The sequence below is a fragment of the Deltaproteobacteria bacterium genome (assembly GCA_020845895.1).
Classification (GTDB): domain Bacteria; phylum Lernaellota; class Lernaellaia; order JACKCT01; family JACKCT01; genus JADLEX01.
In genome coordinates, this window is the sequence record JADLEX010000013.1 from 1 (window position 1) to 46,341 (window position 46,341).

At 65.5% G+C, this 46,341-nt stretch carries 39 protein-coding genes; 18 read left to right on the forward strand and 21 right to left on the reverse strand.

The features are described 5' to 3' along the window. Positions 1-280 precede the first annotated feature (280 nt). Positions 281-484, reverse strand: coding sequence for a hypothetical protein (locus IT350_01360; protein MCC6156668.1), 204 nt, complete (start codon positions 482-484; stop codon positions 281-283). A 118-nt stretch (positions 485-602) separates the two neighbouring features. Between IT350_01360 and IT350_01365 the strand changes: the two genes are divergently transcribed. Further along, positions 603-1,523, forward strand: coding sequence for a class I SAM-dependent methyltransferase (locus IT350_01365; protein ID MCC6156669.1), 921 nt, complete (start codon positions 603-605; stop codon positions 1,521-1,523). Between the two features lie 101 nt (positions 1,524-1,624). Beyond that, on the forward strand, positions 1,625-2,788 hold the full coding sequence (locus tag IT350_01370; protein ID MCC6156670.1) for a Fic family protein: 1,164 nt from the start codon (positions 1,625-1,627) through the stop codon (positions 2,786-2,788). A gap of 16 nt (positions 2,789-2,804) precedes the next feature. Here IT350_01370 and IT350_01375 read toward each other — a convergent pair whose 3' ends face one another. The 3 genes from IT350_01375 to IT350_01385 all read right to left on the reverse strand — a co-directional run bounded on the left by IT350_01375 (position 2,805) and on the right by IT350_01385 (position 6,498). Further along, positions 2,805-4,481: a hypothetical protein gene (locus tag IT350_01375; protein ID MCC6156671.1), complete on the reverse strand. Its 1,677-nt coding sequence runs from the start codon at positions 4,479-4,481 to the stop codon at positions 2,805-2,807. Between the two features lie 149 nt (positions 4,482-4,630). Beyond that, the gene (locus tag IT350_01380; GenBank protein MCC6156672.1) at positions 4,631-5,248 is read right to left on the reverse strand and encodes a DUF4276 family protein; all 618 of its coding nucleotides are present in this window, start codon (positions 5,246-5,248) and stop codon (positions 4,631-4,633) included. Further along, positions 5,245-6,498 carry an AAA family ATPase gene (locus IT350_01385; protein MCC6156673.1) on the reverse strand — a complete coding sequence of 418 codons (1,254 nt, stop codon included), beginning with the start codon at positions 6,496-6,498 and terminating at the stop codon, positions 5,245-5,247. Before IT350_01385 ends, IT350_01380 begins: the two co-directional genes overlap by 4 nt. A gap of 275 nt (positions 6,499-6,773) precedes the next feature. Between IT350_01385 and IT350_01390 the strand changes: the two genes are divergently transcribed. Together IT350_01390 and IT350_01395 are read left to right on the forward strand one after the other, a co-directional pair. Then, a complete protein-coding gene (locus tag IT350_01390; GenBank protein ID MCC6156674.1) occupies positions 6,774-7,805 on the forward strand; it encodes a DUF2804 domain-containing protein in 1,032 nt (343 codons plus the stop codon). 33 nt (positions 7,806-7,838) lie between these two features. Continuing rightward, positions 7,839-9,479, forward strand: a complete 1,641-nt coding sequence (locus IT350_01395) for a hypothetical protein (GenBank protein ID MCC6156675.1) — start codon at positions 7,839-7,841, stop codon at positions 9,477-9,479. 52 nt (positions 9,480-9,531) lie between these two features. Here the strand turns inward: IT350_01395 and IT350_01400 are convergent, their stop codons facing one another. After that, positions 9,532-10,287, reverse strand: coding sequence for a hypothetical protein (locus IT350_01400; protein MCC6156676.1), 756 nt, complete (start codon positions 10,285-10,287; stop codon positions 9,532-9,534). Between the two features lie 148 nt (positions 10,288-10,435). Here IT350_01400 and IT350_01405 point away from each other — a divergent pair, with 148 nt between their 5' ends. Continuing rightward, complete coding sequence (locus tag IT350_01405) at positions 10,436-11,485, forward strand: NAD-dependent epimerase/dehydratase family protein (GenBank protein ID MCC6156677.1); 1,050 nt, start codon at positions 10,436-10,438, stop codon at positions 11,483-11,485. Positions 11,486-11,778: 293 nt separating this feature from the next. Next, entirely contained in the window at positions 11,779-13,122 is a 1,344-nt protein-coding gene (gene gdhA, locus IT350_01410) for an NADP-specific glutamate dehydrogenase (GenBank protein MCC6156678.1), read from the forward strand. Between the two features lie 139 nt (positions 13,123-13,261). Here gdhA and IT350_01415 read toward each other — a convergent pair whose 3' ends face one another. The 5 genes from IT350_01415 to IT350_01435 form a co-directional block, all read right to left on the reverse strand. Continuing rightward, entirely contained in the window at positions 13,262-13,882 is a 621-nt protein-coding gene (locus IT350_01415; protein ID MCC6156679.1) for a TetR/AcrR family transcriptional regulator, read from the reverse strand. A 129-nt stretch (positions 13,883-14,011) separates the two neighbouring features. Further along, complete coding sequence (gene gltA / locus IT350_01420) at positions 14,012-15,448, reverse strand: NADPH-dependent glutamate synthase (protein MCC6156680.1); 1,437 nt, start codon at positions 15,446-15,448, stop codon at positions 14,012-14,014. A 1-nt stretch (position 15,449) separates the two neighbouring features. Then, on the reverse strand, positions 15,450-16,349 hold the full coding sequence (locus IT350_01425; protein MCC6156681.1) for a sulfide/dihydroorotate dehydrogenase-like FAD/NAD-binding protein: 900 nt from the start codon (positions 16,347-16,349) through the stop codon (positions 15,450-15,452). 125 nt (positions 16,350-16,474) lie between these two features. After that, entirely contained in the window at positions 16,475-17,320 is an 846-nt protein-coding gene (locus tag IT350_01430) for a hypothetical protein (GenBank protein ID MCC6156682.1), read from the reverse strand. A 53-nt stretch (positions 17,321-17,373) separates the two neighbouring features. After that, positions 17,374-19,116, reverse strand: coding sequence for a M23 family metallopeptidase (locus tag IT350_01435; protein MCC6156683.1), 1,743 nt, complete (start codon positions 19,114-19,116; stop codon positions 17,374-17,376). 54 nt (positions 19,117-19,170) lie between these two features. On the opposite strand from IT350_01435, the gene IT350_01440 reads away from it, so the two are divergent. Continuing rightward, entirely contained in the window at positions 19,171-20,127 is a 957-nt protein-coding gene (locus IT350_01440; protein ID MCC6156684.1) for a response regulator, read from the forward strand. A gap of 1 nt (position 20,128) precedes the next feature. Then, on the forward strand, positions 20,129-21,289 hold the full coding sequence (locus tag IT350_01445; GenBank protein ID MCC6156685.1) for a serine hydrolase: 1,161 nt from the start codon (positions 20,129-20,131) through the stop codon (positions 21,287-21,289). Here IT350_01445 and IT350_01450 read toward each other — a convergent pair. After that, positions 21,270-22,181: a polyhydroxybutyrate depolymerase gene (locus IT350_01450; GenBank protein ID MCC6156686.1), complete on the reverse strand. Its 912-nt coding sequence runs from the start codon at positions 22,179-22,181 to the stop codon at positions 21,270-21,272. The genes IT350_01445 and IT350_01450 overlap by 20 nt on opposite strands. Before the next feature lie 155 nt (positions 22,182-22,336). Between IT350_01450 and IT350_01455 the strand changes: the two genes are divergently transcribed. Both IT350_01455 and IT350_01460 read left to right on the forward strand, forming a co-directional pair. After that, on the forward strand, positions 22,337-24,436 hold the full coding sequence (locus IT350_01455) for a hypothetical protein (GenBank protein MCC6156687.1): 2,100 nt from the start codon (positions 22,337-22,339) through the stop codon (positions 24,434-24,436). 39 nt (positions 24,437-24,475) lie between these two features. Continuing rightward, on the forward strand, positions 24,476-24,943 hold the full coding sequence (locus IT350_01460) for a chemotaxis protein CheX (protein ID MCC6156688.1): 468 nt from the start codon (positions 24,476-24,478) through the stop codon (positions 24,941-24,943). A gap of 79 nt (positions 24,944-25,022) precedes the next feature. Here IT350_01460 and IT350_01465 read toward each other — a convergent pair whose 3' ends face one another. The 6 genes from IT350_01465 to IT350_01490 all read right to left on the reverse strand — a co-directional run bounded on the left by IT350_01465 (position 25,023) and on the right by IT350_01490 (position 32,445). After that, positions 25,023-27,224: a hypothetical protein gene (locus tag IT350_01465; protein MCC6156689.1), complete on the reverse strand. Its 2,202-nt coding sequence runs from the start codon at positions 27,222-27,224 to the stop codon at positions 25,023-25,025. 45 nt (positions 27,225-27,269) lie between these two features. After that, positions 27,270-28,166 (reverse strand): hypothetical protein, encoded by an 897-nt coding sequence (locus IT350_01470; GenBank protein MCC6156690.1) that lies wholly within the window; start codon positions 28,164-28,166, stop codon positions 27,270-27,272. Between the two features lie 174 nt (positions 28,167-28,340). Then, positions 28,341-28,715, reverse strand: coding sequence for a hypothetical protein (locus IT350_01475; protein ID MCC6156691.1), 375 nt, complete (start codon positions 28,713-28,715; stop codon positions 28,341-28,343). Between the two features lie 209 nt (positions 28,716-28,924). Continuing rightward, positions 28,925-29,749, reverse strand: coding sequence for a hypothetical protein (locus IT350_01480; protein MCC6156692.1), 825 nt, complete (start codon positions 29,747-29,749; stop codon positions 28,925-28,927). An 11-nt stretch (positions 29,750-29,760) separates the two neighbouring features. Next, positions 29,761-32,034 (reverse strand): TonB-dependent receptor, encoded by a 2,274-nt coding sequence (locus tag IT350_01485; protein MCC6156693.1) that lies wholly within the window; start codon positions 32,032-32,034, stop codon positions 29,761-29,763. 129 nt (positions 32,035-32,163) lie between these two features. Beyond that, positions 32,164-32,445 (reverse strand): hypothetical protein, encoded by a 282-nt coding sequence (locus IT350_01490; protein MCC6156694.1) that lies wholly within the window; start codon positions 32,443-32,445, stop codon positions 32,164-32,166. 285 nt (positions 32,446-32,730) lie between these two features. Here IT350_01490 and IT350_01495 point away from each other — a divergent pair, with 285 nt between their 5' ends. Next, positions 32,731-36,057, forward strand: coding sequence for a hypothetical protein (locus IT350_01495; GenBank protein ID MCC6156695.1), 3,327 nt, complete (start codon positions 32,731-32,733; stop codon positions 36,055-36,057). Between the two features lie 7 nt (positions 36,058-36,064). Here the strand turns inward: IT350_01495 and IT350_01500 are convergent, their stop codons facing one another. After that, positions 36,065-37,348 carry a hypothetical protein gene (locus IT350_01500; GenBank protein ID MCC6156696.1) on the reverse strand — a complete coding sequence of 428 codons (1,284 nt, stop codon included), beginning with the start codon at positions 37,346-37,348 and terminating at the stop codon, positions 36,065-36,067. 132 nt (positions 37,349-37,480) lie between these two features. Between IT350_01500 and dacB the strand changes: the two genes are divergently transcribed. Beyond that, entirely contained in the window at positions 37,481-38,956 is a 1,476-nt protein-coding gene (gene dacB, locus IT350_01505; GenBank protein MCC6156697.1) for a D-alanyl-D-alanine carboxypeptidase/D-alanyl-D-alanine-endopeptidase, read from the forward strand. A gap of 48 nt (positions 38,957-39,004) precedes the next feature. Here the strand turns inward: dacB and IT350_01510 are convergent, their stop codons facing one another. Together IT350_01510 and IT350_01515 are read right to left on the reverse strand one after the other, a co-directional pair. Continuing rightward, positions 39,005-39,595, reverse strand: coding sequence for a hypothetical protein (locus IT350_01510; GenBank protein MCC6156698.1), 591 nt, complete (start codon positions 39,593-39,595; stop codon positions 39,005-39,007). Next, positions 39,592-40,596 carry a hypothetical protein gene (locus IT350_01515; GenBank protein MCC6156699.1) on the reverse strand — a complete coding sequence of 335 codons (1,005 nt, stop codon included), beginning with the start codon at positions 40,594-40,596 and terminating at the stop codon, positions 39,592-39,594. Before IT350_01515 ends, IT350_01510 begins: the two co-directional genes overlap by 4 nt. Before the next feature lie 117 nt (positions 40,597-40,713). On the opposite strand from IT350_01515, the gene IT350_01520 reads away from it, so the two are divergent. Beyond that, a complete protein-coding gene (locus tag IT350_01520; GenBank protein MCC6156700.1) occupies positions 40,714-41,799 on the forward strand; it encodes a glycosyltransferase family protein in 1,086 nt (361 codons plus the stop codon). 4 nt (positions 41,800-41,803) lie between these two features. Continuing rightward, on the forward strand, positions 41,804-43,294 hold the full coding sequence (locus tag IT350_01525) for a hypothetical protein (GenBank protein MCC6156701.1): 1,491 nt from the start codon (positions 41,804-41,806) through the stop codon (positions 43,292-43,294). Here the strand turns inward: IT350_01525 and IT350_01530 are convergent. Next, positions 43,245-44,168, reverse strand: coding sequence for a DMT family transporter (locus IT350_01530; GenBank protein ID MCC6156702.1), 924 nt, complete (start codon positions 44,166-44,168; stop codon positions 43,245-43,247). The two genes, IT350_01525 and IT350_01530, sit on opposite strands and share 50 nt — an antisense overlap. A gap of 190 nt (positions 44,169-44,358) precedes the next feature. On the opposite strand from IT350_01530, the gene carA reads away from it, so the two are divergent. From carA to IT350_01550, 4 genes are all read left to right on the forward strand, one after another. After that, positions 44,359-45,534: a glutamine-hydrolyzing carbamoyl-phosphate synthase small subunit gene (carA, locus tag IT350_01535; protein MCC6156703.1), complete on the forward strand. Its 1,176-nt coding sequence runs from the start codon at positions 44,359-44,361 to the stop codon at positions 45,532-45,534. Positions 45,535-45,555: 21 nt separating this feature from the next. Beyond that, positions 45,556-45,846 (forward strand): Dabb family protein, encoded by a 291-nt coding sequence (locus IT350_01540; protein MCC6156704.1) that lies wholly within the window; start codon positions 45,556-45,558, stop codon positions 45,844-45,846. After that, positions 45,821-46,060 carry a hypothetical protein gene (locus tag IT350_01545; protein ID MCC6156705.1) on the forward strand — a complete coding sequence of 80 codons (240 nt, stop codon included), beginning with the start codon at positions 45,821-45,823 and terminating at the stop codon, positions 46,058-46,060. The genes IT350_01540 and IT350_01545 overlap by 26 nt, the downstream gene beginning before the upstream one ends. 57 nt (positions 46,061-46,117) lie before the next feature. Next, positions 46,118-46,341: hypothetical protein (locus tag IT350_01550; protein MCC6156706.1), on the forward strand; the 224-nt coding region annotated here is incomplete at its 3' end.

The window sequence follows — 46,341 nt, forward strand, 5'->3', positions numbered from 1 at the left end:
CCGGCAGGCGGCGTTCGCCCACGGGAGGTGTTCTTTGCCGAGACCGAGCAAGTTTACCGATGTGCGGAAGTACGAGATCGCGATGGAGCTGATTTCCGGCAAGTCCTCGCCTGGGGGAGGTTTGCCGAAAGTGGGAGATCAGCTCGACTTACGCCTGCACGTTGAAGAACCGGGCGTTGGAGGTGATGCGTCAGGGGATCAGCCGTCCGCCGGGAAAACCGTCTGTCGAACTGGAGTCTTTGCGTAAGCGCGTGGCGGACCTGGAGCAGCTCACCGGGGATCAGGCGCTGGTGATCCGTGCCTTTAAAGAATCGCCCCCGTCGTCGTCGGTCAGTGTGTCGGATTGGGCGTCGTCATCGGATGCGACCACGTCATCCTCTCCCCCTCCGGAATGGTCGGAGGAGGCCGAGTCGCCGGCGTCGCACCCTCCGGCAAAAAGAGCGCTAACCAGAATTGCGACGATGGCGAACCGAAATGCGGTCATGGGTACTCCACGCGGTGAGGAACGAGCGGAAAAATTGTCAGTCTTTCACGACCTGGATGGCAATCGAGGCGCGCCGATCTAAAGTGACAACCGTGATTTTGCCCGGAATGAGACAGGGATGAAACCCGGACGCGCCAGCCGGACTGCGCAGTTCGCGGCGGGGTTTCGCGCGCTCGAGACCGCGCGACGCCCGGCGCGCGATCGTCTCGTCGAAGATCCGTTCGCCGTGCACTTTCTGCCCGCGTCGATGCGTGCGCTCGTCCGCGTGTCGGCGTTGCCCGCGCTCGGCGGACTGGTGCGCGCGAACGTCGAGCGCAACTGGCCGGGCGCGATGACCTCGGGTGTCGCACGCACGCGCCTGATCGACGATTGGGTGCGCGACGCGGTACGCGACGGCATCGACCTGATCGTGATTCTGGGCACAGGGTTCGACAGCCGTGCGTACCGATTGCCCGAACTCGCGACCATGCGCGTTGTGGAGATCGACCACCCCGACACGCAGGCACTCAAGCGAGCGGGCATCGCGCGGCTTGTCGGCACGCCACCGGCAAATGTCGCGTACCTTGCCGCCGACCTGTCGAGCGCCGATCTTCGCGATGTGCTGCGTGCATCGAATCTGAATCTGTCGCGCCGGGCCTTCGTGATCTGGGAAGGCGTCACGCACTACCTGCCCGCAATGTCCGTGGAGCGCACGCTGCGCGAGATCGCGACGACCTGCGCTCCGGGCAGCCGACTCGTCTTCACGTACATTCATCGGGGGCTGATCGACGGGACGATCGCGTTCGATGGCGCGAATCTTTCCCGCGACCGCGTGTCCGGCGAGGGCGAACCGTGGATCTTCGGCTTCGACCCCGCGTCGCTCGCGACCGACCTCGCCGCGTACGGCCTGACGCTCTGCGAAGACCACGGCGCGGACAACTACCGCGCGCGCTATTGGGGCGAGGCGGGTCGGCGGATGAGGGGATTTTCGTTTTACCGCGCGGCGTTGGCGGAGGTGCCGCGCGAACGCCTGACGAGCCCGCCCGGCAGGCCTGCCTGACTGGACATTTGTGGGGACATTTTCGCGGACACCGATTAATGGTATTCGCCTTTAACTAATTGATATATAAGAGTTCTGAGTAGACACTTGAGAGGACTTCGATGCGGGAATACGAACGGACACACCCTTGGCTGAAGTTCGCCGTCTCCCTCGCCGAGGCGCCACCGGCTTTTTGGTTCGCGCTCGGAGAATGCCAGTCGAAGTGCGAGCACATCGCTGGTGTTCCGCTCCGGCCTGCCACGCGTCGGCGGCTACACCAGATCTATCTTGCCAAAGGCAGTCTGGCATCCGCGGCCATCGAAGGGAACACGCTCACCGAGGAGGAGGTCCTGGGCAGCCTCGAAGGCCGTTCGCCGCAGAACGTGCCGACCTACATGGAGCGCGAGGTCCGCAATATCATTGACGCGGCGAACGAGATGATCCGTCGGCTTGAGACGCGCGAGAAACTCGACGTGACGCCGCAACGAATCTGCGAACTCAATCGGTTGGTGCTGAGCGAGCTCGACCCGGGCGAAGGGATTCGAGGCGGCGAACTCCGCACGTGGCCGGTTCATATCGGTGGAGTCTATCGGGGCGCACCACATGCCGACTGCGAGTTTCTCGTGCGGAGAATGTGCGAGTTTTTGAATGACGAGCGGACCTTCGATCCCACCCCGGGCATGGAGATTGCCTTTGCGATCCTCAAGGCCGTCATTTCCCACGTGTACCTGGTTTGGATTCACCCCTTCGGTGACGGAAACGGGCGCACGGCTCGACTGCTGGAACTGCAAATTCTTGTCGGTTCCGGCGTGCCCGCCCCGGCCGCGCATCTGCTGAGCAATCACTACAACCAGACGCGGCCCGAGTACTACCGCCAACTCGATCGCGCGAGCAAAAACGGCGGCGACCTCATGCCCTTCATCGAGTACTCGGTCGAAGGAATGCGTCGCGGGTTGCGCGCGCAGCTCGCCGAAATCCGAGAGCAGCAATGGGATGTCGCGTGGCGGAGCTTCGTGCACGAGGAGTTTCGTGACAGGAACAGCAAGAGCGACGCTCGCAGACGCCGACTCGTACTTGATCTGTCTGGTCAGGATCGCGTCGTCCCGACGAGCGAAGTTCCGCTCATTTCCGCCCGAGTTGCGGCGGAGTACGCGAAGACAAGCGGAAAGACACTGTCCCGCGATCTCAACGCGCTGGAGAAAATGGGATTGATCGAAAAGACGCGTCTGGGCGTGCGCGCGCGTAAGGAAACGATCCTCGCGTTTCTGCCGTTCCGCGCGCCGTAATCGGTCGCGGCGCGCGTTACTCCTCGATCGGCGTCCGGAAACGCACGCGAAACTCGTCGAATGCGCGCCGCTCCAGTTCCTCGCGGAAATCGGGGTGGGCGACGCTGATGATCGCGCGGATGAAATCGGCCTGCGACAGCGCGTTGATCCGCACCACGCCCTGCTCGGTGGCGAGGAAGAACCGCGCGCCCTCGCGCGTGCCCATCAGGTCGGGCCCGGTCAGGCTCACCGGCGTGCCCTCGGGCAGGAACGGAAACACCGACGAATAGCGCTTGCCGTCGAGGCCGGTGTGCGTGGACTTCATGCACAGGTACGCGACGCCTCCGCGCCCGAGGCCGCGGTTGATCGCCGCCGCGCCGCCGATGCCCGAGTAGTGGTTATGCCCGCGCCCGCCGCTGTTGACGTGCCCCTGAAAGTCGATGCCCAGGATATTGTTGATGCCCATGCCGCGATAGAAGCCCTCGGGGATCACCACGCGCGACGCCGGCGCGAGGATGAGGTCGGGGTTCTTGTGCATCTTTTCGTAAAAATCGGTGCCCGCCTCGCCCAGCGTGAACGTGCAGACGATCTTTCCCGGCAGATCCGTGCGCGTTCCGTTTCGCTCGATGAAGTGCGAGCCGTCCAGCTTGCCGGCTTCGTAGAGCCGCAGCGTGAAAGGTTCGAGCATTTCGGTGTACACACGCCCACGCCAGCTCGAATCGATGAGCCCTTTGATTGCCAGCACACCCGTGCCGCCGATGCCGACCTGCAGCGCGCGCCCGGCGGTGAAGTCGAGGTTCGCCTCGATGTGATCGACGACCAGCTTCGCGATGGCGACTTCGGTCTCGGCCGGGTGATCGAACGCGCCGGCGGGCAGCGCGGGAATCGCGGCCTCGTCCTCGACGACAAAGAGCCGTCCCTGCTTCGCCGCGTCCTGAAACGCGTCGATCGGCAGCGTGTTCGGCGCGTCGCCGTAGCCGAACGTGAACGGATACCGGTCGTTGACGTAGAGCAGAATCTTCGTCGCCTCGTCGACGAGGCCCGCCGCGAGCGCGTCCGCCGTCGCGCCGTTCGCCACGCCGTGGCTCATGACGCCGGTCTCGTCGGGCGGCGTCATGACGAGCACGACCAGATTCACCTTCATCCGGCCGTCCGGCTCGCGCATCACCGAGTCCACCGCGTCGGGAAAATGCACCGACTGCATGTCCACGATGCCCATGCGCGAGGGATTGCGTCCCACGAAATCGGGCGCCATCACGTTCGTGATCGCATTCGACGGAATCATCATGTTCGACGCCTGGCCGAGAAACGCCGACACGAAAACGACGCGCCGCTCGCGCAACTCCTGAAAGTGCTCGATCAGGCGGCTGAGCCCATCCACCTTTTTGGTCGCGGCGTTGGCGAGGCGCGCGAGGTTGCCGAAGATGGACGTCGACGAAAAGCCATTTTCGACCAGCCCATCGAGCAATCCCTCGGCCTTGAGTGCATCGCCGACACACAGCCGGTGCGCCGCCATGAACAGGCCCTGCCGAATCGAAATGTCGGTCAGATCTTCCGCCTGGATGTGGTCCCAAAGGGTGGAATAAAACGTGTGCGGCTCGGACGTGGCGAATCCCGACGCGATGCGCGTGCCGCTCGTGACGCACGCGTCCAGCGCCTGCTGGTTGGAGACGAGCCGGCGTTCGAACCATTTGGGGTAGTGGGCATGAAGCATGGGATTTCCCGCGAGGTGAGGACTTTTCGGGGCGCGTCGCGCCGGGGCCATTCAATCCAAGCCGCGCCGAATGTCAATGCGATGTCGGGAGCGCGTTTGCAGGGTTCCACAGCCGCCGTAAGGGGTGGCTTCATTCGCCGTTCCGTCGTTTACGGCGCGGCCATCTCCAACAGCGCCTGACGTAAGACCTGAAAACTCCGTGACCGATTTCGCTCCGGGACCATGTTTTCGGCGATGTCTCTCGCGGCCTCGATCTTTCGTAACCCGCTCTCGTGATATCCCACCTTCTGAAGGACGGACTCGAACGCTTCCCACGTTCCCCCGGTCACCGCGTCGGGATCGCGGTATTTCGCCGCGGCGGGAATCGACTTCGGGACTCGAGGGAAAGCCGCGCGCACGGCTTCCCAGTCTCCGAAGTACCATGCCTCAAGTTCCTCGATCGCCAGCCGATTGACAACGGTGTATCGCCCCTTTCGAGGATTCGATCGCGTCGGGAGCTTCGCGTCCGAAGCCATTTTCTCCAGTCGCGTCTTCAGGTCGCGGCAGTCACCGCTATCGCGGTCAACGAGCACGACGATGCGCCACGTATTGGGAATCCATTTGGCATAGCCGCGCAGTCGGTTGGGCAGACGGGCGAGGAGATCCGCCTTGCCCGAGAATGGATGAACATCGAACGACCGGTTGCCGATGACCTTCGGAAGAAGCAGTCGCAGCGCCGCTTCCATTGACAGTTCCTCGACGAGAAACTCGATGTGTTCAACACTCATCTCGCTTTCCGAGATACGGCGGGGGCGCCGGCGCGGACGAGGGGATCGCCTACTCCGAATTGCCCTTCCAGCCAGAGCTGCCCCAATGACGCGCCCTCCGAAACGAACTCCGGAACGCCGGGGATATCCGATGCCCGCAATGCCTGCGTGTATCCCTTTTCGTCTCGATAAAGGACCCGCACCTCGTTCGGTCGAAGACCGTTCAGAAAAAACGGCGAGTGTGTCGTGGCGAGCAGTTGAGAACCTGCCGAGGCGGCGCGGCATTCTTCGGCGAGCTCGGGGAGAAGTCGCGGATGCAGAAAGTTTTCGGGCTCCTCGATGCCGATGAATTGCGGCGGATCGGGGTCGTGAAGAACCGTCAAATAAGCGAGCAGTTTCAGCGTCCCGTCGGACGCGAAACGGGACAGCACCGGCCGCTTGAAGGGCGCGTCCTTGATTTGAAGCAGGAGACGGCCGTCGGGCATCGACTCTGCCAGCACTTTTTCCAGACGTGGAACACGCCGGCTCAGCGTGGCGAAAATCTCTTTCAGATGCTTCGGGTGTTGCTCCGCGAGGTACTGGACGACGTTGGCGAGATTGTCTCCCGTCTTGCTGAGTCTCTCCTGCGGACCGGCTTCGGGTTGGCCGCGTGTGTCGTCGATCGACAGATACGAGACGTACCAATCCGTGATGAACTCACGCAGAGCGGCGACGCGCGGGTGCTCGGCAAGCTGCCCGAGCGTGCTGACGGCGATCATGTCACGAGATCGCAGCGGAACTTTGATGCGTTGGTCATCTTCGTCCGGCAGCTTTGCGCTGACCACTTCACCGCGACCATCCTTGTAGTCGAGAAAGCGAAAGGGCTTGCCGTATTTCCCGCGCTTCCACTGGAGCCACTCTTCGACGACGCGGGGACCCTTCGAATCTTCGTCGATCGCGAGGTGGTACGTGATAATGGGTTGGCCATGGCGCTCCCGATACTGGAGTTCGATGACCACAGGCCCATTCTGCCCGCGGGTACGAAGCTCCCGGGCCCGCCCGCGACGATCCCACGCGTGCCTGAGGCCGTACTGGAAGCATTCGGACAGGAAATTGAACACGTCGAAAATCGTCGACTTGCCGCTCCCGTTGGGCCCGAGGAGCACCGTCATCGGCGTGATTTCGCGGAGCTCGACACTTCGGAGCGCCCGGTAATTCCTGACGCTGAAGGATTCGATGCGGGCAGGATTCGGCGTTCTGGCCGCGGATTTCGCCTTGGGTTTCCTCTCCATGAACTCGCTCCTTCCGATCCGGAATCTCGCGCGCGGGCCCGAGCTTCCTGGATATCGATCGAACTTTGGTCCGGGTTATTGCGCAGCCGGGCCGAGAAACCCTGACGTATTGTTCACGAGGTTCGAATCGGGAACACGAGAAATCTACGGCGACGGACCACCACGCACAAGCCCCGAACCCAGCCTCGCCGCGATCACGTCGTCTTTTCGCTGGCCCGCGGGGAGTATTCGCGATATATCGAACCGGTGAGAGGGCACGCAGGGGGAAACGCATCATGACGCAGCACGAAATCACCGCGCCCGGCCCGCTGCTGGGTCCGGACGGTCGCCTGCGCGAGGCGGGATACGCGCGGCGGGCACTGCTCGATTACAACCCGGACCATCTGCGCGTGCTGCCGGGCCGAGCGCTGACGCGGCTGCGTCTGAAGGAGTGGGACTATTACGGCGTCACGACCGACGATTTCTTTTTTTCGGCGGCGGTGTCGCACGCCGGCTACGCGGGTGTGATCTTCGCGTACCTGATCGACTTTCGCGAGGGTGTGCAATACGAGGACACGCTGGTGACGCCGCTGGGCGCGGGGTGCGCGCTTCCGCGAACGGCGCGCGCGGGCGATGTGGTGTTTTCGCGCGGCGGCGTGAAGATGGAATTCGCCCGCGAACCGAATCGCCGCACCCTGCGCGTCGGGTGGCCGTCGTTCGCCAAGGGGCGTGGCCTCGCCGCCGAGTGGTCGATCGATTGCGCCGACGACGACGATTCCATCGTGATGGCGACGCCGATCGCGCCGCGGCACTTCTATTACAACGAGAAGATCCCCGCGATGCCAGCGCGCGGTTACGCGGTGCTCGGCGGGCGGCGCTACGCGTCGGACGCCGGCCTCGCCACGCTCGATTGGGGCCGGGGCGCGTGGCCGTATCGCACCTATTGGAACTGGGCGAGTGCGTCGGGGCGGCTCGGCGACGGACGGCGGTTCGGCCTCAACCTCGGGGAGGGATTCGGCGATCTCTCGAAGGCGACCGAGAACTGCTTCTTTCTCGACGGGCGCATGACGAAGCTCGCATCCGTGCCCTTCGACTACACATCAGGCGATTTCATGAAGCCGTGGCGATTTCGCGACGACGCCGGACGGTTCGAACTCACGATGACGCCGATCTTCGACCGCGTGACGATCACGAACCTCGTGATACTCTCCTCCGGCGTGCATCAGGTCTTTGGGCGATACGAGGGGTTCGTCGTCACGGACGCCGGCGAGCGCGTCGCGATCCGAGACGTGATCGGCTGGGCCGAGGAGCACCACGCCCGATGGTGACCCGATGCGCGATCGTGATGGGCGCGTGAGGGCGTGACTCGCCGCGGCGCAACGGACGATTCGCGTCCGAACACCGTCTCGCGCCGTTTTCTCCTCGCGGCGGCGCTCGCTGTGGTGGTCTTCGCGGCAATCATGCCGAATGCCCTGTACTTCGCGTTCGACGCGCGGGCGCTGACCGGCCACGACGCGTACTATCTCCAGGGTTTCACGGCCGTGCGCGACATGCCGTGGACGCAGGCCGTCCCACACCTGCTGCAAAGCGACATCCGGTTTCCGTTTCCCTCGCTTGTCCTCAAGGTCGTCGCCGCCGTCGTTCCCGTTTCGCCCGGTCTCCTGCACGCGATGTGCGTCGTCTCCATCGCGGTGTTTGCCATTTCCGCGTTTCTCCTGGCGGCACGTCTGGGAGGTCCGGTCGCCGCGCTCGCGACGGGTCTCTTCGCCTCCGGCGCGCCCGCCGTCGTCGCGTACGGCCGTCAAGTTTTTCTCCAGTTTCACATGCACGCGTTGGTTCTTCCCGCGTTCGTGCTCGCTCTCGGCGACGGCCCGCGCGAACCCGCACCCTGGCGTCGCACGGTCGCGGGATTGCTGGTCGCGGCGGCCATCGCGACGCATCCGTTCGCCGTCGCCACCGGATTCCCCTTGCTCGTCCTGCTCGCGCTTCATGCATTTCGATCGAAGGGAATCCCGGGGTCGCGGCGCTGGGACATTGCCGCCCTCGCGTTCCCGGCGGTCTCCGCCGCGTTCATGGCCGGGACGCTGTCGTCGCGCGGGAGTTCTCCTTTTCCCGCGACACCGCCGGCCGGGAGTGCCCACCCCGGACTCGCCGTGTCGGTTCTGCTGGACGCCGCCGTCAGCCTTGGTCCGGTCGTCGGCGTCGCCATGGCGGCGGCGGCGCTCGCATTGGCGATTCACGCGATCGCGCGGCGACGACGATTGTCTCGATTCGCCGCGTTTGCGACGGCGTGGTGGTTCGGCCTGATCGTTTGGACGGTGTCGAAGGGTCTCGGCGAGCCGACGAATACGCTCGCATATGTCTTGCTCGTGGCCGTCGTTTTCGCGAGCGCGGAGAACAGACTTCGAACGTTTCGCCGACGTCCGATCGCGTTCGCCGCGGCGGTCGCGTTGGTCGGGATCGTCACAGGCGATGCCGCCGTCCGCGCGCGGACCTTCCTCGAAATTCATCCCGTCGTCGCCGCGAAGCCGACGGCCGACGGAATCGCGCGCGACCTCATCGTGCCGCACCGGCTGAAGATCCGCGTCGAGCCGGACCTGGAGGAATGGGCCGCGAAGACGCTGGGGGGCCTCGGAAACGACCTGCGTTTCCGGGTCGCGGGTTTACCAGGCGCGAACTCCGTCCGCGAAGATCGCGACCGCGCGATGCTGAAGATCGCGGATTTCGCCGAGCTGTTCATTGGGACTCCGCCACGGGCGGTGAACTCGGGCGAAGCCGCGGACGCGGACGTGATCGTGCACTATTCCAACGCGCCCGGACGCGGGATCTACATGAAGTCGCTCGGCCGTGAGCTTGCCAAGCTGCGGCGCGACGCAAATACGGCCGACCTGAAGTGGCGCGTGTGCTCGACGCCCTACGAGCCCGGCGACGTCTTCCTGCCTCTTGCGGACGAACGCGGGTTGTCCGCCGTCATCGTTCGAACACGAAATGATCCAAAGTGAACGCCCGCCGTTTCCGGCGGGCGATCTCGTCGTGAATTCGGGTTAAGGACGATCAGTAGCTGATGAGCAGCGCCTCTTCGTCCACGGCGAGGCCGATGCCGCGCACGTACACCTTTTCGTCCGCGCCGCAGCCTTCCAGCGGGTTGAAGTCCATCACCGTCATCGTGTCGTCGAAGTCGCCCGCCGGCGTGCTGATCGCCTCGCCGAAGCCGTCGACCGCGCCCATGTCCTCCGCGGTGCCGAGAGCGTACTCCTGATAGTACGCATCGCCGACCTGCGGGTTCGCGGGCATGATGATCCCCGGCGACGCGCCGTCTTCGCCCGCGCGCCATTCGTCTTCCGCGGGCTGAGGCTCGCCGTCCTCGTAGTCGGTGACGCTCTCGCCGAAGTAGCACACCGTGCCGTCGGGCGCCTGTGCGAAAAAGTTCCGCGAGATCTCGACGAGTTCGCCGTCCTCGTACTCCGTTTCGGTCATCACGCGCGTCGTCACGCCCGCGACCTCTTCCGTCTCATCGAGCACATCGATCTCGACGCGGATCGCCGTGCCGTCCTCGTCGCCTTCCAAAACGAGCGATGCGCCGACCTCGAGCGGGAACCACTCGTTGTCGATCGTCAGCGAAAATGGGCCGGCCCCCGGGTCGCACACGGCGATGTCGACCGTCGGCTCGGGGCACTCACCGTCGTCATCGTCATCGTCATCGTCGTCGTCGTCACCCGCGCTGTCGTCATCGTCATCGCCACCGCAACCGGACACCATCGCCGCAATCGCGATGGCGACGAGAGCCATCCACATGTGTGAGTGTTCCATGGCCGCACCTCCTGTGAGATCTGCCCGCACGTTATGGGAGAGGGTCCATCGTGCGCCTTGTTCGGTCTGAAATCCATGATCGTCCTTACGCCCTTGATTTCGCCGCCGCGCCGGTGAAAGATCCCGCTTCCAGCCCCTCGGGGAGTTCATGTCGCGCGCGCTCATCACCGGATCGTCGGGCCTGATCGGCTCCGAAGCCGTCTGTTATTTCGACGCACTCGGCTGGGAAACCGTCGGCGTCGATAACAACATGCGCATGGACTTTTTCGGCCCCGGCGGAGACACCCGGCCACGGCGCGAAGAACTGGTGCGCATCGCGCGCGGCTTCGCCCACCGCGATCTCGACATCCGCGACCGCGACGCCGTGTCACGCCTCATCGCCGACCTGCGTCCCGATCTCATCGTCCACTGCGCGGCGCAGCCCTCGCACGATCTGGCCAAGAACCGGCCCTTCGACGACTTCGATGTCAACGCCGTCGGCACGCTCAACCTGCTCGAAGCCGCCCGTCGGCACGCGCCGGACGCGGTGTTTTGCCACATGAGCACCAACAAGGTGTACGGCGACGCGCCCAACGCGCTTGCTCTCGTCGAACTCGAAACGCGGTTCGATTTTGCGGACCAGCGCTACCGCGACGGCATCGCCGAAGACTTTTCCATCGACCATTCCACGCACAGCCTTTTCGGCGCGTCCAAAGTTGCGGCCGACGTCATGGTGCAGGAGTACGGGCGCTATTTCGGCATGAAGACCGCGTGTTTTCGCGGCGGATGTCTGACCGGCCCGGCGCACGCCGGGGTCGAGCTGCACGGCTTTCTCGCCTATCTCGCCAAGGTCGCCGTCACGGGCGGGACCTACCGGATCTTCGGCTACAAGGGCAAGCAGGTGCGCGACAACATCCACAGCCTCGACGTCTGCCGCGCGTTCCACTCCTTCTATGAAAACCCGCGCCCGGGCGAGGTCTACAATCTCGGCGGCGGGCGCGAAAACTCGGTTTCGGTGATCGAGGCGATCGCGCGCTTCGAGGCGCTGACGGGTCGGAAAATCGACACGGTGTACATCGACGAAAACCGCGTCGGCGACCACATCTGCTACATCTCCGACCTCACGCGCCTGCGCACGCACTTTCCCGGTTGGGACATCACGGTCGGTCTCGACGAAATCTTCCGCCAATTGGTCGAGGGGGCGCGGGCGAAAGCCTGAAACCGCCGCGCGGCGCCCGTTACACGACGGGATCGAACGGTCGGGCTCGCCGTTCGTGTTAAAACGACATGGACATGCATTTTTCTGTTGATTTTCGACCCGAAATGGCGCAAGAAAAGGCCGTCCGAGCCCGCGCGGGACGGCCTTTCGGGGCGGCGCACCGGCGGTTCACGGTCTTTTTCTGGTCTTCGATCCTTCCGATTTTCTTCCGGGGTTCGTCAGCCATTGCGTCGGTCCGCATTTGGGCAAGACCGGCGTGAAAATCTTCAACCAACGAGTGTGGGGGTGGGCAGATGCCGCAGACGGTCGATACCTTCATGGAGCAGGTGATCGCCAGGAATCCGGGCGAGAAGGAATTTCATCAAGCCGTGCGGGAGGTGGTCGAGTCGATCTGGCCGGTGATCGAGCGCAATCCGCGCTACCGGGCCGGCAAGATTCTGGAACGCATCGTCGAGCCGGAGCGCGTCGTCATGTTCCGCGTGCCGTGGATGGACGACCAGGGCGAGATCCGCGTCAACCGGGGATTCCGCATCGAGATGTCGAGCGCCATCGGCCCGTACAAGGGCGGGCTGCGTTTCCACCCGAGCGTCAACCTCGGCATCCTGAAGTTCCTCGCCTTCGAGCAGGTCTTTAAGAACAGCTTGACGACGCTGCCGATGGGCGGTGGCAAGGGCGGCTCCGATTTCGATCCCAAGGGCAAGAGCGACAACGAGGTCATGCGCTTCTGCCAGTCGTTCATGATGGAACTGTTCCGTCATATCGGTCCTGACACCGACGTGCCCGCGGGCGACATCGGCGTGGGCGGTCGCGAAATCGGCTTCCTCTACGGCATGTACAAAAAGCTGCGCAACGAATTCACCGGCGTGCTCACGGGCAAGGGACGCAACTGGGGCGGCTCGCTGATCCGGCCCGAGGCGACCGGCTACGGCACGGTGTATTTTGCGCAGGAGATGCTCGCGACGCGCGGCCAGGACTTCAAGGGCAAGCGCGTGCTTGTGTCTGGTTCGGGCAACGTGGCGCAGTACGCGTGCGAGAAGGTCAACGAGCTGGGCGGCAAAGTGCTCACGCTCTCCGACTCCAACGGTTCGATCGTGGACGAGGACGGAATCGACAACGACAAGCTCGCGTTCGTCATGCACCTCAAGAACGATCTGCGCGGGCGCATCAAGGATTACGTGAAGCAGTATCCCAAGGCGAAGTTCCTCGACGGCCAGCGGCCTTGGGGCGTGCCGTGCGACATCGCGCTACCCTGTGCCACCGAGAACGAAGTGAATGGCGACGAAGCGAAAACGCTGCTCGCCAACGGGTGCGTGTGCGTGGCCGAGGGCGCGAACATGCCGTCCGATCCCGACGCGATTGAGCATTACCTCGACGCGAAGATCCTGTACGGTCTCGGCAAGGCGGCGAACGCCGGCGGCGTGGCCGTGTCGGGCCTCGAAATGTCGCAAAACTCCATGCGTTTGGGCTGGGGTCGCGCCGAGGTGGACAGCCGCCTGCACGAGATCATGCGCAACATCCACGCGGCGTGCGTGAAGTACGGCAAGGACGACGACGGGTACGTGAACTACGTCAAGGGCGCGAACATCGCCGGCTTCATCAAGGTCGCCGATTCCATGCTCGATCAGGGCCTCGTGTAATCGTTGAACGATCAGGGTCTCGTCTGATTCCCGAATCCCCGCGAAAACACCGAAGGCCGGGCAAACCGCCCGGCCTGAAAACACCGAAGGCCGGGCAAACCGCCCGGCCTTTTTCGTTTAGTGCGTCGATTCGTTCGCGCTACGCGTTGGCTGCCGATCGGTGAACCACCGCGGGCTCGCCCAGCAGCAGGTTCAGGTAGCGGCGGAAGTGGTCGATGTTGTTCGCGAGGATCATCGGGTCGCCGAACGCCTTGAACTGAATCAACGAGCCCTCGACGAGGCCGACGAATTCGCGCGCGAGTTCGTCGGCGGGCATCGCCGCGCGCGGCGGGTAGGCATGGGTCACGTCGCGGATCATCGCAGCCACCATGTCGGTCCAACCGCCGAGCGCGCCGGCGCAGATGTCGCGAAACGGCTTGTGGTGGTACGAGCGCTCCAGCGTGAACATCGCCACGAGGCAGCCCCGGGCGATCTTCGGGTCCGTCGCCATGCCCTTGGCGTGTTCCAGATAGCCCCAGAGCTTCGCGAGCGGATCGGTCTCGGCCATGAATGGCGCCGCCGCGATGCTCTCGGCGAATTCGCGCGCGAAGACATCGAGCGCCGCCACCGCCACCGCTTCCTTGCTCTCGAAATGATGGAAAAAGGCGCCCTTGGTGACCCCGGTCGCCTGACAGATCATGTCCACCGATGTCGCCGCGTAGCCGTGCGTCTGCATCAAGCTCGTCGTCGACGCGAGAATCCGTTCGCGTGTCCCGATCATTCTCCTCACCTCATCCTTCCGCTGCCGCAAAACATCCGCAATTCAAGGCGTAAAGGCTAGCACAATCGAATACGTGCGCCAATGCCAATTGTCAGGTCGGGGCAGCGCACTTCAGGTGAAGCGAGACGCTCACGCCGTCGCGGCCGGCTCGTCCTCCACGGGATCGGGGATGCCGCGCAGGTCGCGGTCAATCGCCCGGGCGGCGCTCTTGCCCGCGCCCATCGCGAGAATCACCGTCGCCGCGCCGAGCACGATGTCGCCGCCCGCGTAGACGCCCTTCTTTGATGTGCGCCCGAACTTGTCCGCGCGGATGGTGCCGCGTTTCGTGGTCGCGATGTCGGCGGTCGTCTGCGCGATCAGCGGATTTGGGCCGTTACCGATCGCCACGACGATGACATCTGCGGGCAGGAAGAATTCCGAGCCCTCGATGACGACGGGTCGCCGTCGGCCCGAGTCGTCGGGCTCGCCGAGCTGCATGCGCACACACGTCATGCCGCGCGCCCAGCCGTTTTCATCCGACTCGAAGCGCGTCGGTGCGCACAGATACTCGAAACGCACCCCCTCCTGCTCGGCGTGGTGGATCTCCTCGTTGCGCGCGGGCATCTCCTCGCGGGAGCGGCGATACACCAGACTCACCTCGCGCGACCCGAGGCGCAGCGCGGTGCGCGCCGCGTCCATCGCCACGTTGCCGCCGCCGATGACGGCCACGCGGTCGCCGCGCAGCACGGGCGTGTCGGCGTTCGGGAAATCGTAGGCGCGCATGAGGTTACTGCGCGTGAGGTATTCATTGGCCGAATAGATGCCGATGGCGTTTTCGCCGGGCAACCCCATGAAATACGGCAGCCCCGCGCCGGTGCCGACGAAGACCGCCGAGTATCCTTGCTCCAGCAGTTCGTCCACGGTGTCGAGCTTGCCGATCACGTGGTTGTAGCGGAACTCCACGCCCATCGACGCGACGTAATCGACCTCGGCCTGTACGATCGACTTGGGCAGGCGGAACTCGGGGATGCCGTAGATGAGCACGCCGCCCGCCTTGTGGAACGCCTCGAAGATCGTCACGTCGTAGCCCATGCGCGCGAGATCGGCCGCGCACGTCAGCCCCGCCGGACCCGAGCCGACGATGGCGATGCGGTGGCCGTTTCGTGCGGCGGGCGCCGATTTCGCGTCGCCGTTCGATCCGTTTTGCCCGCGCTCCCAGTCGGCGAGGAAGCGCTCGAGGTTGCCGATCGCCACCGGGCGCTTTTTCTTGCCCAGCAGGCACTGCTCCTCGCACTGCGTCTCCTGCGGGCACACGCGTCCGCAGATGGCGGGCAGGCCGTTGGTGTTCTTGATGATGCCGATCGCGTCCGCGAACTTGCCCGCCTCGACCGCGAGCAGAAACGAGCGGATGTCCACCTCGACGGGGCAGCCGTCCATGCAGGTCGGCGTCTTGCATTGCAAACAGCGGCTCGCCTCGGCCATCGCCTGCTCGGCGTCATAGCCGAAGGGCACTTCCTGAAAATTTCCGACTCGGACGGCCGCGTCCTGCTCGGCCATGGAATGTCGATCGATCTTGACGCGCGGCATCTCAGCGTCCCCCCAGCCCAATGCGGCAGTCGTGTGCCTCGAGCGCGCGGCGCTCGTATTCGCGATATGACGCGAGACGCTTTTGCAGCTCGTCGAAATCGACGCCCCAGCCGTCGAACTCCGGGCCGTCCACGCAGCAGAACTTCGTCTCGGCGTTTACCGTCACGCGGCAACCGCCGCACATGCCCGTGCCGTCCACCATCACCGGGTTCAGACTTACAGTCGCGGCGATGCCGTGCTTTTTCGCCACGGCCACGGTCGCTTTCATCATCGGCACCGGGCCGATGGCGAAGACGTGTCCGTAGCGCTCGCCCGCCGCGATGCGTTCGTCGAGCAGCCCGCTCACGAATCCGTGGTAACCGAGGCTTCCGTCGTCGGTGCAAAACAGCACGCGGTCGCTCGCTTGCGCCATTTCGCCGCCGAGGATCAGCAGGTCCTTGGTGCGCGCGCCGATGATGGTGTCCACCTCGTTGCCCGCCGCGCGCAGCGCCTGCGCGATCGGATACATCGGCGCGGTGCCGATACCACCGCACACGCACGCCACGCGCCCCCACGGCTCGATGTGCGTGGGCAGGCCGAGCGGCCCGGCGACATCGAGCAGCCGGTCGCCCGCGCGAAGCTGCGCGAGCTTCGAGGTGGTCAGACCGACGACCTGCCAAACAATCGTCAGCGTGCCCTCGTTCGGGTCGGCGTCGGCGATGGTGAGCGGAATGCGTTCGCCGTCCGCATCGACGCGCAGCAGGATGAACTGCCCGGCCCGCCGCTTGCGGGCGATGGCCGGCGCGACGAAGCGCATGCGGTGAATCAGGCCGGGGACGAGGGCCTCGGTTTCGATGATCGTGCCGGCGGGGCCTGGACCGGGGGTTGCGCCGGGAAGATCGGCGCGAGACGCGGTGACCATGGAAACATCCCATCGGGGTTCGGCCCAAAACGGCCGAAAAAAGTTGGCGGCATTTTGGCCGCGAAGCCCCGAAAGGTCAACGAAAATCGTAATATTTGTAACGGACGAATCGCCGCGAGGCGCGGCTACGGCGCGTCGCGCACGGCGGCGACGTCGGCGAGGCACGCGTCGTCGAAGCCGACCGGATCGGTGTTGCCGCCCGCGATGCGGTCGGCGAGCAGTTCCACGATCGACGCCCCCTCGTAGGCCCAATACATCAGACACTCATCCGAGACGTCGTGGTCGCCGTGCGTCGGGTCCTTGTGATTCGTGACCATCGGCAGGCCGTTGTCGACGAGACCGATCACGTGGCCCAGTTCGTGGGCGAGCACGTGCTGCTCGGCGAGACGACACAGCGTGCTCTCGAAGGGCAGCGGCGTCGCGCACGAGTCGTCGATGTCGTCGGTGAAAATCGCGAGATGACGGTTCCCCCACGCGACACCGAGCACCGTGCCCGGCCCCGCGCCCGCGTCGTACGATCCGTCCACGTAGAGCAGGTGGATCGCAATGGTGTCTTCGTCCACGTCGAGGTTCGCCGTCGTTTCGGCCAGCGCGTCGAGGTCATCAAACGTCCACACACCGCCCGCGCCGACGCCCTCGATCGTCTCGTCGGTGATCGCCTCGATGCCGCCGGGCTTGTCGATCACATCCGCGTAAACCTCGATCACGCCCTCCATGGCGTCGTCGCGCGGGCCGTATCCCGCGACCGCGTCGATCTCGAAGACGAGACGCGAAAACGGCTCGGCGCGCAGGTAGTTCGCGATGCGGTCCTCGCCCGTGCCGCCGCCGTCGTCGTCATCGGCCGCGTCGTCATCGCCGCTCCCGCCGCCGTCGGAATCGACCGAACCGGAGTCGTCATCGTCACCGCCGCAGGCGGCAAAGCATGTTGCCGCGAGCGCGAAAACCCACACCGCGAAAAGCCGTGTCGTCATGGGGAAATTGTAAGACGGCGACCCGAGCGCGTCCATGATCCGCGCGATACCGGCTAAAACGCCGCCCGCCACTCGGCGCTGATGGCGTTCCCGCAGCGGTCCTCGGCGCTCGCGCGCACGGCGTGCTCGCCGCCCCCGAAGCCATTCCTCGCCGCGAAAAACGCCTCGCCGGTGCGCTCGTGCACGTCCATCACCGCGAGCTTGCCGTCCACCTCGACGCGCACCGTCTCCCACTCCACACCGCAGATCGCATCGGAGAAACGCACCCCGGGCGGCGTCGGCGGGGTCGAACGCCGTTTCCGCTTCACGCCCGCGCGCGCCGCGATGGCCTCGATGCGCGGCGGCGCTTCGTCGCGCAGCAGACAGAACTCGCCGCCCGCCTCGTCGGTCTCGCCCTCCAGCGTGTCCGCGAATGGGTCGAGCGCGCGACCGAGAAACTTCACGCCGCGACCCGATACGCGTGTGATCGCGAGGCGCTCCGCTTCCTCGTTTACATCCGCGAGCGACCACACCACGCGCAGCGGGCGACGCAGTTGCACCCCCGGCGCGCGCACGGCCACGCACGCGTCAACCGCCGCGGCGTGCGCGCGGCCGATGTTTTCGATGGTCACGCGGATCGGCTCGTACAGGCTCTTCGCATCGGCGCGCAGCGTCACACGACCGTCCGGCGTCGCGACCGCGCCATGTTGATCGAGCACCGCACCGCCCGACCCGCGCGGCCACGGACGGCGCGACGCGTCGGGATTCGCGATCACTTCGACGGGCACGCTCCATGTGTCTGACTCGCCCACCGCGTCGAAGACCTCGATGCGGATCTCGTGAACACCCGGCGGCAGATCGGCGAGCGTGCCCGCGTCGGGCGCGGAAAAGTGCGGGAGCTTTGCGGGGTAGGGGTTGTAGACGCGATAAAACCGTGCCTTGCCGACGACGTCGACGTGCGTCTGCTCGACGCTCGGCTCCTCGTACGAAAATCGCTCGAAGCGCGTCTCGAATCGAACCGCGCCCCCGGCGGACCACGTGAGCCGATACGGCGCGAAGGCGCGTCCGCCACCCGTGTGCCGGTCGCTCGCATCCACGGCTACGCCCACGCGCCCGCTCACGCGCACCGGCGCCGCGCCAGGGGCGGCGCGAGAAATCACGACCGGCGCAAGACCCCCGTCCGCGCTCGCCCATTCGTCCGCGGGCACCAAGGCTATCGAGTCGATGCGCGGCGGTTCGGAGTCGGCCACCGACAGGCCGTTCGTGAGCGGGTTGATGGGGTCGGAATCGTTCGCGCGCAGTTCGAAATGCAGGTGCGGCGTGCGCGTGCCGGTTTTGCCGCCGTAGGCGATCACCTCACCACGCCGGACGCGCACCTGATTTTCCCAATCCTCGAAGTAATAGTCGAGATTCTCCCGCCCGGTCTTGCGGCGAAGCTCGTCCGCCACCGCCTCGATGCGGTCGCTGAACCGGTCGAGATGCGCGTACACCGACACGCGGCCGTCGTCGTGCATCACGTACAGGCCGAAGCCGTACCCGTATTTCGACACGCGCACGCGGCGCAGCCAGCCGTCGGCGATCGCCACGACGGGAATGGTCCCGACGCGCCCGAAGAGCGAGATGTCGAGCCCGCCATGCGGGTGACCGTTTCGCTTGTCGAAGATCACCGAGGTCACGACCGGATCGGCCTGCAACGGCCATGCGTAGGACGGCGGCGCGACCTGGGCTCGCGCGGGTCTGACGACCGCGAACACGCACACAACAAAAACCGTCGCGAGGACCGCGCGTCGGTTGATTGCCACTCGCGATTTTGTCATCATTTTCACCCGCGTTTCTGCCGATATGTGGGAAGCGGGGATTTCGAACGAACGATGCGATTCGCGCGCACGGCCGCATGGGCCGATTTATCATGGCGCGACGCGAGGGGTGACGACGTGGGCAACATCGAAAAGGTCCTGGTGGTCGACGACGATCCGATGATCGTACTGATGCTGGAGCACGCGCTCAAGACCGCGGATTTTCAGGTTCTCAAGGCGAACGACGGCGAGAGCGCGTGGGCGATCTTTCGCGCGGAGCGTCCGTTCCTCGTGCTGACCGACGTCGAGATGCCCGGCGGCGACGGCGTCTCGCTGCTGCGCCGGGTCAAGGACGAGGACCCGGACACGATTGTCGTGGTCGTCACGGGCAGCGAATCCGAGGACTACGTGATCGATACGCTGCGCGCCGGCGGCGACAACTTCCTGAAAAAACCCCTCGACCTGCCCTCGCTGCTGACCATGGTGCGCGAGTACCGCGAGATCGCCTCGCGCGAGAACTTCCTCAAGAGCGCGCGGCGCAGCCTCGACCGACTCGACCTGTCGCTCACGCTGCCCAGCGACCCTGACCTGCTCGCGTCCGCCGCGCAGCTGATCGAGCACGAACTCGAACCGTTCCTGAAAAAGGACGACCGCCTCGCGGTGCGTCTCGGCGTGTACGAGATGCTGCAAAACGCGCTCGAGCACGGCAACTTCGAGCTGACGAGCGCCGACAAGGCAAACGTGCTGGAAACGGGCGGCATGGCCGAAAAACTGCGCGAACTGCGCGCGCACCCGGTGTTCGGCAAGCGCATGATCTCCGTGAAGCTGTCCGCGGATGCCGGCCAGTGCCAGATCGCGATCCGCGACGAGGGCAAGGGCTTCGACTGGCGCGCGTGGCTCGAAGGTTCGGGCGCGGAACGGCTCTTCGACGCGAACGGGCGCGGCCTGCTCATCACGCGCGTGTATTTCGACAAGCTCCACTACAACGAGGCCGGCAACGAAGTCACGCTCGTCAAACGGCTCGCTTCGTGAGGTGACCGCACCGGGCCGCCTGTTGGCGCGCATCACCGCGCTGACGGCGCTGGCGTTGTTGGCATCGCTGGCGTCGTGCACCTTCGGGCGCGTGCTGCGGTATCGCGAATCCGCCGTCGATGACTGGCGAATCTTCGACGCGCGCGCGATGCATCCCTCTCCCATGCCGTTTGCGTTCGTCGAAGCGCCGGACGCCGCCACGCGGCGCATCAACGTCACGTTCGGCGGACGCACTTTCGACCTCGACGAAGAGATGGCGAAAAACGACACACTCGCGCTGCTCGTGCTCCATCACGACAAGCTGGTGTACGAGCGCTACTTCAACGGCCATTCACGAAAAGAGCGGTCGATGTCGTTCTCGATGGCCAAGTCGTTCACGTCGATTCTGCTCGGCCAGGCGATCGCCGACGGCAAAATCGCCCTCGACGAACCCGTCACGGAGCGCGTGCCCGAGCTGGCCGAACGCGGATTCGACCGGGTGCGTCTCGCGCATCTGCTGCAGATGACCGGCGGCACGAATTACCGCGAGAACGACTGGCCGACGGGGCGGCATCCACACTTCTACTACACCGAGCATCTGGCGCCGGCGCTGCTGCGCCTGCGTGTGGTGGATGAGCCGGGCACGGCGTGGCGCTACCGCAGCGGCGAAACGCAATTGCTCGGCCTCGCGCTTTCGCGCGCGCTCGCACCTGAAACGATCACGTCGTATATGGATCGCCGCCTGTGGATGCCGCTGGGTATGGAGTCGGAAGGGTACTGGTCGCTCGACAGCGACGAGGGCGGGCTCGAAAAAGTGTTCTGTTGCCTCGCGGCCCGCGCGCGCGACTTTTTGAAGTTCGGCCGCCTGATGCTGCGGCAGGGCGATTGGCAGGGCACGCAGCTCGTGCCCCGCGAGTGGGTCGCGGCGTCCACGAGCCTCGACGAAACCGAGGGCAGCCCGTGGGACTATCAATACGCGTGGTGGATCGCCGACCCGCGCGACGGCGATTTTTTCGCGGGCGGCCACCTCGGCCAGTACCTCTACGTCAGTCCGAAGCGCGACGCCGTGGTACTGCGCCTCGGCACATCGCGCGGCAAGTGGTCGCGGGAGGAGTGGCGGAGCCTTCTACCCACGTTGCTCGACGACATCGTGTTGACAGACGTCAGCGCGATAGGCTCTTAAAAAACTCCCAGATCGCCGTCGTCGCGCCGAGATCGCGGACGGGCGCGTCACCCAGTGCCCACGTCCTCGGGCCGCCGGGCCACGTGTGGCCGCCGCCGTGGAGGGTGACGATCACGACGCGCGTGCCATCGGCGCAGCCGCTGAAGATCTCGGTTTCCACGTTGCCCTTGCGCGTCACCGTGGGCGCGCCCGTGCAGCGGTTTTGCATCGACCAATACGTCTTCGCATCGGCGACGGAGCGATCGACGCGCGGGTGCGGGTCGAGCTGCTTCTCCGGCGTGCCGCCCTCGTAACGCACGTTCTTGTCCGCGGGACCGTGCATGACGAGCAGCGACACGGGCCGCGACGCCGCGCACTCGGCGCCCATCGAGCCCGCGACCGGCGCGATCGCCGCGACGCGGTCGGCGCGCTCGCACGCGAAGCGATACGCCATCATCGCTCCGTTGGACAGGCCGGTCATGAACACGCGCCGCTCTTCGCAGGGCGTGAGCGTTTTGACGTGATCGAGCAGCGCCGCGAGAAAACCGACATCGTCGATCTTGCGATCGAGGGCGGGGCCGCAGCAGTTGCCCGAGTTCCACACGGCGAGGCGCTTGATGCGCGCCGAGATGCCCTCGGGGTAGAGCACCAGAAAATTCTCGCGGTCGGCGAGGTGCGAAAAACCCGTGAGCTTGGCGATCTGCGCCGCGTTGCCGGCGCCGCCGTGCAGCACCACCACGAGCGCGCGACCGCCGGGCGGCGGTTCGCCGGGAGGAACGTGCAGGATGAAGACCCGCTCGTCGCCGCCGAAACGCAGCGTGCCCTCGTGATCGCCGGGCGAAGAAAAATCCGCGGCGAACGCGGGCACGGCGCATAGCAGCGCAATAACGAGAGGGGCAACGAGACGGCGCATGCGTCAATGCTAACGCCGCCGGCAGCGGCGAGGCAATGAGGGGTTCGGATCGTGGTTGTTGGTTTTTGGTTGTTGTTTGTCGCGCGGCAGCTGCGCGACGATTGCCAAACACGGCGGGCGGTCTTAATAATCGTCGGGGTTTTTTGGAGCTTCACGTGTTGGGGAAATTTCGACCAATCATTTTTGTGCTCCTGGCGGCGGCGCTCGGCGTAATCGGCCTTGGCTGCGCGGACGATGACGATTCGCCTTCGTCGGACTCCGGCGCAACAGGCGACGATGCCGATGACGACGCGGACGATGACACGGCGGACGACGATTCGGATGACGACACCGGCGACGACGACACGTGGCCGCCGCTGCCCGACGACGATGCGGATGACGACACCGGCCCCGCCTATCCCGAAAGCTGCCCGGACGGCCCGATCTTCGACTTTCAGATTCGCCAGGGCCCCTTCACCGTTCCATTCCCGAACAATCTCTACACCACACCCGACGATTCCACCGCGACCGGCATGCGCGTGTCGATCAACGAAAACGTCACACGGCCCATCGGCATGGTCGCCTCGCTCGGTTGGATCTTCGACGCGGTCAACACGCTCGACGGTTTTTCGACCCTCGGCAGCATCTACGTGCCCGTTCACGACGAGGTCGATCCCGTCACGTTGCCGGACATCACCGACCCGGGCGCGCTCGACGGCATCTTTCTCATGGTCGCCGATCCCGCCAGCCCGCACGACGGCGAGTTCGCGCGCGTCAACGCCGAATGGATCAAACGCAGCGTGCGTCTCACGCCATGGTGGCCGCTGCGCGAACGCACCCGCTACCTGCTCGTCGCGACGCGTAATCTGACACCCATCGCGGGCGGCTGCTACCGGGCGTCACGGTCGATGCAGGACGTGTATTTCGCGACCGAGGGCGAGGGCGATCGCGGCATCGCGGCGCGCTACGCGGACGATCTGGCGCGGCTCGCGGACATGGGGGTCGCGCCGGAAAGCGTGCTTTCGATCGCCGACTTCACGACGCTCGACGCGACCGGCGGCATGAACGCGGTGCGCAAGAAGCTCGACGAGATGGCCGAGGACGATCCGCCGGAGTTGACGAACTGGGTGATCTCGCCGACCGGCGATGCAAATCTCGACGCCTTCGCCACCGCGACACTGTCGGTGCCGATCTTTCAGAACGGCGACGGCGTGTGGGAATTCGACGGCGGCGAGCCGGTGGTGCAAAGCTATGAGGACATCACCGTGGTGCTGTCGCTGCCGTCGGCGGACGCGCATCCCTCGGGTCAGCCGTGGCCGATCGTGATCTTTGCGCACGGCGCGATCTCGTCGAAGGGTCACGTCTATTCCGACCACGTCGGGTCGTTCTATGGCGAAAACGGATTCGCGGTGGCGGGCATCGACGCGGTCTGCCACGGCGAGCGCGCGCCCGAAAGCGATTTCGAGTTCGCGGTGGCGCTGTGCTACTTCGATTTTCTGTCGCCGCTGCGTTGGCGCGACAACATCCGCCAGACGATCTCCGACCACCTGTGGCTCGCGCACGCCCTGCGCGCCATGGAAGCGCCGGACGCCGTGCCGCTCGGCGACGACCCTTCGGCAGGCTCAGGGCAGGCTGCCGGCGACGGCACGCCCGACCTGGACGGCCAGGCGCAGTACTACTTCGGCCATTCGCTCGGCACGATTCACGGCGGCATTTTCGCCGCGCTGGCGGACGACATCGACGCCTTCGTCATGGGCATGGCGGGCGCGAAATACACGACGATCGGGCTCGAAGGACCGGTGGTCGAACCGTTCCGGGACGTCATCGAGGACCTGGAGGAGCAGATCCCGAGCCTGCGCTTGGTGGATTCGGTGTATGCGATCGGCGCGCTGCTTCAGAACATTTTGGACGCCGGCGACCCCGCGAACTACCTGAACCACGTGAAGGACGACCCGCTCGACGGCATGGAAGGGCATGACCCCGACGTGCTGCATATGGGCGCGTCGGACGACTACACGCTGGGCGGCGCGTCGGGCGGATATTTCGCGCGCGCGGGCGGTTGGCCGCAGCTTGAGCCTTTCGTCTGGGATGCCGATACACCCCGTGCGTCGTGTCCGCACGAGGGGTCGGGCTTCTACCAGTATGACACCGATGAGCACCAGCTCATGTTCGTCGGCGACGCGATGGGCGATGCCTCGCGCGAGCAGATCGCGCACTTCCTGCGTACGCACCTGGAAAACGGCGTTGGGGAAATCATCGATCCGCTGGCCGACTAGTTCGACTCGATCCGGGCGGCGCCGCCGCCGGAGGGCTCCATGAAAGCCGAATTCATCAACGCGTTTCCGGCGGCCTTTCTCGATGTCCTTTCGAAAATGGCAAACACACCGGCCGAGGTCGGCAAGCCGTTTCTGAAACGGGACGATCCCGGTCACGGCGACGTGAGCGGGTTGATCGGCTTGTCGGGCGCGCGCGTGCGTGGTTCGCTCGCCATCACGTTCCCCAACGAAACCATCATGGCGATCACGTCCCGAATGCTCGGCGAAACCTTTACCGAGGTGGACGAAACCGTGATCAACATGGCGGGGGAAATCGCCAACATGGTGATGGGCTCGGCCAAGAATTCGCTGGGAGACCTCGGATACAAATTTGAGATGACGATCCCCTCCGTCGTCGTCGGTCCCGCGCACGTCATCGCCCACCAGAACCGGCTGCCCGTCGTCGCCGTGCCCGTCACATGCGACGCGGGCTCGATCCATCTGGAACTCGCGTACGAGGAGATGTGAGAGGCCCTCACCCCGGCCCCTCTCCCGTCATGACGGGAGAGGGGTGGCGAGTAAAGCGAGACGGGGTGAGGGGCGAACCTCAGTCCGGATCGCATAGCCCCGAGCAATACTGCTGGATGACGCCCGTATCGAGCAGCGTCGCCGCCTGATCCAGGACGTGCGGCAGCAGCACGGCGTCGGAATGCACGCCGTTGTCGCCGCCGGGCGGCACATTTTCATCGGGCGGGAAATTCGCCAGCGCCTGATCCACCAGATAAATCTGCGTCATCGTCGGAATCGTCGTCGGAGCGGGAACTCCATCGAGTCCCACGACGTCGTAGATCGCGGGGGACAACAGGTCGGCCCCCATGGCTCGCGCCAGCACCTCGGTGGACATGTTGGGCACCTGCGAATCGCCGATGGATTCCTGCAGCAGCACCACGCGTTCTTCCGGCGCGTCGGGCAGCGGACGCCGGTACATGAGTTGCGAAATGTTCACCGGGTCCGCGTGATCGAACAGCGACTGCATGACCGTGATGCCGATCTGCTGGATCAGCGGGTCGGGATAGAAGACGTCCATGAGCGTCTTGACGAGCAGCCAGTTCACCGAGCGCGACAGCAGGTTCGACCACACGGCGCCGGGCACCGCGAGCACGGCCCGCTCGAGACGATGCGAAATCGCGACGAACGACGCACCCTGAATGCCGCCGAGGCTGACGCCGTAATAGTAGACGCGCGTGTCGTCGAGCAGCGCGTGATCGCCCACGTCGATCTGATCGTCGAATTGCAGGTCGGCCAGCGCCATCTCGGTCATCGCGAGGTTGTTGACGAGCGATTGCTGGAGGCGGTCGGTCACGAGGCGGATGCGGTTCAGGTCGGGCAGCAGTTCCTCGATGATGAGTTCCAGGTCGCCCTCGGACAGGCCGATCCAGTCCGTCGCGATCATCACCACGCCGTGTTCCTGTGCGAGCCCTTGGAAGATACTCGCACCCCAACCCGCCAGATACGAGCGCCCCGACCCGAACAGGCCGTGGCCGAACACGACCAGCGGCAGCGGCTCGCCGTCGTAGGCTTTTGCCGGAATAATCATCGTGAACGGGTAGCTGCGCGGCCCCTGCAGGGTCGGATGATGGTCGGCGTCGTAGTTGAACTCGCTGTCATCGTTCAGGTAGTTCGGCGGGGTGAAATCGCCCTGCACCATGTAGGCCAGATTCGCGTTCGGATCCTTTTGCACGAGCGTCAGGGTGTATGAGAACCCGGTGCTCGCGGCCTGTTCCAGCGTGGCGTCGCGCATCGAGAGCACGCTGCCCAGAATGTAGTCCTCGCTCGCCACGGTGAAGTCCCAGGCGAGCAGCAGGTCGTCGCGGTCGTAGTCCTTCGAGTCCAGAAAGTCGAAAATGTCCTCGTAATCGGAACGCACACCCTCGATGATCGGGTTCGTCGTCAGGACATCATCGCGCAGCGCCGCGAAAGCCGGGGGCGATTCGAAAGGCTCGCCGTCCGCTCCGATGACGTGGTCGGTCAGCACCACGACGTGGCGCGCGCCGTTTTGCATCGGCTCCATCGGGCGGACGATCATGGCGTAGCGGCCGTCGTAACCGCTGCGCCGGTTCATATCCATTTCGACCATGCACAGCCCGCGCTCGCCGTTGTCCATGTTGAACAGGGCCACGGGATTGCCGGGCGTGAGGGATTCTTCCATCTCGTGAATGTTCGTGAGCACGTCGGGATCCACATCGCGGCCGAAGTGCAACAGGATCGGCGACGCGGGGGAGGAGCCGTCCGCGGTATTGATCATGGTCACGTCGAAAAACTTGCCGGGACGCATTTCCACCGCGTCCTCGGGATAGTTCACGCGCTTGCCGGTCGGCGTCGTGGGATCGTCGATCTGATAAAACGCACTGGGGTACGGCAGCAGACATTCGTTGCTGGTGGCGAAGGGATTGCACCCCTCGGGGATGTCGATGTCGATGAGATCGGTGTCGTCATCGGCATCGTCGTCGGAATCGTCATCCGCGTCGTCATCGGAGTCATCATCGGAGTCATCATCGGAATCGTCATCGGAATCGTCATCGGAATCGTCATCCGAGTCATCATCGGGAAGGGGCGGAAAGGTGTCGTCGTCGCCGGTCGCGTCGTCGTCATCGGCAACGTCGTCGTCAGTCGCGTCGTCGTCGGGCAACGACGCGCTCGAGTCGTCGTCAGCCGAATCGTCACCGCCGCCGCAGGCCGCGACCGCGAGCAACATCGCGAGCACCGCGACGCGCATCGTCCCTCGTCCGATTCTCCGCAGAATTCCCATGTTCGCCTCGATCCCGGTAGAGTCCGCGCGTCGTCGCCGGCCTCGTCACTGCGTGAAGCCGACCGCCTTGCGATAGTCCGTCAATTCCTGCTTCCACTTCGCCACATCGTCGGGATGATGCTGGGTGGCGAATTTTTCCCAGCGACGGCAGTGGAAGAGAACGTTGTCAGCCAGTGCCGGCAGCGCCACCTTGGTCGCCTTGTTCACCACGGGCAGAATCGCCGCCAGATTCCCGCCGGGATTCGAATCGACGTAGTAAATCAGGTCGGTTTTGAGCAGATCTTCGCGCGATTTCACCCATTCCTTGGGCAGCGGAGCCACGTGCCACGTGCCCGTGTTCTTCTCGGTCAGAATCGCGCCCTTGCGAAACTCCTCGACGGCCGGGTTCATCTTGTCCTGGCACTTGATGCCGGGGACCTGATTCCAGGTGCTCTCCCACGGAAAGCTCTGGCGGTTGTTGTGACGCTCCAGCGTGAAATGGCGCGGATCGACGAAGGGCATGACCAGAAGCTGGTACATGTAGAACTTGCCGCCCTCGACGCACGGCGCGCAGTCGAAGGTGTAGGGCATGAATGTGCGCTTCTTGGTCGTGATCGAGCCGTTGGAGGGAAACTCCTCGGACTCGAGGTCGAATTTTTCGACGTTGGTGATGACGCGCCAGACGGTGGGCGGCTCGAAGGGCACGACAAGGCGCATCCAGCCCTCTTTCAGACCGCCTTCGCCTTCGAGCAGGCGGGGAATCGGCTTGCCGGCGAGCAGATCCGCGGTTTCGCTTTCCGAAAGCGCCACCTCCGGAATCTTGAGCTTCATCGACTTGGATGCGTTGGTGTCGAACGACACCGGCTCGGACCACTGCGCCGTCAGCGGCGCGGCCAGGAGTAACGCGGCAAAAAGAACGACCAACAGCGCCAGCGTGCCCGATCGAACGGATATCGACTGCATCGGTGAATCCCCCTCGCCCCGTGAAACGACGATTCGAACGTGGGGCGCCCCGGGGCGAATGTGTACCATCCGCCTCGCGAAACGGGCAATAGGGGAACCGCCGTGGAGCGTCGGATTCTGGCGGCGGCAGATTCCGGCTGTGTCAGCCTCGGGCCGCGGCAGATTCCGACCGTGTCACGCCGGCAGCATGTAGCCGCCTTCCGGGCCGCGTACGAGCAAACCCTTGCGCACGAGGCGGCCGAGCGTGGCGTAGACCACCGCCGACGAGCCGAGATACCCGGCGCCGGCGAGCTGCTCGAGAATGAATTTGGGTTCGATGGGCTTTTTCTTGCCCTTGAGCGCGGCGAAGATCATCGGCGTCACTTTTTGCTTCGTGCGCCGGCGTGGCATGGACGCCTCGAAGACTTTGAGTTTGCCCGCCACCTCTTTCAGGAGTTCGAGCGCCCGACGTTTCTCGGTGAGTTGGTAGTCGATCGCCTCGATCTCCCGCGACAGGGTTCGGATCTCGTACTGAAGCGTCCGATACAGGTCACCACCATTCATATTCATGCAAACTCTCCACGTCATGGGCGGGGGTTCCCTGCCCGCGCGACGAATGCCGCACCGATTGCCCCACGCCGGTCACCTTCATGAAATTCCGCGCCCGACACCACACGCGCCGGAACGATGTCCACATGCATCAAATCGCTTGTGGCACATCCTGTCAATCGGTCGGTACGGCCCAAACCGGGAGTCCCGATCCGAGATCCACGGACATTTCACTCTCCGGACGTGACCTCGATAATTGCATGGCTCCAGTCCACACCCGCGCTCTGGATGCGCACCTCGCCGTCGGCGATGATCGAAGGGCTGTTTTCCCTCGCGACGCACCACGCGTGATATCGGCCCGCCTTCTTCGGCAGCCGCCACTCGGTGGCCTTTTCGACCGAAAACTCCATGCCCTTGGTGGCCGTGTACCAGTGGAAGGTCACGTTGTCTCCGCGCGTCGGGAAATCCACGTCGGCAATCAGCTTGATGGCCCCCTCGTTGCCCACGACCGTCACGCCGTCTCCGCCCGGCTCCGTCGGCTTGGCGTCGACGAGCACGTCGATCTTGTTGAACACCGGATTTTCCTTCGCCGGCTCGTCCATGACAATGAAGGATTTGAGCGCGAGAAGCGGATTGTCCTCGAGATCGCCGACGGCCATGGCGACGGTGAGCACCGTGCCCTCCGGATCGTAGGGAATGCCGAATTTCTGTTCGAATTCGTTCGGATTCTCGGGCACGGTGAACGAAAACGGCGGCAGCCCGGGCGCTTCCATGTACAGCTCGCCCGCGGGAATCTCCTCGCCTTGCTCGCCCGCCGAGAAACTCGCGATTCCGGTGACGATCCACGTCTTGGGTTCCAACAGCGGCTCGCCGTCCATCGTCACGGCGACACCCGTAATGGTGACCGTGTCGCCGGGCGCGGCCTCTCGCGGCTCGGTCTTGATGGCGATGACGCGATCCTGCGTCAGACGGCTGGGCGGATCGAATTCGGGAACGTCGCACGCGGCGACCAACATCGCCGTCATGAGACCCAGGATCGGTGCAAATCGTTTCATCTCGGACCTCCCTACCACCGGGCCGCGACGCCGAGCGTCGGATAGAAGGTCGGCAGCGACAGCGCCTCGCGCTGCGTGTAGTCGTAGTTGTAGATGTAGCCCACGGGCTGCTTGCGAAAATAGACGTTTTGCAGGTCGAGATAGACCGTGAGCTGCCAGTTCGTGTACTCCCACGCGCGATCGACACGCACGTCGAGTTGGTGGATGTCGTCGTCGCGCTCTTCGTTGATCTTGTCGCTGTAGAGCGGCACGTAGGAATCGGTGTCGGCGTTGTAAAGCGCCGACTCGATCGGCGTGAAAGGCAACCCCGTGGCGTAAGTGAAGCGCCCGCCGACGCGCCAGTGCTCGCCGAGCCGATAAGACGCCACGACGACCGCGTTGTGCCGCTGGTCCTGATCGAAATACCGCCAGTCGTCGCCGGGCTGATCGCGCCGCTCGCTCACCGTGAACGTGTACGCCAGCCAGCCGTAGAGCCGGTCGGTCAGTTCCTTGCGCGCGAGCAGTTCCGCGCCGTACACGTGCCCGATACCCTCGTTGTTGTAGGGTTCCGGGTCGTCGGCATTCGTGCCCGCGACGAGGTTTTCGAGTTGCTTGTAATAGCCCTGCGCGTCGAGCGACCATCCCTCGCCGAAGTCGTACTCCGCCCCGCCGTTGTAGCTGACCGCATACTCGGGATCGACCTGGTCGGTGCCGAAGGGCGGCAGGAACTCGTCGGGTTGCGGATACTGATGATAAACGCCGACCGCGCCCTTGAATGTGAGCTTTCTCGTCGCGAACACGCGCGTAAAAAGCCGCGGATCGAACGACGACCGCGTCACCTCGATATCTTCGTTATAGAACGTGCCCGCCGTCGCCCGGACCCCCGGCGTCAGGATCACCGTGTCGGCGATCTTGACGGAGTCCTCGATGTAGCCTTCGAAGATGCCGAGCGAGAGCGTCTCGTCGTAGCGGTACGACCGCTCGTTGAACAGGTTGGCGCTCGGGTCGCCTTCCTTGGGCGGGCGAATCACGTCGGCGGTCACATGGAACTCGCCGGCCATGCCCTCGACGCCGACGGCGAGCGTGCTCCACGGCGCGATCTTCCAAGTCAGGTCGTCGCGCACCACGGGGACCGTGCCCGAGATGTCGAAGGTCGTGTCCTTGAAGACGGCGATGGACAGATTCTGGATGTTGTACGCGGCGGCGAGCCGGTTGGTGACCGAGGCGTCGGGCGTGAATGTCCACGACAGCGACGGTTGGTGAAACCAGGTTTCGAATTCGAAGGTCTGATCCGCCGTCGGTTGCTCCTGGTTCGCCTCCTTGTTGACGAGCCCGAACGCGTCGTCGGAGCCGTAGGCGAACAGGCGAATGGAGTGGCGGGGGTTGGGCCGCCAGGCCGCCTGCGCCTGGTAGTCGTAGAAGCGCGGCACGACCGTGAAGGCGCCCTGATCGTCGGGCATGAGTTCGGGCAGGATGAAGTCGATGAAGCTGCGCCGTACCGCCGCGCCGCCGCTCCACGCGCCGTCCTTGTCGAACGGGCCTTCGGCGAGCACGAAGCTGGAATAGTTCGTGATGTCCGCGACGCCGGAGAATTTTTCGTTGTTCGGCGGCCGCGTGTTGATCTCGACGATGCCGCCCATCGCGTTGCCGTATTTCGTGGAATACCCGCCTGCGTAATAGTCGAGCGACTCGATCCACTCCGAGTTGATGACGGTCTGCAACCCGCCGAAATGCAACAACTGCGGAATGTCGAACCCGTCCACATAGTAGCGGCTGTCCTCGGGGCTGGTGCCGCGAATCGCCGGGCCGATCGTGAACGAGCTGACGGGGTTGCGCACCACGCCGGGCATCGACTCCACGACGCGCACCGCGTCGCCGCCCCCGCCGGGCATGGTCATGATCTCCTCGCGAGACACGCTCTGTTTCGCGACGTCGGCGATCTCCTTGCGCGCGGTGACGGCCACCTCCTGCAATGTGAACTCGCCACTCGCCGGTTTCAGATCCACGTTGCGCGTCGCCGTCTTGCCGGACACGGTGACCGATTCCTTCACCGGCTCGTAACCGTTCGACGAAAACACGAGCACGTATTCGCCGTCGGGCACGTTTTCAAACCGATAAGCACCTTCCTCGTCGGTCAGCGTCGTGCGTTCGGTTCCCTCGATGTCGACCTCGACGCCCTGCATCGGCACGAGCGACGACGCATCGGTCACGACGCCCGCGATCCGCCCTTCGGCGGCGGCGGTCGACGCGCCGGGCGCGGCGAGCACAAACGCGGCGAGCGCGCACGTCAAGATCCATCGCGACATGAATTCGGCTCCTCGTTTGACGTCGGCACGTCCGGACGCGCCCAAAAATACGCAGGAATCGATTAACACATCCGACCGAACCTGCCTAGAAATATCCGTGGCGACCCGAAGACCGAATGGAACGGCTCGTTACCGGCAGATCTTCTCGATCATCCGCACGAGATTGTCGATCCGCTCGCGTCCGATCTCGCTCGATCCTTCGACGCGGGCGATTTCGGCCTGCAGGATCTCGCGGATCGATTCGCGGTCCGCGCGCATGCGGGCCAGCAGACGCACCTCATCCGCGGTGAAGCTCTGGCCGAAGGTGCCGAGCGAGAGCTTGGCGATGAGCACACGCATCCGTGCGAGGTCGCCGGTCGGGTCGGGTCTGGATTCCGAAACATCGGCGCGGGGTTTTCCGGCTTCGTCCATCGTTCGACCTTATCGTTCTGCCGTAGAGAGGGTCAACGAGGAATTGAGACGCTCGGGAAACGCGAAACCAAGTCCAGCATGACCGAATCCCCGACCATCATGACATCCGACAGGGATGCTGGGTGACCTTCATTACCGTCCGCGCACTCCTCAAAATCTCAATTTGATTCACGACCGGCGTTCATGATAGTTTTTCCGACGAAGAGGGCGAAGACGAAACCCTTCTTGAATGCGCGTCTTGGAAAAATGTGACCGTCGATCGACGCTTCGCGGGTGGAGTCGGCGATGTCTCGAACGGGATTGGTCCGGGCGTACTTGGTCATGGCGATGTTCACGCTGGCCGCGTGTGTGTGCGGCTGCGGCGGCGGCGAGACGCAGGATTCCGGCCGCGTCGGGGGAGGCGGCGACGACGACGCGGACGAGGACGACGACTACACCGCCCCGCCGGATGACGACGTGAACGACGACGATGTCGACGACGACACGCAGGACGACGACACGCAGGACGACGACACGCAGGACGACGACATCGACGACGATACCGGCGATGACGACACCACGGCGACCACCACGACCACGACGATCGTCACCACCACCAGCACCACGACCACCACGAGCCTGCACTTAGAGACGGAACGCGTCGCCGGCGGATCGCCGGGCAGGGACGGCCTCGACCTCGCGGTCAACTGGGACGGCCTGATTTACGCGGCGGCGATCAAGGGGCGTTCGCTCATCGCGTACAAGTGGGAAGAGGGATTCGGGGTGAACGCCGAGGACATCGGCGTGATCGCCGAGGCGCCGTCGATCGTGTCGCTCGGTCTCGGCGGGCAGACCACAATCGTCCACATTGCGTACCGCAATCCCGTCGAAAAATCGCTCGACCTCATCCGCGACGTCTGGAGCACGCGCGTGCACGAAACGGTCGACGCGAACGGTGAGATCGGCTCCGACATCGCGATGGCGGGCGATACGAACGGCGACCTGCACATCGCGTATTACGAAGAACTGAACGGCGACCTGCGCTACGCGACCAACAAGAGCGGCACCTGGTCGATCCAGAATGTGCTATCCGAGGGCAACGTCGGCCGCCATGTGGACCTCGCACTCGACTCCGAGGGCTTCGCGCACATCAGTTGCTACGACGCGACGAACGGCCGGCTGCTGCACCTCAGCAACGAAACCGGCACATGGGCGGCGCAGCAGGCCGACCTGACCACGTGGAACGTCGGATGGGACACATCCATCGCGATCGGACGCGACGATGCGGTCTATATCGCGTACTACGATGTCTCGTTCGAGCGGCTCAAACTGACCAAACGGGCGGCGGGCTCTGGCGTTTGGTCGTCGCAGACCGTCGTGAACGAACCGGCCCGCGATCCGGGCGTGATCGTGGACGGTGACGGGCACGTCCAACTGGGATATCGCACCGAGACGGCTCTGGGATTCGCCACGAATCAGAGTGGTTCGTGGGAGTTCGACGACCTCGAAGCGGGGACCTTCGGTCCGCTGGCCGTTGCGCGGGCCCCCGACGCGACGCCGGCGTACCTGTACCACGATCAGGCCACGGGCGAACTCAGGGCGGGCGTCTATCGGCGAAAGCTCGTGACCGAAACGGTGGCCGAGGTCGGCACCGTCGCGCGGCCGATGATCACAGACCTCGACGACAACGGCATGGCACAGATCGTGTACCTCGACAGCACCGGCCCCGAGGACTTTTTCATCAATTTCGCGCAGCGGGTCGGCGAGGACAGTTGGGGCGTCGCCACGGTCGTCGACGAGGCGTCGGGGCACGTCTCGCCCGACTGGATTCACAACACGGACGGCCGCCGCCACGTGGTGCTCGGAATGCACGAGCGGCACACGCTGTCGTGTCTCGGCGATTCGGAGTACGTGGCCGATGTCGCCATCGGTTCGGAAAACGACCCCACATGGGATGTCGAAATCCTTCTGGCCGACCACGAGCACTACTTCGAGTCGCGACCCGTCGTGATCGCGAACGGCGACATCTTCCACGTCGCCTACGTCGAATATGACTGCGTGAACAACACGTCGCGGCTGATGTATCGGCTGCGCGACAACGGCGTGGACACCGACGAGGAGGTCGCCACGCTGGTCGGCCCGATTACGCGCTACGACATGGCGGTCCACAACGGTACGCCGATGATCGTGTACGAAGACGACAACAAGCCGCGCTATGCCTACCGCACGGGGATCGGGTGGCTCAAGGCCCTCATGCACGACTACTCCGGCATGTTCATGGCCGATCGTCCTTCGATCGCCGTCGATTCGGACGGCGCGTTCCACGCGATCTACTACATCTACAGCGACGTGCGTTTCATCCACAGCGTCTACAACGAGGACCTCGACGAGTGGCAGCCCGAGGACCCCGATCTGCCTTACGACTCGATCACGAATTCCTACGACCTGTTCTTCGACCGGCACGACCACATGCATGTCGTGTTCAGCGGACCCACCGAAGCCTTCTACATGACGGACTCCGAAGGTCCGTGGCTCTACCAGAAGGTCGGCGATCAGGGTGGTTTCGGTAATTGGGCCGACGGCGTTGTGGACGAGGCGGGGCATTTCCACATCGGCTACTACGGAGTCGACGAGGCCAGCTCGCCCAAAATCCTCAGCTACGTGACCGACGCCGGGCGCGAGTGGACGAGCTGGATCATGGACGACACCGGTTCGACCGTGCGCTGCGCCGATGTCGCATGGGACGACGGCGATGGATCGGCGATTGTTTACGGCGACAGCGCCGACGGGGGCGTCACCTACGCGGCCAAACCCGGCGCGGCGTGGCAGTTCGCCCAGGCCGTTTCCGGTTCGGCGGCCGCGTTTTCGGTTGCCCTCGCGTTCGAGTCCGACGCCACGCCGCACGTCGCATTCGCCGTGGACGGCGATGTCGGCCACGCGACGCGGGACCCCAACTGGAACGATGAGACGATCGCCTCGCCGGGCGACGTCCCTGTCGCAATCGCGGTGGACGGAAACGATGTGCCGCATGTCGCCTTCGTGGACGGGACCGCGCTCAAACACTGGACACCCGCGGATGGTCTGGAGACGATCGCCGGCGTTTCGGCGTTTTCCCCGGTGGCCATCGCCGCACGTGGGACCTCGCTGGTCGGCATCGCCTTCCGCGAGACCGGCACCTTCGACGCGAAGATCGCCTGGCTCGTCGGGTCCGACTGGCAGATCGAACCGATCGACACCTCGCCCTCCGACGGCTCGACGATCGACCTGTTCATCGGAACCGACAACATCCCCCGCGCGGCGTACACCGACGCCGACACGGGGCTGATCCGCTACGCGTATAAGGATGGCGCGTCGTGGACGAGCGAGGGCGTGGCGTCGTTCCTGAGCGAGCCGACGCGCGCGGCCATCGTGTATGCCCCCATCGCCGAACTCGCGCATCTGGCGTTTTACGACGCCGACGATACATCGTTCGGTTACGCCATCCGCGCGAACGACACGTGGCAGTCCTATATCGTGGACGACGTCGGCGATGCGGGAGATTCGGTGACGCTCGCCATCGACGACGCGAACGTCATCCACGCGGCATACCTGGCGGGCGGCGCGGTTTTTTACGGATACCTCTCGCTCGAGTGACGCGCCGTCACGGCATGCCGTAGAGGTCCTGCCAGCCCATCCGCGCGATGAGCGCGTCGCGGTCCGGCGCGGCCAGCGGTTCGCCCGGCGCGCCGCGCACCAGACCGGCTTCGAGCGTCGCTCGCAAGACGACCCGCGACATTTCGTAGTAGCCCTTCCACGTGAGATGGCAGGAATCCTTGAACAGGCTCGGCGGCGTGATGCCGGTCGGCGACATCGCCTCGGCGGCGGTCTCGAGATCGGCGAGCGGCACGCCGCGCGAGCGCATCGTCTCGCGCACGAATGCGTTGAACGACGGGCGCGTGCGGTTCATCGGAAGGTTTTCGACGTACACGCGGTAGGTATCGAGCGCCGCCCCGTATTCGCCCGCCTCCTCCAGGCACTGCCCCGTCAACTTCGCGGCGTAGGCCTGATGGGGGCTGCGCGCATAGGTCCGCGCGGCCTCGGCGCAGTCGCCACGCGCCGCGGCTTTTGCGCCCTCGGCGAAATACACGTCGTCTTCGGGGAACACGTAGCTGCGATCGCCCTGGCCCGGATCGATGCCGCGATACTGGTAGTGAATCGGCAGCGTCATCCACACGACCGGAACTCCAGCAGCCTGCGCCGCATCGAGGATCGCGACGACGTTCTCCCGGAATCCTCGCACCACGGCCTGCGTGTCGGAGTCCTGTGGCGTGAAATACGGCCGTTCCTCGGTGCGCGGCGTCGGGATGAGGCTGCGTTTCATCGCGCGGTACACGACCCACTCGTGCAGGGCGTCGCTGATCGGGACGCGCGAGACGTACCCCTCGTTGTTGCCCATGCCGATGACGAGCAGGTCGGGTTCGACGACGAGCGCCGCGCGCACCACCTCGCGCACCACGATCGACATTCCCCCTGCCGCGCCCACGTTGACGAGTTCGAACGTCCGCGACGGGAACCGCGCTTCGAGTTCCGCCCGCATCCAGTCGCCGATGCCGCCGTGGCCGGGTGTCTCCTGCAGGTGGTGCACGTACGGTGAACCCTGTGCGAACGACTCCCCCGCGATCATGAGGCGAAACGTGCCGGGGCGTTTGCGCACGGGCACCGTGCTTTCGACAAGTCCGCCCTGCCTCGAAATCACCCACCGCGCGCCGCGCGTCGTCCATGCCTTCTTCACCACCTGGACCGGCGCATGCACCAAGGCGTCGTCGAGCCGCTCGGTCGCAATCCGTCCGCTTGATTCCAGCCAGGTCAGAGCGATCGTGACGGCGAGACCGAGCGCGATCGCGGGGACGGCGGCGAACAGGAAGTGACGAAACGGTCGACGCATCGTTTGAGTCTTCGCATGGTGGAGCGCGGCGTCAATCGATTTTCCCGGCTCCGCCGCGTCGCCCTCTGGCCGACCGCGACGCGCGCGTGTAGGATGCGACCGCGTGTTTTCGCGAAAATTCGGGAGTGCGTGATGAGGAATTTTTCGCCGCGTCGCTGGTGCGCGGCCGTGATGATCGTGCTCGTGTTCGCGTCGCTCGCGGCGGCGGCCAAGCCCAAGGCCAAGGCCAAGGCCAAGCCTGCGGACAAGGGTCCCGCGGCGGCGAGCGCCACCACGGTCGAGGGCGTGCTGGGGAGCGCCGAGCTGGCCGGGGCGAAGGTCGGCATTGTCGTGCAGAGCCTGGCCGATGGACGCGTGCTGCTCTCGAAAAACCCGGACCAGCCGCTCATCCCCGCGTCCACCAACAAGGTGGTCACGGGAGCCGCGGCGCTCGATGTGCTGGGCCCCAAATACCAGTTCAAGACCGAGATCTACATCGACGGCAAGATGTCCGCCGACGGCACGGTGAACGGAAACATCTACGTGAAGGGCACGGGCGATCCCTCGACCACCATCGAAGAGACGTGGCTGATCGCGCACCGCGTGTGGGGCCACGGCGTGCGCGCGGTGACCGGCGACGTCATCGCCGACGACTCGCGATTCTCGCCCGAGCGCTGGTACGGCCGCGACGTGTGGAACTACGCGAGCCCGGCCTCGTACACGCAGCCCATGGGCGCGCTCGCCTTCAACTACAACACCGTGCAGGCGCACGTGGCCCCCGCGTCGGACGAGGGCGCGAAGGCGCACGTCACGCTGGAGCCCGACAACAGCTACTACCAACTCGACAATCAGGTGACGACCTGCGCCAAGTGCAAGTCGGTGCTGTCGATGCGCGTCGAGGGGCGCACCGCGACGGTGACCGGCCAGATCGCGGCGGGCGCGGAACCATGGACGACGTTCCAACCGGTCGGCGAGCCCGCGGAGTTCGCCGCCGCCGCCTTCAAGTCGCTCATCGAAAAAGAAGGCGTGAAGGTGGCGGGCGCGGCGCGGCGCGGCGAGGTCCCCGCCGGGGCGCGAGTGCTGTTCCGCCACGAGAGCCGCGACCTGTCGCTCATCGTGCGTTACATGATGCGCTGGTCGAACAACTTCGCGGCGGAACAGCTCTTCAAGGCCGTCGGCGCGCACGCGTCGGGCGCGCAGGGTTCGCGCGAAACGGGCGCGGCGGCGGTCGAGGAATTCATGACGCGTAACGGCCTGTGGCGCGAGGGTGTGGTGATCGCCGACGGCTCGGGCCTGTCCAAGCTCAATCGTCAGACGCCGTCGTCGCTCGTCGCCATTCTCGCATGGGCGGCGAACCGTCCCGAGGTCTTCCCCGAACTCGTCGAGTCCATGGCGGTCGCGGGATCCGACGGCACCCTGCGCAAGCGTTTTCGCGGAACGCCGCTCGACGGCCGCGTACGCGCCAAGACCGGCTACGTCGGCGGCGTCATCTGTCTCGCCGGCTACGCGTGGAGCCCGCGCGGCGAACCCTTCGCCTTCGCGATGATGGTCAACAACCCTGGTCCCGGCTCGTCGGTCGGCGGCGTGCGCAACGCCATCGACCGCATCCTCGTGCTGCTGCTGTCCTAGCGCTGATCCTCGCGGGTCGTGCGGCAGAGCCGCCCTCGGCTGCGCGGTTCAACGCGACCGATCCACACGCAAGTTCGCGTGGACGATCGTTCCAGCTCGCGGAACACCCGTGCCCTCGATCACCCGCGCGACTCCCGCGAACCGCAACTCCCGGCGCACCTCGTCATCCGCGTTCGCGGGCAAGAGCGCGTCCACCGGACCGCGCGGCCAAAGCCCCGTCAGCAGACGCACGCGGCGCAGCTCGTCTTCACTCGGCAAAGCCGGGAGCACGAGGCGAATTCGCGTGAAGTGATACGCGATGATCGGCGCGGACTGAGGATTGAAGACGTGCGGCCCCGTCACCAGCCACACCGCCGCGCCCGCGATGCGAAAGTTCTCGACCACGTCCAGCAGATCGTGCCAGCGCGTGGGGGCATGCCCCGAAAAAACGACGAGACCCGGCTTCGCCTGCGCGAGATCCTCGGCGAGGTGGATCGCGTGTTCGCGCAAAGGCTCGGCATCAGGGGCGACCTCGCCCCACGGCGTGCCGTCTTCGCCGGGACGCACGACGCGCCACTCGATGGTGCGGGCCTCGGCCCCGAGCGCAAGACGCATGCGCGCGCGCACCCGGTGGACCCACGTCGCGGCGGGGACATTCAATGGCGATCCGGCGGCTTGACCGGCAAGGCGAGGTACTTGGCGAGTTTCTCGAAGAGCCGTTCGGCTCCGGCGCCGTCGATGAACCGCGTCCCGAGCTGCGTCATGCGGTCGCGGGCGCGCGTGCTCGTCAGCAACAGGTCGAGGCGCGATGCCGTTTCGCCGTCGGGCGAGGCCCAACCGCAGCCCAGCTCGGCCATGGCGCGCAGGTGGGGATCGTCGCTCGGGTACAGTGCGGGCACGCCTCGGCACGCGAGTTCAAGCGCGGTCCAGCGCGCGGCGCACACGGCGACCTGCGCGCCGGTGATCGCGCCGATGACCCCCGCTTCGCCGGTGAGCACCCGCGCGGGACGTCCGGTGCGCGCGAGCGCCTCGGCCACGCCTCGGGCATCGACACCGGGAGCGGCGACGGTGTCGATCTCGAAGGCCGATTTCGCGCCCGCCACGAGCGATGCGAGTCGCTCCCACGCGGCAATGTCGGCGTATGCACCGGCGGCGACCAACAGACGCGGCGGCGCGCCCTCGGGCGGCGGGTCGGGCGTCATCGCCCGCGCAATGTCGGCGCGGATCGGCGCGAAGCGCGCTCCCAACACCAGCCGCGCCTCGGCGGTCGCCACCGCCCCGGCGAGCGGCGCGTCAGCGTTGGGATTCACGAACGCGGTGGCGGCGACGTAGGCCGGGTTGCGGTCGGCGATCACCGCGAACGGCATGCGATCGAGCACGTGGCGCAGCCGCGCGAAATCGACCGTGCCAAACTCCGCGTCGTCCACGATCACGGCATCCTCGCCGCGCGCGAGAGCCGCGAGTTCGTCCACCGCCTCGACACCGGTCGCCTCCGAAGCGGACACCGGGAAATCGATGTCCGATGCGCCCTCGGGGAGCGAACCCGCGACGACGAAGCGCGATTCGACACCCATTGCCCGGGCGGCCTCGGCGAGCGGCACGCTTCGCCACCATCGCCGCAGGCTCGAATTCGGCCCGGCGCTGACACGAAAAATGATCACGAGAAAACTGCCCCTCGGAACGGCGTGAACGCGAGCCTTGACATTAAACATGCACTGAACGACACGAGCAAGGTACGAATCGCCGCGCCGCGCGGGCCCGGCGGGGGAGAGATGAAAATGCAAAAAGGAATGAAAATCGGCGCCGTCATTCAGGCGCGCGTGGGTTCGTCGCGTTTTCCGCGAAAGGTCTTCGCCGACATTTGCGGCCGTCCCCTGCTCGGCCACATTCTCGATCGCCTGAAGCGCTGTACGACATTGGACCGCATCGTCATCGCCACATCCACGCAGCCCGGCGACGCCGAGCTGCTCGATTTCGCCAAAGCCGAGGGCGTGGAGTCCTTCGCGGGCGACGAAAACGACGTGCAGAAGCGCTACATCGACGCTGCCCAGAAGTTCGGCCTCGACATCGTCGTGCGCATCTGCGGCGACTCGCCCTTCATCGATCCGAAGATGACCGACCGCCTCGTGACCGAGCTGGTCGCCGCGAACGCGGACTACGCCGAGCCCGATCCCGAGATCCCCGGTGCGTACGAGGGCGCGGAGGCCGTGACGCTTGCAGCCCTCCTTCGCGCGCGCGAACTCGGCGACAACGGCCCCGACCGCGAGCACGTGACGTGGTACATCCGGCGGCACGAAGCCGAGTTCAAGGTGATCCACCCCAAACCAGACCCCGCGACGCACGGCAAATGGCGGCTTTCCATCGACACCCGCGCCGACCTGGATTTCGTGCGCTCGGTGTTCGGCACGCTCTACAAGCCCGGTGACGTGTTCGACGCCGCCGCGCTCGCCGCGCTTCTGCGCGAGCAGCCGGTCTTGGCCCTCCTCAATGCGCACGTGCGTCAGAAGCCCGCCGACCTGACCAGCCCGCACGTCGGCCTCTACGTCGAGACCGATCACGACATCTCGGCGGCGGTGTCGCTCGCACGGCGGCTGAACGAGTGGCACCACTGCGGGGTGCGTTTCCTGGGTCCCTTCGACGAATCGAAGCGCGTCTCGTTCGCGGCGATGGGCTACGGCGCCCAGCGCCTCGCGTCGCTCGCCGACGAAGCGGCGCTGGCGGGCGCGATCGAGCACGGCCGACTCGCGGCGATCGTCGCCCCGGCCCGCGTGCTGGAGCGCGCGACGCGCCACGACTGGCCGCTGCCCATGCTCTCCACGCTGGCGACGCCGGAGCAGATCGCCTCGGCGGCGCGCAGCCATTAGCGCGATGACGGGCGCGGCGCTCCTCGATGCATCGACCGATGACCGGCGCATCGCGCTCGCGGTGTTCGCCACGGCGTGGGTCTCCTACGCCTACTTCCAGCACGGCGGCAACTGGGGCGGCAACGCGCTGTGGGACCTCGTGCGCGCCGTGGTCGAACGCGGCACGATCCGCATCGACGACTTCGTCGCCAACACCGGCGACTGGTCGAGCTTCGGCGGGCATTTCTACGCCGCCAAGAACCCCGGCGCGGGGCTCATCGCCGTGCCCGTGTACGCGCTCTATCGCCTGATCGTCCCCGGCGCGTTCGCGACCTTCGCGTCGGGGCTCGCGGCGGTCCATCTCGTCACCGCGTTCTCGTGGTCGCTCGTCTCGGCCATCGCCGCCGCGCTGCTCTATCTTTGGCTTCGCCGCGCGTTTTCGCCCGGCGCGTCGCTCGCCGCGACGGCTGCTTCGGCGCTCGGCTCGATCCTGTTTCCGTATTCATCCGCCGCGAACGCGCAGGTGCTCGTGGCCGCGTGTTACGTGATCGCCGCGTACGCCGTCTCGCGTTCGGGCGAGGAACGCGGTGGCGCGTGGTGCGCCCTCGCGGGATGCGCGGTCGGCTACGCCGAATGCACCGAGCCCATCGCGCTCATCGGCATCGTCGCGATCATGGCGATGATGGCCGTGCGCAGGACGCCCGTGCGGGGATGGATGTGGTTCTTCGCGGGCGCGGTCCCGACCGCCCTGCTCCTCGGCGCGTACAACCTCGCGGCCTTCGGCTCACCCTTCGTCACGAGCTACGCGTACCAGAACCCGGTCTTCAACACGCCGGGTGCGGTCATGGGCGTCTTCGTCCCGCCGTCGCTGTCGGTGCTCGCGGCCATCACGGTGCTGCCCGTGCGCGGCCTGCTGTGGATGAGCCCGGTCTTCGCCATCGCGCCGCTGGGAATCGCGCTGCTCTGGCGAAACCGCGACTGGCGCGACATCGCCCTCGTCATCACCGTGATCGCCCTCGCGAGCCTGCTGTTCAACATATCCTACGCCACGTGGCACGGCGGATGGTGCGTGGGGCCGCGCCTGCTGATGCCGGCCATGCCGTTTTTCGCGGCGGCGATCGCGCCCGTGTGGGACCGATTCGCCGCGACGCGCGCGCCCATCGCTTTGCTGGTCCTGATCGGCGTCGCCATCCAACTCATGGTCAGCGCGGTCAACCCGTGGGCGCCGCAAATGGCCGAGGTCACGAATCCGCTCGCCCAGTACATCTGGACGAATATTTCGGCGGGGCAGACTTCGATCAACAACTATCCGATGTTCGGGGAAACGCCGTCCCTGTTCGCCGCGCGGGCGTGGTCGCTCGTATCGTTCGAGGAGCGCTTCGCCGCCTACAACCTCGGCGAGTTCGTCGGCCTGCCCGGGCGCGCGTCGCTGGTGCCGCTGCTCGCCGCGTGGGTCGGGGCGGCGGTCAGGGTCCGAAGTCCGTTGCGGCGGCTTCTTTCGGCTTCGCGCGGCTGACGATCATCAGACCCAAAATGATGAGCAGCGACCCCACGCCCTCGCGCCAGTGCGCGCGCTCGCCGAGCCAGATCGCCGCGCCCAGCCCCGTGATGACGGGCTGCATGGTGGTGTACGCCGCGACGAGCGACGGAGTGGAGCGGCCCACCGCCCAGATGTTGATGGAGTGGCAGATGATCGTGGGCACCACGACGATGTAGAGCATGCCGAACGGCACCCAACGCGGCAGTTCCGAGATCGGCAGCCGCGCGAGCTCGCCGCCCGCCACGGCCAGCACCGCCGCGCCGCCGAACACGGTGCTCCACGCAAAGACCGTCAGCGGCCCGAGGCGTTTGAGAATCGGCCGGTTGAGCACGAGAAAGGTTCCGTACGCCGCGCAGTTGGCCAAGATCAGCAGGTTGCCGAGGCCGTGGCCGCCGAGCTCGAATCCCGACGGGTCGAGCATGGCGAGCGCGCCCGCGACGGCTAGCGCGATGCCCGCGAAGCGCGTCCACGAGAGCTGCTCGATGCCGAACAGGACCGCCGCGCCCGCCGCGAAGACGGGGATCGACGGCGCCATGATGCCCGCGTTGGTCGCGGTCGTGTAACGCAGTCCCACGATGAACAGGAGCTGGTTGAGAAACACGCCGAGGATGCCGAGCATCACGAGAAAACGCAGGTCGCGGGCGGTGGGACGGACGCGCTCGACCTGCCAGGCGAGCAGCAGCAGGATCGGCGCGGAGAGCGCGACGCGCGTGGCGGCGAGGGCGAAGGGGTGGACATGCTCCATCACGCCCTTGGCCACCACGGACATGCTCGCGAAGCCGAACTGCGCGGCGAAGAGCGCGATGTGCACCAGGGGCGCGACGCGTGGGCTGGTCGATGACGTCGTCACGGCGCGAAGCACTACCCGGTTTCGGCCGCGCGGGCAATGATCGAAGTTGGAAATCGACGCCGATCTCCCGCTCCGCCTCTGCCCCGCGTCACGTTCCCATTTTTGGGGGCGTGTTGTAAGCTGCGTCCCCGGTCGAAACACGGCGGATTTTCCGCGCATCGCGGATACGCGGAGCCTTATGAGGAGCGGCATGGCCGATCGCGCGCAGTTGGTGCTGGAGGACGGACGGATTTTCGCGGGCGAGAGCTTCGGCGCGCGCGTGGAGTCGGTGGGCGAGGTCGTCTTCAACACGGCCATGTCGGGTTATCAGGAGATCCTGACGGACCCGTCGTATACCGGCCAGATGGTGTGCATGACGTACCCGCACATCGGCAACACGGGCGTCAACGACGAGGACATCGAGAGCCGCCGCGTGTTCGCAGAGGGGTTCATCGTCCGATCGCGCAGCCTCGTCTCGTCGAACTACCGCCGAACGAAGACGCTGGAGGAATACCTAGAAGGCGCGGGCATCGCCGGCATCGCCGAGGTGGACACCCGCGCGCTCACGCGGCACCTGCGCACGCACGGCTCGCGCGTCGGCATCATCGCTCCGGCGGACCGCGACCCGGCGAAGCTGATCGAAAAAATCCGCGCGAACCCGCCCATCGTCGGGCGCGATCTGGCCGGCGAGGTCACCTGCGACGCCGCGTACCCGTGGACGCAGAGCAGTTGGGATCTCGGCACGGGCTATGGCGAGAAGCCGCCCGCCGAGGCGAAGTTCAAGGTCGTGGCGATGGATTTCGGCGTGAAGACGAATATCCTGCGTCAGCTGGTCGATCACGGCTGCGCGGTCACGGTCGTGCCCGCGACGACGAGCGCCGACACGATCCTCGCGATGGAGCCCGACGGCGTGTTTTTGTCCAACGGACCGGGCGATCCCGAGCCCGTGACCTACGCCATCGAGACGATCCGCGCGCTCGTGGGCAAGAAGCCGATCTTCGGCATCTGCCTCGGCCACCAGCTCATCGGCCTCGCGCTCGGCGCGCGCACATACAAGTTGAAGTTCGGGCACCACGGCGCGAACCAGCCCGTGAAGGACCACGCCACCGGGCGCGTCGAGATCACGTCGCAAAACCACAACTTCGCGGTCGATCTCGACTCCATCGCCGGCGACGTCGTCGCCACGCACGTCAATCTCAACGACGGCACCAACGAGGGCATGGCGCACAGGACGCAGCCGGTGTTCTCGGTGCAGTATCATCCGGAGGCGTCGCCGGGACCCCACGACGCCTCGTACCTGTTCGATCGGTTCACCACGATGATGCGGACCGGCCGCCCCGTGGCGGACGAGGTGCGCGCGAGAATTCGGACCTGGGCGTTCGACTGACGCGCGGGAAAGGACGACACGATGATCAGACGCGTGGTGCGTCTCAAGCTGAACGAGGGTGTGGGCGCGGACGAGGTGCTGACGAAGACCTACGACGTGCTGCCCAAGGTGAAGGGCGTGCAGAGCTGCCGCGTGGGCGTGCCCGAGCACGTCGGCGACGAGGGCGATTACGACGTGGTGTTTTTCGTCGATTTTCAGCGGATGGAGGACGTGAAGGCGTACGTGGACGACCCGGTTCACCGCGATTACGTCGAGAACTTCCTCAACCCGCGCGTGGCGCTCAAGGATGTCGTCAACGTCCGCATCTGGTGACGGCGAGGATCTGAACGAGACCGTCGCAAAGCTCCGGCTTGAGGGTCGCCGGCCGCCCGACTGGTGTTCGTTCGCCTGCCCGCTGGCCGACACGTCGCGCTCGCAACACGCGGCGTGCATGGCCGTGAACGGGGTCTGGTGCCGTGCCCTCGAAGCCCCCGTGGACAAGGGCTCGCCCTGTCGGTTTCGCACCCGGTATGACGAAAACCGATAGACATTCCCAACGCGTTCTGTTAACGATTTCCGCAACATACAACCTGGGGGCAATGCAATGGATGTATTCGCGCTTCATTTTCGTGGATTATTTGCACTCGTCGCGGCGATGGCTCTTTTCGCCGCGGGGTGCGGATGCGGCGACGACGATGACGACGACGATTCGTCCGCGGACGACGATTCGGACGATGACGTGACCGACGACGACACGGGCGATGACGATGTCGCGGACGACGATACGTCGGACGACGACACGGGGGATGACGATACCGGTGATGACGA

Coding starts and splice junctions, on each gene's coding strand:
- IT350_01360 (MCC6156668.1), bottom strand. CDS start 484: ATGACCGCATTTCGGTTCGCCATCGTCGCAATTCTGGTTAGCGCTCTT.
- IT350_01365 (MCC6156669.1), top strand. CDS start 603: ATGAAACCCGGACGCGCCAGCCGGACTGCGCAGTTCGCGGCGGGGTTT.
- IT350_01370 (MCC6156670.1), top strand. CDS start 1,625: ATGCGGGAATACGAACGGACACACCCTTGGCTGAAGTTCGCCGTCTCC.
- IT350_01375 (MCC6156671.1), bottom strand. CDS start 4,481: ATGCTTCATGCCCACTACCCCAAATGGTTCGAACGCCGGCTCGTCTCC.
- IT350_01380 (MCC6156672.1), bottom strand. CDS start 5,248: ATGAGTGTTGAACACATCGAGTTTCTCGTCGAGGAACTGTCAATGGAA.
- IT350_01385 (MCC6156673.1), bottom strand. CDS start 6,498: ATGGAGAGGAAACCCAAGGCGAAATCCGCGGCCAGAACGCCGAATCCT.
- IT350_01390 (MCC6156674.1), top strand. CDS start 6,774: ATGACGCAGCACGAAATCACCGCGCCCGGCCCGCTGCTGGGTCCGGAC.
- IT350_01400 (MCC6156676.1), bottom strand. CDS start 10,287: ATGGAACACTCACACATGTGGATGGCTCTCGTCGCCATCGCGATTGCG.
- IT350_01405 (MCC6156677.1), top strand. CDS start 10,436: ATGTCGCGCGCGCTCATCACCGGATCGTCGGGCCTGATCGGCTCCGAA.
- gdhA (MCC6156678.1), top strand. CDS start 11,779: ATGCCGCAGACGGTCGATACCTTCATGGAGCAGGTGATCGCCAGGAAT.
- IT350_01415 (MCC6156679.1), bottom strand. CDS start 13,882: ATGATCGGGACACGCGAACGGATTCTCGCGTCGACGACGAGCTTGATG.
- gltA (MCC6156680.1), bottom strand. CDS start 15,448: ATGCCGCGCGTCAAGATCGATCGACATTCCATGGCCGAGCAGGACGCG.
- IT350_01425 (MCC6156681.1), bottom strand. CDS start 16,349: ATGGTCACCGCGTCTCGCGCCGATCTTCCCGGCGCAACCCCCGGTCCA.
- IT350_01430 (MCC6156682.1), bottom strand. CDS start 17,320: ATGACGACACGGCTTTTCGCGGTGTGGGTTTTCGCGCTCGCGGCAACA.
- IT350_01435 (MCC6156683.1), bottom strand. CDS start 19,116: ATGACAAAATCGCGAGTGGCAATCAACCGACGCGCGGTCCTCGCGACG.
- IT350_01440 (MCC6156684.1), top strand. CDS start 19,171: ATGCGATTCGCGCGCACGGCCGCATGGGCCGATTTATCATGGCGCGAC.
- IT350_01450 (MCC6156686.1), bottom strand. CDS start 22,181: ATGCGCCGTCTCGTTGCCCCTCTCGTTATTGCGCTGCTATGCGCCGTG.
- IT350_01460 (MCC6156688.1), top strand. CDS start 24,476: ATGAAAGCCGAATTCATCAACGCGTTTCCGGCGGCCTTTCTCGATGTC.
- IT350_01465 (MCC6156689.1), bottom strand. CDS start 27,224: ATGGGAATTCTGCGGAGAATCGGACGAGGGACGATGCGCGTCGCGGTG.
- IT350_01470 (MCC6156690.1), bottom strand. CDS start 28,166: ATGCAGTCGATATCCGTTCGATCGGGCACGCTGGCGCTGTTGGTCGTT.
- IT350_01475 (MCC6156691.1), bottom strand. CDS start 28,715: ATGAATATGAATGGTGGTGACCTGTATCGGACGCTTCAGTACGAGATC.
- IT350_01480 (MCC6156692.1), bottom strand. CDS start 29,749: ATGAAACGATTTGCACCGATCCTGGGTCTCATGACGGCGATGTTGGTC.
- IT350_01485 (MCC6156693.1), bottom strand. CDS start 32,034: ATGTCGCGATGGATCTTGACGTGCGCGCTCGCCGCGTTTGTGCTCGCC.
- IT350_01490 (MCC6156694.1), bottom strand. CDS start 32,445: ATGGACGAAGCCGGAAAACCCCGCGCCGATGTTTCGGAATCCAGACCC.
- IT350_01495 (MCC6156695.1), top strand. CDS start 32,731: ATGTCTCGAACGGGATTGGTCCGGGCGTACTTGGTCATGGCGATGTTC.
- IT350_01500 (MCC6156696.1), bottom strand. CDS start 37,348: ATGCGTCGACCGTTTCGTCACTTCCTGTTCGCCGCCGTCCCCGCGATC.
- dacB (MCC6156697.1), top strand. CDS start 37,481: ATGAGGAATTTTTCGCCGCGTCGCTGGTGCGCGGCCGTGATGATCGTG.
- IT350_01520 (MCC6156700.1), top strand. CDS start 40,714: ATGCAAAAAGGAATGAAAATCGGCGCCGTCATTCAGGCGCGCGTGGGT.
- IT350_01525 (MCC6156701.1), top strand. CDS start 41,804: ATGACGGGCGCGGCGCTCCTCGATGCATCGACCGATGACCGGCGCATC.
- carA (MCC6156703.1), top strand. CDS start 44,359: ATGGCCGATCGCGCGCAGTTGGTGCTGGAGGACGGACGGATTTTCGCG.
- IT350_01540 (MCC6156704.1), top strand. CDS start 45,556: ATGATCAGACGCGTGGTGCGTCTCAAGCTGAACGAGGGTGTGGGCGCG.
- IT350_01545 (MCC6156705.1), top strand. CDS start 45,821: ATGTCGTCAACGTCCGCATCTGGTGACGGCGAGGATCTGAACGAGACC.